The 57,671-nt window shown below is 45.1% G+C and carries 38 protein-coding genes and 2 pseudogenes; 17 read left to right on the plus strand and 23 right to left on the minus strand.

The window, feature by feature from the left end:
* From QUA25_RS02210 to QUA25_RS02230, 5 genes and pseudogenes are all read left to right on the plus strand, one after another.
* Nucleotides 1-4,039 (plus strand): calcium-binding protein (locus tag QUA25_RS02210; RefSeq protein ID WP_333035220.1); only part of this gene is annotated, 4,039 nt, incomplete at its 5' end.
* Between the two features lie 199 nt (nt 4,040-4,238).
* The gene (locus tag QUA25_RS02215) at nt 4,239-4,367 is read left to right on the plus strand and encodes a hypothetical protein (protein WP_333035221.1); all 129 of its coding nucleotides are present in this window, start codon (nt 4,239-4,241) and stop codon (nt 4,365-4,367) included.
* Complete coding sequence (locus QUA25_RS02220) at nt 4,364-5,725, plus strand: cytochrome 450 (protein WP_333035222.1); 1,362 nt, start codon at nt 4,364-4,366, stop codon at nt 5,723-5,725. The genes QUA25_RS02215 and QUA25_RS02220 overlap by 4 nt, the downstream gene beginning before the upstream one ends.
* Nucleotides 5,726-5,987: 262 nt before the next feature.
* Nucleotides 5,988-6,533: a hypothetical protein gene (locus QUA25_RS02225; RefSeq protein ID WP_333035223.1), complete on the plus strand. Its 546-nt coding sequence runs from the start codon at nt 5,988-5,990 to the stop codon at nt 6,531-6,533.
* A 345-nt stretch (nt 6,534-6,878) separates the two neighbouring features.
* Nucleotides 6,879-8,078, plus strand: a pseudogene (locus QUA25_RS02230) (ISAs1 family transposase).
* Between the two features lie 614 nt (nt 8,079-8,692).
* On the opposite strand, the gene QUA25_RS02235 reads toward QUA25_RS02230, so the two are convergent.
* Both QUA25_RS02235 and QUA25_RS02240 read right to left on the minus strand, forming a co-directional pair.
* Nucleotides 8,693-14,251, minus strand: a complete 5,559-nt coding sequence (locus tag QUA25_RS02235) for an SdrD B-like domain-containing protein (RefSeq protein WP_333035225.1) — start codon at nt 14,249-14,251, stop codon at nt 8,693-8,695.
* 352 nt (nt 14,252-14,603) lie between these two features.
* Nucleotides 14,604-14,747: a hypothetical protein gene (locus QUA25_RS02240; RefSeq protein ID WP_333035226.1), complete on the minus strand. Its 144-nt coding sequence runs from the start codon at nt 14,745-14,747 to the stop codon at nt 14,604-14,606.
* 38 nt (nt 14,748-14,785) lie between these two features.
* Here QUA25_RS02240 and mtnA point away from each other — a divergent pair, with 38 nt between their 5' ends.
* Genes mtnA through QUA25_RS02255 form a run of 3 tightly spaced genes read left to right on the plus strand, consistent with a single transcriptional unit; the run spans nt 14,786 to nt 17,231 of the window.
* Nucleotides 14,786-15,847, plus strand: a complete 1,062-nt coding sequence (gene mtnA, locus QUA25_RS02245; protein WP_333035227.1) for an S-methyl-5-thioribose-1-phosphate isomerase — start codon at nt 14,786-14,788, stop codon at nt 15,845-15,847.
* Nucleotides 15,848-15,851: 4 nt separating this feature from the next.
* On the plus strand, nt 15,852-16,370 hold the full coding sequence (locus QUA25_RS02250; RefSeq protein WP_333035229.1) for a type IV pilin-like G/H family protein: 519 nt from the start codon (nt 15,852-15,854) through the stop codon (nt 16,368-16,370).
* Nucleotides 16,371-16,373: 3 nt separating this feature from the next.
* Nucleotides 16,374-17,231: a rhodanese-like domain-containing protein gene (locus QUA25_RS02255; protein ID WP_333035230.1), complete on the plus strand. Its 858-nt coding sequence runs from the start codon at nt 16,374-16,376 to the stop codon at nt 17,229-17,231.
* 118 nt (nt 17,232-17,349) lie between these two features.
* On the opposite strand, the gene QUA25_RS02260 is transcribed toward QUA25_RS02255, so the two are convergent.
* The gene (locus QUA25_RS02260; protein ID WP_015174783.1) at nt 17,350-17,697 is read right to left on the minus strand and encodes a hypothetical protein; all 348 of its coding nucleotides are present in this window, start codon (nt 17,695-17,697) and stop codon (nt 17,350-17,352) included.
* Nucleotides 17,698-17,938: 241 nt separating this feature from the next.
* On the opposite strand from QUA25_RS02260, the gene QUA25_RS02265 reads away from it, so the two are divergent.
* A complete protein-coding gene (locus QUA25_RS02265; RefSeq protein ID WP_333035481.1) occupies nt 17,939-18,898 on the plus strand; it encodes a cation diffusion facilitator family transporter in 960 nt (319 codons plus the stop codon).
* 115 nt (nt 18,899-19,013) lie between these two features.
* On the opposite strand, the gene QUA25_RS02270 is transcribed toward QUA25_RS02265, so the two are convergent.
* Both QUA25_RS02270 and QUA25_RS02275 read right to left on the minus strand, forming a co-directional pair.
* A complete protein-coding gene (locus tag QUA25_RS02270; protein ID WP_333035232.1) occupies nt 19,014-19,211 on the minus strand; it encodes a hypothetical protein in 198 nt (65 codons plus the stop codon).
* A 218-nt stretch (nt 19,212-19,429) separates the two neighbouring features.
* Entirely contained in the window at nt 19,430-23,071 is a 3,642-nt protein-coding gene (locus tag QUA25_RS02275) for an NACHT C-terminal alpha/beta 1 domain-containing protein (protein ID WP_333035234.1), read from the minus strand.
* Nucleotides 23,072-23,241: 170 nt separating this feature from the next.
* Here QUA25_RS02275 and QUA25_RS02280 point away from each other — a divergent pair, with 170 nt between their 5' ends.
* From QUA25_RS02280 to QUA25_RS02290, 3 genes are all read left to right on the plus strand, one after another.
* Nucleotides 23,242-23,802, plus strand: coding sequence for a DUF2726 domain-containing protein (locus QUA25_RS02280; protein ID WP_333035235.1), 561 nt, complete (start codon nt 23,242-23,244; stop codon nt 23,800-23,802).
* 536 nt (nt 23,803-24,338) lie between these two features.
* Nucleotides 24,339-25,802 (plus strand): ABC transporter substrate-binding protein/permease, encoded by a 1,464-nt coding sequence (locus QUA25_RS02285; RefSeq protein ID WP_333035236.1) that lies wholly within the window; start codon nt 24,339-24,341, stop codon nt 25,800-25,802.
* Nucleotides 25,768-26,517: an amino acid ABC transporter ATP-binding protein gene (locus QUA25_RS02290; RefSeq protein WP_333035238.1), complete on the plus strand. Its 750-nt coding sequence runs from the start codon at nt 25,768-25,770 to the stop codon at nt 26,515-26,517. The genes QUA25_RS02285 and QUA25_RS02290 overlap by 35 nt, the downstream gene beginning before the upstream one ends.
* Nucleotides 26,518-26,676: 159 nt before the next feature.
* On the opposite strand, the gene QUA25_RS02295 is transcribed toward QUA25_RS02290, so the two are convergent.
* The 3 genes from QUA25_RS02295 to QUA25_RS02305 all read right to left on the minus strand — a co-directional run bounded on the left by QUA25_RS02295 (nt 26,677) and on the right by QUA25_RS02305 (nt 29,444).
* The gene (locus QUA25_RS02295) at nt 26,677-27,402 is read right to left on the minus strand and encodes a hypothetical protein (protein ID WP_333035240.1); all 726 of its coding nucleotides are present in this window, start codon (nt 27,400-27,402) and stop codon (nt 26,677-26,679) included.
* A gap of 18 nt (nt 27,403-27,420) precedes the next feature.
* Nucleotides 27,421-28,728 (minus strand): glutathionylspermidine synthase family protein, encoded by a 1,308-nt coding sequence (locus QUA25_RS02300; RefSeq protein WP_333035242.1) that lies wholly within the window; start codon nt 28,726-28,728, stop codon nt 27,421-27,423.
* Nucleotides 28,729-28,790: 62 nt separating this feature from the next.
* Nucleotides 28,791-29,444 carry a DUF1190 domain-containing protein gene (locus QUA25_RS02305; protein WP_333035243.1) on the minus strand — a complete coding sequence of 218 codons (654 nt, stop codon included), beginning with the start codon at nt 29,442-29,444 and terminating at the stop codon, nt 28,791-28,793.
* A 136-nt stretch (nt 29,445-29,580) separates the two neighbouring features.
* On the opposite strand from QUA25_RS02305, the gene QUA25_RS02310 reads away from it, so the two are divergent.
* Nucleotides 29,581-30,405 (plus strand): ATP-binding cassette domain-containing protein, encoded by an 825-nt coding sequence (locus QUA25_RS02310; RefSeq protein WP_333035246.1) that lies wholly within the window; start codon nt 29,581-29,583, stop codon nt 30,403-30,405.
* A 134-nt stretch (nt 30,406-30,539) separates the two neighbouring features.
* Here the strand turns inward: QUA25_RS02310 and QUA25_RS02315 are convergent, their stop codons facing one another.
* Nucleotides 30,540-35,309, minus strand: a complete 4,770-nt coding sequence (locus QUA25_RS02315) for a DUF4347 domain-containing protein (protein ID WP_333035248.1) — start codon at nt 35,307-35,309, stop codon at nt 30,540-30,542.
* 332 nt (nt 35,310-35,641) lie between these two features.
* A complete protein-coding gene (locus QUA25_RS02320) occupies nt 35,642-36,691 on the minus strand; it encodes a UPF0104 family protein (RefSeq protein WP_333035250.1) in 1,050 nt (349 codons plus the stop codon).
* 254 nt (nt 36,692-36,945) lie between these two features.
* Here QUA25_RS02320 and QUA25_RS02325 point away from each other — a divergent pair, with 254 nt between their 5' ends.
* Nucleotides 36,946-38,991 (plus strand): S8 family serine peptidase, encoded by a 2,046-nt coding sequence (locus QUA25_RS02325; protein ID WP_333035251.1) that lies wholly within the window; start codon nt 36,946-36,948, stop codon nt 38,989-38,991.
* 139 nt (nt 38,992-39,130) lie between these two features.
* Here QUA25_RS02325 and QUA25_RS02330 read toward each other — a convergent pair whose 3' ends face one another.
* From QUA25_RS02330 to QUA25_RS02370, 9 genes and pseudogenes are all read right to left on the minus strand, one after another.
* Nucleotides 39,131-39,610: a hypothetical protein gene (locus QUA25_RS02330; protein ID WP_333035252.1), complete on the minus strand. Its 480-nt coding sequence runs from the start codon at nt 39,608-39,610 to the stop codon at nt 39,131-39,133.
* 177 nt (nt 39,611-39,787) lie between these two features.
* On the minus strand, nt 39,788-41,458 hold the full coding sequence (locus QUA25_RS02335; RefSeq protein ID WP_333035253.1) for a glycosyltransferase family 39 protein: 1,671 nt from the start codon (nt 41,456-41,458) through the stop codon (nt 39,788-39,790).
* A gap of 36 nt (nt 41,459-41,494) precedes the next feature.
* A complete protein-coding gene (locus tag QUA25_RS02340) occupies nt 41,495-43,111 on the minus strand; it encodes a glycosyltransferase family 39 protein (RefSeq protein ID WP_333035254.1) in 1,617 nt (538 codons plus the stop codon).
* Nucleotides 43,112-43,231: 120 nt separating this feature from the next.
* Nucleotides 43,232-46,207: an L-glutamate gamma-semialdehyde dehydrogenase gene (gene pruA / locus QUA25_RS02345; protein WP_333035255.1), complete on the minus strand. Its 2,976-nt coding sequence runs from the start codon at nt 46,205-46,207 to the stop codon at nt 43,232-43,234.
* 84 nt (nt 46,208-46,291) lie between these two features.
* A complete protein-coding gene (locus tag QUA25_RS02350; protein ID WP_333035256.1) occupies nt 46,292-47,221 on the minus strand; it encodes a hypothetical protein in 930 nt (309 codons plus the stop codon).
* A gap of 190 nt (nt 47,222-47,411) precedes the next feature.
* Nucleotides 47,412-50,120 carry a protein-arginine deiminase family protein gene (locus tag QUA25_RS02355; RefSeq protein WP_333035257.1) on the minus strand — a complete coding sequence of 903 codons (2,709 nt, stop codon included), beginning with the start codon at nt 50,118-50,120 and terminating at the stop codon, nt 47,412-47,414.
* A 101-nt stretch (nt 50,121-50,221) separates the two neighbouring features.
* A complete protein-coding gene (locus tag QUA25_RS02360) occupies nt 50,222-50,563 on the minus strand; it encodes a DUF5615 family PIN-like protein (RefSeq protein WP_333035258.1) in 342 nt (113 codons plus the stop codon).
* A gap of 3 nt (nt 50,564-50,566) precedes the next feature.
* Entirely contained in the window at nt 50,567-50,914 is a 348-nt protein-coding gene (locus QUA25_RS02365) for a DUF433 domain-containing protein (protein ID WP_333035259.1), read from the minus strand.
* A gap of 56 nt (nt 50,915-50,970) precedes the next feature.
* Nucleotides 50,971-51,300, minus strand: a pseudogene (locus tag QUA25_RS02370) (DUF433 domain-containing protein).
* A gap of 578 nt (nt 51,301-51,878) precedes the next feature.
* On the opposite strand from QUA25_RS02370, the gene QUA25_RS02375 reads away from it, so the two are divergent.
* A complete protein-coding gene (locus QUA25_RS02375) occupies nt 51,879-52,193 on the plus strand; it encodes a hypothetical protein (protein ID WP_333035261.1) in 315 nt (104 codons plus the stop codon).
* A gap of 20 nt (nt 52,194-52,213) precedes the next feature.
* Here the strand turns inward: QUA25_RS02375 and QUA25_RS02380 are convergent, their stop codons facing one another.
* Nucleotides 52,214-52,909, minus strand: a complete 696-nt coding sequence (locus QUA25_RS02380) for a hypothetical protein (protein ID WP_333035264.1) — start codon at nt 52,907-52,909, stop codon at nt 52,214-52,216.
* Nucleotides 52,910-53,170: 261 nt separating this feature from the next.
* Between QUA25_RS02380 and QUA25_RS02385 the strand changes: the two genes are divergently transcribed.
* A complete protein-coding gene (locus QUA25_RS02385) occupies nt 53,171-53,368 on the plus strand; it encodes a type II toxin-antitoxin system HicB family antitoxin (RefSeq protein ID WP_333035267.1) in 198 nt (65 codons plus the stop codon).
* 153 nt (nt 53,369-53,521) lie between these two features.
* On the opposite strand, the gene QUA25_RS02390 is transcribed toward QUA25_RS02385, so the two are convergent.
* From QUA25_RS02390 to QUA25_RS02400, 3 genes are all read right to left on the minus strand, one after another.
* The gene (locus QUA25_RS02390) at nt 53,522-54,931 is read right to left on the minus strand and encodes an NAD(P)(+) transhydrogenase (Re/Si-specific) subunit beta (RefSeq protein WP_333035268.1); all 1,410 of its coding nucleotides are present in this window, start codon (nt 54,929-54,931) and stop codon (nt 53,522-53,524) included.
* Nucleotides 54,928-55,221: an NAD(P) transhydrogenase subunit alpha gene (locus tag QUA25_RS02395; RefSeq protein ID WP_006633295.1), complete on the minus strand. Its 294-nt coding sequence runs from the start codon at nt 55,219-55,221 to the stop codon at nt 54,928-54,930. Before QUA25_RS02395 ends, QUA25_RS02390 begins: the two co-directional genes overlap by 4 nt.
* Before the next feature lie 293 nt (nt 55,222-55,514).
* Nucleotides 55,515-56,663 carry a Re/Si-specific NAD(P)(+) transhydrogenase subunit alpha gene (locus QUA25_RS02400; RefSeq protein ID WP_333035269.1) on the minus strand — a complete coding sequence of 383 codons (1,149 nt, stop codon included), beginning with the start codon at nt 56,661-56,663 and terminating at the stop codon, nt 55,515-55,517.
* A 445-nt stretch (nt 56,664-57,108) separates the two neighbouring features.
* On the opposite strand from QUA25_RS02400, the gene QUA25_RS02405 reads away from it, so the two are divergent.
* Nucleotides 57,109-57,621, plus strand: a complete 513-nt coding sequence (locus QUA25_RS02405; protein WP_333035270.1) for a DUF2808 domain-containing protein — start codon at nt 57,109-57,111, stop codon at nt 57,619-57,621.
* The last annotated feature ends 50 nt before the right edge of the window (nt 57,622-57,671 follow it).

Consider the following 57,671-nt stretch of genomic DNA (forward strand, 5'->3'; position numbering starts at 1 on the left):
GTTACCGACACCAACTCCTGCGTTACCGACACCAACTCCTGCGTTACCGACACCAACTCCTGCGTTACCGACACCAACTCCTGCGTTACCGACACCAATTTCAACACTTGCAAACCCGACGCCGGCACCAAACGATCCGATTTGGTGCGGTTTAGAAACAGGATTAAATAAGCTTGACAGCATTGTCAACGACCAACTGCGGCAGACTAAATTACCAATATTAGGCAGACTCAGTGATGTTTCTCCAAATTTCATTGGCGATTTCAAGAACAGTTTAGTCAATGCTGTTAAAAATGCCAGCGATTTGAATCCGAGTCAATTGCAAGCGACTATTCAGAATGCGCTGGGGTCAAAATTTTCGGTTCAAGTCAGCGGTAATTCCAGCCCCGATGACAGCAACTTGCAGATTACTATTGGCAAAAAATACAAGCTAGATAGCGTAAAATTAGCTGACGATTTAGGATTGCCAGGTTTGGGCTTGAAAGTCGAACAACCGCCTAAAAAGATATTCGAGAGTGTGGGGAATTTCTCTCCAGCAGCGCTGCAAAATATTCAGTTAGCCAATTCTGACTCAAATAGCAATTCTGAGTTGCAACTTTCAGGCAAAAGCATCAATAAATTAGAACTGTTAAACTCAGATCAAAATTCATTCAAGACTGCTACCAGTCTCTTGCCTCAATCCCAGGTCGCTATCCCCGCAAATTTCACGCAGTTCCTAGATCCTAATTTATTAATTGAAGCGCCTCTAATCGACTATGAATTGTCTCTAGGTATCGGCGTAAATAAGGATTTTGGCTGCTACATAGATACCGATCGCACTAAAGTAAAAGCCGACCTTGATTTCGAGCTTACTGACAAATTCAAAGCAAAAGCAGACCTGGGTTTGCTAGAAGCTGAATTGCAAGACGATAAGTACCAAAACCCTACAGAAGTAAACGGCAACTTTGAAGTTAAACTCAAAGACTTAGATAACCTCGGCGGTGCTGACGACGGCAACCGTTTAACCCTGTCCGAGTTAAATGGCAGCTATCAGTTCAAAGATTTATTTCAGTCTAGCCTAACTGCTAATGCCAATCTCGGACTGCAAGCAAAAACTAGCATTAATGGCGATGCAGCAATTCCCTCCTATAAATTTGATTTGGCAGTAAAGTGGCCGAAAATCAACTATCAAAATGGTGAATTAAAAACTCCCTTCAATATTCTCACGTCTGAATTGGTGCCAAATACGCCTGGCTTTAATAATTTTAATCCAGCCAACATAACAGGAATATCTCTATCATTCGATCCCTCAAACTTAGCAGACAATCCTTTTGCCGGACTTCCTAAACCCACAGTAGATTTTAACAATATCAAACTCGATGCAGGAACATTTGTCAGTAACTTTGCCAAACCAGTTCTCGGTAAAGTAGCTGATATAATCGAACCCTTCAGACCCGTGATTGACTTCTTAAATACAGACACAAAATTACTGTCTAAATTGGACATAGCAGAGCCGTTTGACAAGAATAGAGATGGTAAAGTTACGGTACTGGAATTAGCATCTACATTGTCTGGAGGTTCGCTAGTTACTGGCTTTTTGGATGCCGTTGTTGAAATTGACAGTGTTTCTCAGTGGGCAAGAAACATATCCAACACTCCCGGAAATTTGGCGATCAATAGGGGTTCATACCGTTTGGGGAATATTGATGTTTCCAAGTCCAATGCTAGCATGAAAAATGCCACTTATTTCTTAACAAATTTAAGTTACGGAAATGACCAGCAGCTTAATCCCATAGCCAGCAATCCCCGGGGAGATTTTGTCAATGCTTTCCCAAAAATTAAAGGTTTAGAAGCACCAATTTTAACAGACCAAAATACGGCAATTAATCTGTTGCTAGGTAAAGATATTCCCCTCTTGACCTATGATATGCCACCCCTGAACTTTAACTTTGACATTAGTAAAACATTTCCAATTGTTTGGCCAATTAGCGGTTTAATACAAGGGAACTTAAATGGTTCTGCCGATCTAGCTTTCGGCTACGATACTTACGGTCTTAAAGAATGGAAGAAAGACAAATTTTCTGATAATTCTGCTATCAAAGTTTTGGATGGGTTTTACGTGAGCGATCGGGCTAATCCTGACGGTACTGGCGAAGATGTTGACGAACTGAAACTCAATGCTAGTATTAAAGCAGGTCTGGGAGTAAATGCAGTAGTTGTCAGCCTTTATGGAACGGCTGGAATACAAGGAAATATCGGCATTGACTTAGTAGATATTGGAGAAAATAACGGCACAAGCGACGGTAAAATCCGAGGTTCTGAAATTGCTTCTCGCATGAGCAAACCCGGGGACTTGTTTAATATATCCGGTCAAATTAATGCTTTTTTAGGGCTAGAGGTTAAGTCTGTTTTTGGAGACTGGCAAAGAAATTTTGCTACATTTCAGTTAGCTAAGTTTGGTGTAGAGCCTAGTGCGGAAAAAGTTGGGACTGTTACTAACAGTTACCTCACAGGTGCAAAAGTCTTCTTTGATGCAAATTTTAACGGCATCCAAGATGAACAGGAACCGTTTACAATTAATAACGTCGATGGTAGCTTTAATTTAGATATCTCTCTCCCAAAATTTGACAAAAATAACAGCGGCGAACTCGAACCAGATGAAGGCAGAATTGTCGTTGTAGAGGGCCTCAATACCGCTACTTATTTGCCACAGCAAACGCAGCTAACAGCGACACCTGATGGTACTGTTGTGACGCCTTTGACTACTCTGATGGAGAAGATGGTTGCACAAGGTATCAATCCTAATGAAGCAGAGACTAAAGTTAAGGCAGCATTTGGAGTACCGTCAACAATTGATTTGACTAGCTACGATCCGCTACAGGCAATTACTCAAAACGATCCGAACGGTTTGGCGGTTTATGCAGCGCACATTCAGGTACAAAACGTTGTTGTTCAGACGACAATTTTAATTAGCGGGATTTCGGCTAACTCTAAAACCGATATTGCCGATCGCATTATTTCCACTATTGCCAATCAAATTCAATCCGGGGCTGTCGATTTAACCAATCCCGCACAGTTACAAACCATCGTTCAGTCTGCTGCAACTCAACTGCAGGCACAAAAAGCGTCCGATCTTGCACCGGAAGTTGCTAAAATTATTGCAGAGGGGAATCAGCGGGTACGGGCGATCGCCTCTAGCAACCTCCCGCTTTCAGATGCAGCAACTAAAATTGCTAAAGTTCAACAGGTAGAACAAGGAGAAGTAGCCAAAGATTTACAGCAAGTCGCAGCCGGAAATAAGACAATTCAGGAGGCGATCGCAGAAAATACAGGCACATCCTTAGACGCACAAATTCAATCGGCAAGCGTCAATAACCCGACAATTCGCAAGAGTATAAACAGTGACTTCACTGCTGCTGAACCTTTCCCAGACAGCGGCATAGAATTAGTCAACAATTCCCCCAATCAAAAAATAGGTACTGATGGCGACGATACTTTAGGCGGCGACAGCAGCGATGACGTTTTAAGTGGCAAAAAGGGAAATGATTTGATATTTGGTTTTAACGGCAATGACTGGATTAATGCCAATCAAGGCAATGACTTAATCAATGGCGGTTTTGACGACGATACCCTTTACGGCGGCAAGGGAATTGATACCATTACAGGTAGCGATGGTGGCGATATTATCTTTGGCAACCGAGGCGACGATGTGCTAGAGGGTAGCACTGGCAATGATACTTTGCGCGGAGGCAAGGGAAATGATACTATTATTGGGGGTGACGGCGACGACTTCCTATTCGGTGAAGATGGAGATGACACTTTGATCGGAGGGAATGGCAACGATCGCTTCTTGCTCTCTAGCAATTCGGGTATCGATATTATCTTGGATTTTGAAGACGGAAAAGATTTGCTTTCTCTAGGCAACAATCTTACTTTCTCCCAACTGTCACTTACTCAAGAAAACAGTGCAACTTTCATCCGTTTGTCAGCAACCGGAGAAATTTTAGCCGCTCTGAATGGGGTGTCGTCCAGTCTAATTAATGTCGCCGATTTTGGCTAAATTTAATAGCAAGTAGTCGCACATAACTACGGTTTATGTGCGACTCTCAGAGATTGGGGCTAATACTTTAGATGCAGAAAGTAGATCTACTTACCAGCAATGGTTAAAAATTCCCTCAATCTCCGGGACAAGGCTAGACTTGGCCGCAGACATATTCAGTAAAACTATATCTATATTGCCACTGCGTTTACAAATAAAGATGGCTATAGTTATACTTACTGATTTTGCCAATGAAGCGGGACTCAATACCCGCTCAATTGCCGCTCAATACCCTCTTTCTGCTAAATGCGAAGCGCGTTATGGCGAAGAATTCTCGGAGGAATTATGATGAACCTAAATTTAGATACTATTTTCTCATCCCTGATGAACCCTGCCCTGAACGAGTTTCAGGTTTGGGCTTTGCAAAACCCGGAAGAAAGTCTCAGCAAAACGATGTTACCCCCGATCGCCCTGATTGAGGGTTTGGTTGCCAACGAACCCACATATTTGCCACTAAAACGGCTGGCTTTCGGAGCCAACTTTTGCTGCGCGGGGCAAGTCGTGATGGGAGAGTTTGACACCCTAGAAAAAGCACTCACATCGCCCCAGGCGCGCGGATGGCGGCTTGGTACTTCTGTACTCGATCCCGATCGCGCGCCCAACCAAGATGTCGGCGGCAGAAACCTTTTCCTGCTGTCTTTGTCCGATCGCGCCACTGATGATAGCAGCAACCACGCAGCATTCCGAAGCTGTATGCAGAAGTATCTCTTCAACAGTACGACAACGGATCGCCAGGGGGACGAAATCAGCAGGCGGTTGCTCGATCGGCTAGCCGCCGATTATGCCCAAATGCCACACGGTGCGGGGGGAGCGTTTTTTACCGATGTCAAGCGGGGTTGGATGGGATTTTTAGTCCGATACCTGCACTACGTCATCTTTGGGATTAATCCAGATGATTTAGAGTCGATCGAACTTCTCACCGAATTGCATTACACTCGCCAAAGCCCGCTGCACTACTTCGCCGTCATCGGCAACCTGCTGCAAAGCCTGAACCTCTTTGGACACGGGGATTTGTCAACTCTAATCGAGCGTGCAGCGACTATCTATGAGAATTCCCCAGCTTTAGCCGACTTCGAGGAGAGCTCGGAAAACAACGGCATGACTAAGCGGGAATTGGCAAAGCTGATGACATCAATTATGGGCATAGCGGGACTGCAAGGCCCCCTGCACCTAGGCTACACGGCAATGGGATACCGCCCTCTCCCCGCCTATAAAGGACAGCAGACGGCCGAAATTAACCCGACTGATTTTTGGGATCAGCTCGATTTGGACGATCGCCAGTCGATCAAGCTGTTCCTCCTGGAATGCGCCCGCCTCTGGGCCCCCGTCAGCGCCACGCACCGAGTCGCCACAGAGCCTTTCACCGCAACGGTAGCGGGCAAAGAGCGCACCTTCCCCGCAGGAACCAAGGTACTGATACCGCTCAGCCTGGGGCTGCTAGACGGGAGTTTCTGGGGTTCTACGGTATACGAATTCAACCCTAAGCGGGAGAATCTGTGCCCTTTTCATATGGGATTTCATTCTGTGGGCGATCGGAGTGCTGGACGGATTTGCCCCGGTAAAGACATCGCACTCAAGATGCTGGTGGATGTCGTGAGTACGGTAGGCAAAGTGCGACGAGCTTCTGAGCCTAATTTGCGGCGGTAATTAATCCAAAAGCTCGCATCAGATAGCGGTTGAAACTGAGATATTGCACCATTCTCGCTTAACAGGCCCGACGGCCCACCCCACAAGACATCAAGTTTATTGTGGGGTGTCACGCCCGCCCTTGAAAAACTTATTGGCTAGGATGCAAGATGTGAGTTGAAACCGCACGCCACACAAACTATTGAGCGATCGATCAACTAAGAAATCAAGGGGGTATCTAATAGGAAACCAAAACACAACTATTTTGAGGGTAAATAATACCATGTTAATCGAAGAAAAGCAACTAAAAGACATCGCGAATTGGATGAAAGTAGAACATCCAGCCGAGTTACCCGAAGTCCTGCAAGGTATCTTTTTTATGGACGGGAATGTTTTACCAGACGATTGTCTGACGATGTACAGTTCAGACTGGAATGCTGCCGAACGGACGTTATTGCTGCGCGTTTTTGACCCTGTTATCTGGACATTTCATTCATCAATGGCAGGACGGATGTTAATTTATTTAGTTAAATTTTCTCGCTTCAGCTACTTGTTCCGATTCTCGGATGCAACTTTGCAGCACGGGCACATTACGCCCATAGTGTTTGGATTCTCTGTACCGCAGTGGCTTGTAGATTTTTTGATTGATCGAGATCCGAATACTCCGAATGGAGATATCTGGTATCGCAGAAACTCATTTTTCGGCAGAATTCCTGACAACGGATATACACTCCGCAGGATTGTAGACAAAGATGGCAACTACACATCAGCTTTTGCAGATATGCTGTCTAAAGTTGAGAGTGATTGTTTAATCATTGCCAAAGACTGAAAATATTTAGGAAAACTACAAAACCCGCTTAATTAGGCGGGTTTTGTCGATCGAAGTGGGGGGATTTGAACCGACGACCTATACGATGCCAAGTTTGATGTAATATCGTTTCCGATTGTATCGGAATCATAAAATCGAGTCAACAGTTAACACTCAACCATTCAGTTTTTCGACCCCGATTCATATCAACTGCGGTAGCATGGGAATTAATATTACCCACAGGTTGGACACGGCGCCGTGCAACCGGAAACCAGGGTAAACGCATCTTAACTTTAACCCAAAATATGCTACAGTTAAATACGACTAAATTTTAATGTAGTTTGTTGTAGTTTATTGGTGCTATCAATGGCAAGAGGTTTTAGTAAAGCTGTAAATTCCCAACAAAAACAAACAGATTCATTACATTCAATGAATATTTTGAATACCAGTTTTTTAGAACATTTTGCCAATTTGAAAGACCCCAGAATAGAAAGAAGTAAAGAACATTTGCTCAAAGATATTATTGCGATTGCGATTCTAGGTATCATCAGCGGTGCCGACGGATGGGTGGCAATAGAAGCTTATGGTAACGCCAAATATGAATGGTTAAAAAGCTTTCTAGAATTACCGAATGGCATACCATCTCATGACACATTTAGTCGGGTATTTGCCCGAATTGAACCACAACAGTTTCAATAATGTTTTTTGACTTGGGTAAATTCGATAGTCAAGGAATTAAAACTAGAAGTGATTGCCATTGATGGCAAAACAATGAAACAATCTTATGACCGAAATGACCAGCAAAAAGCCCTACATATAGTTACTGCCTGGTCTTCATCTCATCAATTGGTTTTAGGACAAAAAAAAGTTGATAAAAAATCTAATGAGCGCACAGCCATTCCAGCATTAATAGAAATGTTAGAAATTGCCGGAAGCGTAATAACCATAGATGCTATGGGCTGTCAAAAAGACCTAACATCTTTGATTGTTAAGAAAAAAGGAGATTATGTTTTAGCTTTAAAAGGTAATCAAAAACTCCTCTACCAAGCTGTAAAAGAGTGGTTTGAATTAGCTCAAGAAGAAGATTTTTTAGGTAGAGAGTATAGCTATTATGAACAAGTAGAAGCTGGACATCATCGAGTGGAAAAAAGACAAGTCTGGACTGTGGATATATCCGAGTTACCACCTCTGCACAATTAAAAATTATGGACGGGATTAAAAACAGTTGTCATGATAGTTAGTGAACGACGGCTGTGGAATAAAACCACGACTGAAGCTCGTTTCTACTTGAGCAGTTTAAGCAGTAATGCTGAAAAAATTGCTGGGGCGATCCGCAGTCATTGGGGCATTGAAAATAGCTTACATTGGACACTTGATGTTACATTGTGTGAAGATGAAAGCCGGATTCGGAAACAGAACTCTCCCGAAAATTTTGCACTTCTACGTCGATTAGCAATAAATTTATTGAAACAAGAGAAAACGTCTAAAGAAAGTCTAAAAATGAAACGGTACCGAGCGGCAATGGACAATAATTATTTAGTTCAAATTTTAAACTCTGCCAGTTAATGCTCGAAATCTAAGACCTATCTAAGAAGGAAAATTATCCGGCTTTAAGAAGTTGAGAAATTCTTAAGGTTCTGATTTAATCTGCTCAAATCGGGTTAAAATAAAGAATTTTAGGAAGGTTTTTTTAGTGATTGAGTCATGCACAAATCCAGGGTTTTGTCAAATTAATTTAGATGCGTTTACCCTGAACCGGAAACGATATTACTTGTGGTTTATCAGAGTTTATTTGCCATGATTATACCCCTCTTCTGTCACTCTGGGAAAATAAAAATAAGAGCAAAATTTTTAACTGTAGATATAGCGAGCATTTGAGCGTTTATTTTCTAACAGAATGGCTGAAATCAAGATTTTTGGTAAAAGTCTTATGCTATAAGCCTTCCAGATTATTTCTTGCCGAAAGTGACAGAAGAAGGATACAGCGTATTCCAGGTTTATAAAGTAGTAGGGACAAGGCAATGCCTTGTCCCTACGGAGATTCACCGATCAGGAGTGTACTTCACAAACAACGTGGAATTTGCAGTAAGATGTTTGGTTTCACCCTTTTTTTATTTGCCAACAGTCTCTTAATCCATCGTCCCTACAATATTCTCACCTAATTAATTAGCTAGATCGCACTAGAGGAGAGCAAAATCTGTGGCAGTAATCACGCTTGCAGGCACATTGCGGAGAGTTGCCAAAAGTTGACCGGAACCCGTAACTCGGATGAGAGTTGAACTATTCTCAGCAACAATGCTCAGTTGGGAGAAATCCAGACCACCAATTAAGCCGATCGAATCGATACCGTATTGAAAGTCTAAAATAGTCTCGCTGCCGAGGTCCATACCCAACATAAATCGATCGTTCCCGGTGCCTCCAATTAGAGTATCATTCCCTTGATCTCCAAACAAGAAGTCGTCCCCAGCACTGCCAAGCAAACTGTCCTCATCCTTACCGCCGTAAAGAGTATCGTTCCCGACCTCCCCATTGACAGTATCCTGACCTTCATTGCCAAACAGCAAATCGTTGCCCAAACCGCCGCATATTTGGTCTTTTCCGCCAGTAGAACCAATAGGAAGAGGGCTACCAATATCCCCGTACACTGTATCTTCCCCCTCGCCGCCACAGATAGTATCACTGCCTTCATCGCCAAACAGCAGGTTGCTGCCCAATTCGCCCAGAACAACGTCATCGCCCTTGCCGGCACGTACTGTATCATTACCATCACCACCTGCGATCGTATCTTGATTTTTCTCCCCGCTGAGGAAGTCATCGCCCGCCAAACCGAACACCAAATCGTTGCCAGTCAAATCAGGGTCGAAGGGGTTAATAGTTCCCCCGTAGATAATATCGTTACCCTGGTCGCCAATTAAAGTATCGCTCTCCTGGTCGCCGAAAATAATATCGTCATCTTTGCCGCCGTAAACAACATCCTCGTTCTTGCCCGCAAAGATTAAATCCTCTCCAGCAACTCCATTGAGGTAATCATTACCCTCATTGCCAAACACCAAGTCCGTGTCTATATCGGGGCCAACCGGGAAAGCACTGTTAAGTCCCCCGTAAACATTATCATTGCCTCGCAACCCGGCCAACAAATCATCGCCGTCAAAACCATTTATTTCGTCACCGTTATTAGTGGCGAGAATAGTGTCGTTGCCGTTAGTACCGTTGCGGGTATTAGTGGCAGAATTTGGACCGCGAATACTGCTAATGCTTGGTAAAACAATTTGTTCACAAATGCAGTCAGCATCTTGTCCTTCTTGCGGTGGTAGTGGTGTTGGTGTTGGTGTTGGTGTTGGTGTTGGTGGGACTGGGGCGAAGGAATTGCCAAAGTTAATATTGCTAACATTAGTGCCGCTGACAGCAATAATATCAGCAGGATTGGCAGTAGTTGGCGTCCAACCAGGTTGATTTACTTCCCGAACTCGATAAGTCCCCGGCCCTAAATTAGCGAAACTATAGCCTCCTAAACTATCAGTTGAAGTATTAACTTCTCCAGTATCTAAAGAGTCATTGCTGTTAACGTCAAGGAAGATTTGCCAGTTCGGCAAGAGCGGCTCTTGAGCATCCAAAACCCCATTGTTATTGAGGTCATTAAACTTGCTGCCGGAGATACTAATATTTTGGAAATTGCCAAAATTAACGTTCGATTGACTTGCGCCACTACCCAGATTAACTGCAGCCGGATTAGCAGTAGTTTGCGTCCAACCAGTCTGCTGGACTTCCCGCACATTGTAGGTGCCGGGATTGAGGTTGTTGAAGCTGTAATTACCAGAATTGTCAGTGGTAACAATAGTTTCGCCCGAATCTAAAGAGTTGTTCCCGTTAGCATCGAGGAAAATTTGCCATCCCGAAAGACCAGTTTCCTCCGCATCCTGAGTACCGTTGCCGTTGCGGTCGTTGAATTTAAGACCGCTGATGCTGCTTTGTTGGACGGGAGTCGGAGGCAGAGGCGGAGTCGGAGTCGGAGTCGGCGTTGGTGTTGGCGGGACTTGTTGGTTGCCGAAATTGGCAGTGGAAGTTTGACCTGGATCTAAGGGAACGGTTCGGGGGTTAGGGGTGGTTGGTGTAAAACCTGTCGGCACCACTTCCCCGACGTTGTAAGTGCCTGTTTGCAGGTTGGGGAAGCTGTAGCTGCCATCGGTACCGGTAGTAACTTGGGTTTCTCCGGTGTCTGAAGTGCCGTTGTTGTTAGTGTCAAGGAAAATCGTGACGCCAGGGATGCCAATTTCTCCGGTATCTTGAGTGCCGTTACCGTTGGTGTCGTTAAATTTAAGGCCAGTTATGGTGCCCGTCTGGAGGCTATTGCCGAAATTAACTGTAGCAGGAGTCGTTTCACCTGCTGCCAGCGTGACTGAAACCGGATTGGGAGTAGTTGGCTGGCTGAATGACGGTACAACTTCCCGAACGTTGTAAGTGCCGGAGGGCAAGTTGGGGAAAGTGAAGCCGCCGTTAGCATCGGTAGTGACCGAAGTTTCTGTGGCATCGAGAATGCCGTCACCGTTGGTGTCGAGGAAAACAGTGACTCCGGCAACACCAAGTTCTCCGGCTGCTTGAGTGCCGTTGCCGTCAATATCGTTAAATTTGATACCAGTAATGCTGCCGAGTACAGCGGGTGTCGATCGATTGCCGAAATTCACCGTAGCAGGAGTAGTTTGGCCTGCTGCCAGCGTCACTGAAACCGGATTGGGAGTAGTTGGCTGGCTGTTGGCGGGTACAACTTCCCGAACGTTGTAAGTGCCTGCGGGCAAGTTGGGGAAATTGAAGCCGCCGTTAGCATCGGTAGTTCCGGAAGTTTCGTCGGCACCGAGGATGCCGTCACCGTTGGTGTCGAGGAAAACTGTAACTCCGGGAACGCCAAGTTCGCCGGCAGCTTGAGTGCCGTTGCCGTCAATGTCGTTAAATTTGATGCCGGCGATGGTACTCAGCGGTACTGGTATTGCTTGGTTGCCAAAATTAACTGTAGCAGGAGTAGTTTGACCTGCTGCCAGCGTCACTGCAACCGGATTGGGAGTAGTTGGTTGGCTTCCAGCCGGTACAACCTCCCGCACGCTGTAAGTGCCAGCAGGCAAGTTCGGGAAAGTGAAACTGCCGTCAGCCCCGGTAGTTGCGGAAGTTTCGCCGACACTGAGAATGCCGTCACCGTTGGTGTCGAGGAAAACTGTAACTCCGGGAACGCCAAGTTCGCCGGCAGCTTGAGTGCCGTTGCCGTCAATGTCGTTAAATTTGATGCCGGTGATCGTACTCAGCGGTACGACAACGGGAACAGGCTGTGCGGAAAATTCCGAAGTGTTGCCGGCGGCGTCGGTTGCTGTCGCGGTGATTAATTGGCCTGCGGTGACTGCTGCTGGGAAAGTTTGATTGAAAGCAGCGTTGCCTGCAGCGTCAGTAGTTACCGGGATAGAAGCAATTAAGGTTTGACCTTGGGTTCCCGGGGGATTGTTGGCAAAAAATTGCAGGGTGAAATTGGCACTGGGAATGCTGTTGTAAGTTCCCGCGACGGTGACGCTGCCAGCGCTGGCGGTAGCGGTGGTGAGTACCGGGGTGTTTTGGAGGTTGTTTGCACCGATGTCGGCGTCGCCTGCATCGTTGGCGGTGATGCCGTTGTTGCCGAGGTCGATGCCTAAGCCAAGGTTGGCGAAGATCGAGTTGTTTTGGATGCGGTTGCCGATACCGGACTCAACACCTACGCCGATATTGCCATTGTTGGCGATGATATTTCCTTCACCTGCTGCTGTACCGCCGATCGCATTATTACTTGCGGCAGCGGTAATCTGTACTCCGATCGAGCTATTGCCTAAGGGGCTAGTACCGTTGGCTGCAACGCCGATGAAATTGCCGCGCAAAGTGTTGCCTGTTGCAGAGGCCCCTGTAATCTGCACGCCTAAACCTGCGCTGGGACTGCTGTTGCCGGAAATGATATTGCCAGCGCCTGCGACACTACCGCCGATCGTATTGCTAGGTGCATTGTCTACAACTACACCAATAGTGTTTGGCAAGGCAGCAGTGCCCGCGGCGTTGGTACCGATGTAGTTGCCGAGTACAGAGTTGAGAGTGGCACTGGCGTTGAGAATTTGGACGCCGAAACCGTCATTGCCGGAAATGATGTTGCGATCGCCTGCAGCAGTGCCGCCGATCGTGTTGCTGGCAGCATCCTGTATGAGCACGCCAGTCAAGGTGTTGCCCAAGTCTGCGGTGCCGTTGACATCCGTGCCGATGAAGTTCCCCACGACTCTGTTGCCTGTGGCAGCGTTGCTGGTAGCAGGGGCGTTTTGAATCACTACACCGAAAGCATTATTGCCGGAAATGATGTTGCGCGCACCAGCAGTATTTCCGCCGATCGTGTTGTTGGAGGCATTCTGTACCATCACGCCAAAACCGACGTTGCCCAAGTCTGCGGTACCGTTGATGTCGGTGCCGATGAAGTTGCCCAGCACAGTGTTGCCTGTGGCTGTCGCCGCATCGATAAATACGCCAGCGCTGCCATTGCCAGAAATCAAGTTGCGATCGGCTGCGTTAGTCCCGCCAATCGTGTTGTTGGGCGCACCTTGAACCTGTATGCCAGTGCCGCCGTTTGCCAATGCACCAGTACCTGCGGGGTTCGTACCTATGTAGTTGCCTCGGACGATGTTATTTGCTGCACCGGTATTGTTGAGCCATACGCCGAAAAGACTGTTGCCAGAAATGATGTTGCGATCGGCTGGTGTACTTCCGCCGATCGTGTTGCCTGGTGCATTGTCAACCACCACGCCACTGACGTTGGGCAAGGCAGCAGTCCCTGCTGGATTGGTGCCGATGTAGTTGCCCCGCACTAAATTTCCCGTCGAAGTGTTGCCTGCGATGAAGATCCCGGAGTTGGTGAAGCGATTGATCGCTAGTCCTTGGACAGTGCTGTTGCTACCAATGATTAGTATGCCGTTGATTCCAGGCCCGGCACTGGCTCCACTTAGCTCAATTAGCAAGTTCCCCGAAGCCGCCCCTGGTTGACTGAAACCGTCGATAGTTACAGCCGTAGTGATGGGTGGCAAGGAACTCAGGGGCGCGATCGTCTGAACGCCTGCTGCGGGAATGGCAAAGTTAATATTGTGCGGCGGTGCGGCAGTGGCATTAGCTTGAGTAATTGCATCTCGCAGCGAACCAGGCCCAGAGTCACCGGTATTAGTAACAGTAAACGTTGCCAAGGTATGCGCGTAACTTGCCATTACCTCCGGCTCGATCGCCAATCCTGTTTTAATCGCTCCCGTAGCGTATTCAAGTATCCAGTTTCCGCCTTTTTGGGCACTGCCCGTAATATCTGAAGAAGCAGCAATATTAGCTTTTGTTAACTTGCTCAGCTTTTGTACAAAAGCCTCTCCTTTTTCACCTGCTGCTACGTTACATCCGTATAGCAGAATTTCAAATCGATTTTTAATTGAGTTGACAGATGACGAAAACCACTGTTTCAAACTGTCGCGATATGTTTCTAAATTGTCGGAATTCAGGCTAGTTTGCCCTAGCTGCAAACTTCCCGATTCCCCGTGAGAAATAATGTGAACGCTTTCTATACCTTTGCGACTCTGCAATGCTTCGGCAATTTGTTCGATCCCCTCCCGCGTGCGATCGACTAAAATTACCTCTGTACCCGCTTTAACACCGACCGCCAGACTTTGCCAATCTTCAACTGCGGAATCTACGAAGACTATTTGTATGTTTTTCATAATTACTGTTCCCCCATGCACCTAAGTAGGTTTTCACAATGTTGTTTCCGTGCGATGATAGTCGCTACTTCAATCCACCACAAATACGGCTAGCACAAAACTCGCCTTCAACTTAGTAAAAGAGTTGTACAGACAAAGCTTTACAATTATCTATTTTTGTGATTCTTGTAAATCTGTTGGAGCTGGAAAGTTACTCGATCGCACTTTTTCATTATCAACTTAAAAAAACCAGACAGCAGGTACAGCTAGCTTGTTCCCGATTACGGAAATTTTTCAAAAAACGTAAGTATCATTTACACAACTTAATGTACGGTTTTTTACTAAGTACACTTTTGTGAAAAAGAATCCAACTCTACGCAAATTCCAAAGCCAGAGAGTGGTAGGTATCCAGCCATTCTTCAATCTCCAATCTCCAGTCTCGAAGCTCAAACCGCAGGGCTGGGATTTTGGCAAATTCAGCGTGTCCCTCATAACATAGAGGAATAGTCGCCTTCATGGCATCATAGAAACTTGTCCCTCACATCATTGAAATCGATGACCCCTCAAAACTCCCCCGTTTCCCCCGTCACCTGGATGGAAGACCGAGTTCTGCTAATTGACCAAAACCGACTCCCGAAAGAATACGGTGTAGTCGAAATTAGCCGTTGCGAAGATATGGCTGAGGCGATTAAAACTATGATAGTCCGAGGTGCTCCGGCGATCGGGGTAGCAGCAGCTTACGGGATGTATTTGGGGGCGCGAGAAATCGAAACGGGCGATCGTACCGAGTTTTTTACTAAATTAGAACAAGTTGGTGAGTTATTGCGATCGACTCGTCCCACCGCAGTTAATTTGTTTTGGGCAATATCGCGAATGCTCAAAACAGCCGAGAAAACTAGCGGTTCTGTCGAACAAGTGCAAAAAACTTTGTTAGAAATGGCTAAAACCATTCAAGCAGAAGACTTGCAAACTTGTAAAGATATCGGCGACAAAGGTTTAGAAGTTCTGCCAGCTACACCCGAAAAATTGAACTTACTAACTCACTGCAATGCCGGTGCATTAGCAACTGCAGGCTACGGTACTGCTTTAGGTGTATTTCGTTCTGCTTGGCGAGAAGGAAGACTCGGAAGAGTTTTTGCAGACGAAACTCGGCCCCGTCTCCAAGGTGCAAAACTAACCACTTGGGAATGCGTGCAAGAAGGAATTCCCGTAACATTAATAGCCGACAATATGGCCGCTCACTGCATGAAACTCGGCATGATTCACGCAGTAGTTGTCGGTGCAGACAGAATCGCTGCTAACGGCGACGCCGCCAATAAAATTGGCACTTACAGTTTAGCAATTGTTGCCAAAGCTCACAACGTCCCGTTTTTTGTCGCCGCTCCTCTGTCAACAATTGATTTTGAACTTTCCGACGGCAGCCAAATTCCCATTGAAGAACGCGATCCAGTTGAAATGTATCAAGTTGGAACTACGCGAATTTGTCCTGTGGGAGTAGAATTTTACAATCCCGCTTTTGACGTAACTCCGGCGGAATTAATATCGGGAATAATCACAGAACACGGCACGGTTGCTCCTGGGGCGTTGAAACAGTTTCAGGCAAAACAATTAGTTTAATTATATGTTTATCAACTGCTCATTCCACATGGCTTATGTGAAATTAAGCAGGATTTATAGCAGCAACTGGCAGATTAAAGTTGCGATCGCAGCTCTAACTCTGCCAGTTGTTTTCAGTCCTGTCTCGGAAGCTCAAGTGTCACAAACGCTTAAAGCTAAGGAATCACAAGCGAAAAAATTTGTGGGTTCGATGAATAAAGCTCAGCAAGTTTACTATGCTGAAAAAGCAGGTTTTACAAGTTCTGTTTCCAATCTATTGGTTTATATGGGTCTCCAAATTAAACCTGCCGCAGCCAATTACAGCTACTCGATCGCCATGGTGAAAAAAGGTGCTGTATTTAACTACGGAGTATCGAAGCAAGCTAATCTCAAAAGTTTTGTGGGGGGAGTCTTTTTGGTGGGAAACAAGACTCAAACAATCTTGTGTCTAAATGTTGCTCCTGGCAAGACTAAACCAGCTCCTCCAACTAATACCAAAGGGATTTTAGCCTGCGGTGCTAATACAGCCAAAGTTACTCAATAAATTATGTCTAATTTACTGGGTAATCTAGCAAATAACTGGATAGTAAATGCAGATTTAGCTAAGCAATTGCTGGAACAAGAAGCTACTTTACTAGATGCCCGCGCACCTATTTTAAAGTGGTTTTGCCGTTTCTCACCAGCTATTCCCGTAACTTGGCAGGAATTTTCCCGTTCCGACTTTCCCCACAAGGGAAAAATTATCGAAAATAACACAATTTTAACTCAAAAACTGCAAGCAATTGGTATTTGTCAAGACAAACCTGTGATAGTGGTTGCCGATTCTGTGAAAGGGTGGGGCGAAGACGGGCGAATTGTTTGGATGTTGCGGACTTTGGGACACGAAAAAGCCGTTTTTGTCGATGGAGGATATCGGGCTTTAATCAAAGCTGGAATTAATCCAGTAAAAGCTGCAAACAATCCACCGCAAACAGGAGATTTTTTAATATCTCGCCGCTCGAATTGGGAAATTCAGCGGGATGAGTTGAAAGCTATTTTAGGCAATGATAATTTAGTAGTTATTGATGCCAGAGAACTGCGAGAATATGCAGATAAAACGCCTTACGGAGAAAAGCGGGGCGGCCACATTCCCGGTGCGGTTCACCTCTATTACAAACAGTTAATGGACAAACAGGGACAACTGCTGAGTCGTGGAGAAATTGTCGCTATTTTGCAGCAGAAAGGAGTTTGGCAGTCAACTCAGATTGTGAGTTATTGTAGTGGGGGAATTCGTTCTGCATGGTTGACTTGCGTCTTGACAAATGTGGGATTTTGTGCTAAGAATTATGCAGGTTCAATGTGGGAATGGTCGGCGTCGCCTGCTGATAGTTATCCTCTTTCAATAAGCCTTTCAGGGGCGGGCTAGAAGCCCACCCCACAAGAAAATTTAATGTTTGTGGAACAGGCCCGAAAGCCTGTTAAGCGAGAATGGTATCTGAACTCAGATTCAACCTATTAACTACAAACGATCGAGGTTGAGATTATCAACCGACTTGTTCGATATACTGAGCGAGATCGTCGCGCAGGCGGCTGAGTTCGGCTTCGGTGGTGACGCGCACGCGATCGTCCCTAACCGTAATCAGCACTTTCGCAGCAAAAGGAGTTGGCCAGATATTCGGGTTGCAGAAAACTTCCAAAAATACATCTCCTGCATACCGATATTCCATCGGTTTTTGGGGAGAAGCTTTAGCGCCAGCGGTTTTGGCTGCTACAGCTTTCAAGCTTTCCATCAAAGCTGCAATTTCGCTTTGCAAATCCCGCGCGGCTTGCGGGGAAAAGCTAAAGGAGACAGAACCTTCGACTAAATTCAGTGTCAGCGGAGAAAGAGACATGGGCAATGAAATTTAACATACGATTGTTAATGATAAAAAATATAGTAACCCAAAAGAAGTACATTCCAGCTCAATTGGACTGCGAAACTGGTATTAATTAAAAATTGTCTCAAGAAGCTCGGCTAAATTAATGAATATAAATCTAGTCGCAAGCTAGATTCGGCAATAGTTTTAACCTTTTCTGACTTGATAAGCTTTAAACTAGAAACCAGAAAACTTGACGGCAGATAGAGGAGAGTTTATGGTGGCCGATAACCGTTCCGAAGTCCGCAAGGTTTTAATAATTACTTTATTGCTAAATTTGCTGGTGATGGCAATTAAAGCAGCCGTGGGATGGGTGACTGGTTCCCTCAGTTTGCTGGCAGATGCTTTGCACAGCGTCACGGACAGCGCTAATAATATTTTAGGATTGGTAACAAATCATTATGCCAATCCGCAGCCCGATCGCGATCATCCCTACGGACACCAAAAATTTGATGCTCTCGGAGCTCTGGGAATTGCTGCTTTTCTGGGAATTGCCTGTTTTGAAATTGTCAGCGGTGCTGTCGAAAGGCTGATTAACGGGGGTAAAGTTGTCAAAATATCCCCAAATGAACTGTGGATTTTGCTGATTGTACTGGGGATTAATATTTTTGTCACTTTTTACGAGCGCAGAGTTGGCCAACGTCTCGGTAGCGCGATTTTAGTGGCTGATGCTCAGCACACGATGAGCGATGTTTGGGTGACAATTATGGTGATCGGCGGGTTGATTGGTGTTTGGCAAGGGCAGGTTTGGAATATACCTCAACTGCAATTCCTGGATGTGTTTTTGTCTTTTCCTGTGGCTGTTTTGGTATTTAGCAGCGGTTGGAAGGTTTTAAGGGAAAATCTGCCTTGGTTGGTGGATGAAATGGCGATCGCACCGGAAGTTATTCACGCGATCGCAATGGATGTACCGGGGGTTGTTAACTGTCACTCGATCGCCTCCCGTGGCGTTGTAGGGCGTCAAGTATTTATTGATATGCACATGATTGTGGATGCTGTCGATGTAGAAACAGCTCACCGGATTACAGAAGAAGTAGAAGCCCGTTTGGAAGAACGTTTCAGCCCTGTACGCATCTTAATTCACGTTGAGCCACCAGCTTACAAGTCAGACCACATTAGCTACGATTCTGAAGAAAAGGAAGAAGGAAAGAGGAAGCCGGAAGGAGGAAAAATGTAGGCTGTATCCCCAGCAAACAGCAGCTTGAGGGATGAAGGAGGAAGGCGATTTTTGCGATCGCAATTCCTCTAATTTTTTAAATGCTATCAAGGGAATTAATGCGATCGCACTTAATTTAGTTGCAGTTTTCCACAGGAAAAGGGGGGTTTTCCACAGAAATCAGCAAGTTTTCCACAATAGATCGATCGGCTGTCGTCGATTTCTGTCTTTCTATTTGTATAAATTCCAAGTATTTTGAATTTCTGTAGCCATTTCCCCCCGCAAATGCCAAGGTAGCAAAATCTCCACTTTTGAACCGAGAGCTCGCAGCCATCTCAAGGGGTAGTGCGGATGGAATTTTTACTTTATTTTATCTGGTGCTAGCCTATCTACTCTCGATCGTAGCGGAAATTCTCCTACTCTGTTTTAGCCGACGATTCTCTTAATTCAGAGAAAGATGAAGAAATGTTTCGATCGAGTTGGATTTGGGGGTGTGAGTGCGATCGCGCCTGAGTTGGTGAAAACGCGATCGCCTTCTGCCCAAATCAAAATTCAAGCCTCCAAAATCGATCGATTCAGCCATTTCAAAACTGCATCGATGAGATTCGGATGGTTAGGAGAAATGCGTTTTACATTGTCGCATGGTCGATCGGTGATGATTGCGATCGTGCCTCCAAAAGCACTCAGTGCAGTTAGAAAAGGTTCGCTGAATTCGCGATCGATTTTAGAGTTGTAGAACACCAAAGCAACTCGTTTTTCTAGGTTTCTTAAATTCAGTCGCCAATAGGCTTTGAGCAGTGGCATAGTTGTGGGTGTTCCTTCTTGTCGTTGTGGACAACCTTGCTCTACCATTTGGATATAGATATCAGTGGCAGGATTATCTAGAGGATTAAATTCGCGACCATCAATACAAATCAGTTGTACTGCTTGATCGAGTTCTTCATTATGGGAAACCGCAGACTGAAGGACTGAAAATTGCTCAACGTTGTTGAGGAGTTGAGGAGGAGTAGAAGAGTTAGCAATAGAGATGTTTTCAGATCCCTCTAAGTCAGTACAGGATGGTTGAACACAACAAGCGTCATAAAATTCCGTATAACTCAAGTGATTAGCACAATGCCACAGCAGTGAATAAGCAATTATATATAAATTACAATCCGACATAGCAACTGCATCTTCTACATAATCCTTTAGACCAAAAACTAGCCTTTGCAGTTGTGCTTTGTGAGTAATTTGTTCTAATCCGGCGGCAAGAGACCATTGAATTTGACTATCTTTTAAATTGACGATTAAATTTACTAACTTTTCAATAATCGATTGTTTTGATAATGCTTCAATTTTAATCAAAAATTCAATACAAATAAGGCGCAATATATTATCTTTATTTGTTTGGATAATTTCAATTATTTTATCGATCAGTTCAAAATTATTTTGTTGAATTTTTGCCATCGCAATTTCTTCGCAATTAAATAATTTCCCGGTAAACTTATTTTGCATCAAATTTGTAAGGTTTAATTTTTCTGGAGCGCTAATTATTGAGACAAATTCAATATATTCTTTTTCTATGAAATAATTATTTATATTTTCTGTATCGTTACTTGTAGTTGACTTTAACTCTTCGTTTGTATGATATTCTTCTACTTGATTAGCAATTAATTGGGATAATTTATTAATACATTCTACAATAAAGCCTTGGTTTTCCAAATAGTCAAATAAAGATTTAATTAATGAATACATAATTACTGGTTCCTGTGAGTTATCTAACACGTCGATGATTGCTATGTTTACTTTTGAAATATCAATATCAAGTCTCTTGACTACACTAATAGCAGGAATAATATTTATGTAATTGTCTGGATTTTGACTTATGAAATCAATCAAAGCATCCAATACTTCGTGATTGTTGACTAAAGCGTTATGATTTAGGCTGAGTTTGTCTAAATGTGAAATAGCTTGCGCTTGAATCGTAAGATTTTGACTATTTAAAAATGATATTAACTTACCAATAACCACTTTGTCCAAAATCTGAGAATCCATTAAAACATTAATAATTAAAACATTTTGTAATTCGTATTGTTCATCTTCTCTCAATAAAGCATTAACTAAAAAATCACCGGCAATTTGCTTGAAATTATCATTTTTTAAAGCTATTTTTGCTACTTCTATGGCACGTCCCTCATTATCATCTTTTAATAATTTAGGGATTAATACTTTTAAGAATTCATGATCCGGGTTGATTTTAAATAAAACTTCCAAAAGGCTAGATAGTTCGTAAATTTCTAAATCCGTATTATTATTGATGACTTCACTTATAATATCACAGGCTTCTTTGGGAGCGTAATATTTTAACGATTCTATGATGAATTCCTCATAACCCGGAAACAGTAATTTGTATACTGTTGTTTGTGTATTCTCATCCAAGCAAACGCAATACACCCATCCAGCAATAAATTCTATTTCGCCAGATTGACACCAGTAAACTATATTTAATGGTAGCAGCTTAAGCCTATACATATTTTTCCATTTATCTTCTTTAAAATTGGTTATTGTGTCGCTCAATTCTTTCTTTATGAGTGCTGAGTTTTGGGAGCTTTCTAACCATAATATAGCTACTTCTAGCCATTGATTTTCAAAGATTCGATAGCGCTCCATGAAAAATTGATAATTATCAATTACTAAAGATAAAGATGCAAAATATTCCTGGAATGTGGGATGAAAGAAGGCGTAAACAGGATCATCTGTTGCAGCTTCTATATCTACCAAATTCAGCCAACCGAGATCCCAGGCTAATTTAAAAAGCCTATCGCCCATTTCTTGCTGAATTAAACTCAGCGGCAAGCGAAATCGAGTATCGCTATCTAATCCTGCTATAGACAAACGACCGAGGGCTTGATGTAATTCTTCTTGCAAACCTGGTTGAGTCGCCCAATCAATAACCGTTTGGGATGGTTTCCACTCATAGAAATAGCGGACAAAGTGTTGGTATAATTCTGCTTTTGTTTCTGGTAATTCGGCTTGCTTATTGTTGCTGGATATTTGACACAGTAGAGATAAGCGAAGCGGATTTTTTACGAGTTGGCGGATGCGTTCTTTTTGCGGTTCTTGCAGCTTTTTCTGTAACTCCTGTCCCCGTTGAATATTTTTTGCTTCAGCAAACCACTGCTGAATAAAATCATCTACTTGCTCTTGTTTAAACTCCTGAGTTTTGTAAGTATCAAAACCTGTGAGGAGATTGTTGAGACGGGCATCCCAAACATTGGTTCGACAGGTCAAAACAACCCGCACATTACCCAACCAATCAGTAAGCTGGTTTCGGATTTCCTCTAGGGACAAACAACTGTTCGCCCCTACAGCCATTTCATCGACACCATCGAGTAATAGCCACACTCCACCTTGACGCAACCGTTTCTGTAGAGATGTTTTGTGAGACTTCTCTACATCAATATCAGGATAAACCAGAGCCATAGCTTCCGGCAACCATTCCTGAAGGATATAGTCTTTCAGTGTCTTTCCTTGCAAGCTTGCCAGCGCAATGCAAATCGGCAAATCTCGATCATTCTCCTGAATGTGAGTGGCGATTTTATCTAACAGCGTTGTCTTTCCTGCTCCTGGTTCGCCCACAATAGCAATATGCTGATTTTTTCCAGTAGGGTTTTGTCCAATAACGCCAGTCATGAATTCATCATGCTCGTAAATTCGGGTAACAACTTCCGGTTCTAATTGATGTAACAGTTCCATAGGCACATTGCCACTGCGACGCTGCTGCTGTTTCCGTTCGATTAAACCTAGCGGTACAAAAACATTGATTTCAAATCCCTGTTCAGTTGCCTTACGCCTAATTCGCTGTTCTTTTTGCTGCCGATCTAGCATGACTAAGCAGACTTCCCGCCAATCAATATTAGTTACGTCTATAGGTGTTTGTTTTTGTTTAGAACCTCTAGACTTGGGAAGCCAATCTTCAATAAACTCACTGGGTTGTAGTTCTAGAATCGCAGCAATTTTTTCTATGGCATCTCTTTGTACCTTGTAGTCCCAGTGCGGATTAAACAGCCTTCTAACCTGATCGTCACCATTGAGTCCTGCTGCTTGTGCAAGCGAGTCATGGGTATAACCCTTTTCCAGTCTCCTGGCTTCTAAAATTGCTAACCCTTCTCTATTGGGGAGAAAACCTCTTCTTCTCTTGCTAGTTGCTGTCATTGGCTGCTGAAAGTTGTTGTGCTAGTCATCTTCTTTACTTTAGCAAACTGGACGGATTATTGGAGAGTGCAGATAAGTGCAGTTAAGAATCTTGCTAACTGCACTTACTGTCTCTGGACTATACAACTTTATCTCGATAACCTCAAAGTATCGAGTTCAACTTTATATCCATGACTTGCACTTACAACTATTCAGACGAGTTCGACTTCAACAGCGATGATGATTCGCTGCAAATCTTTCCCCAATTCCAAAGCGGAGAAATCATCAACGAGTTAGAAACGATCGCTATCGATATTCTAGAGATGATTTTAGGCGATCGCTTCCGTTACTGTCCCCAAGTTCCCCTAGAAATCATCTGTTCCCGTCCAGAAACTTTCACCCGTCTTCCCATTGAACTTTGGAAATTTTGGGTGAGTTCCAGAGTCGATATCGCCTTGATGGAACGCGGTTATTGTGCTAGTCGCAAAGCCACACTGGTGATAGAATGTCAATCTCATTGGCACGATCGCCCAGAGGTGCAGGTGCGCGATCGCAAAAAAGCCCGACTCCTTGCATCTGTTGGCGTTCCCTTAGTATACCTGCGACAAATCGATCGCGATCGACGCTTCTATCGTTTCTACACTCCCAATGGACAAAAAGAAGTCTTCTACAACTCAATTACCCAACAAGGACGGACAGAACTGGAAGCCTTTTTGCAACACTATTCAACACAGTTGACAGTTGACAGTTGACTCTTAGACTATAATTTTTCTGTGTAAGTCCTGTAATTAACACAGGACTTACATACGGCATCTATCCAAATCGAAAATCAATAATTGACAATGGTATTACTCCCACTCGATCGTACCCGGCGGCCTAGAAGTAATATCGCATTTTTTGCTCTGATCTACTGAATACTTTGTACCACATATAGATGGAATATGCTGGATGATTAGAAATACCGATCGCCACTAGGACAACGGTACAACATGGGTGGGAATTTAGCAAACAAGCTTTACTTTCTAAAATGTTTAAAAATGTGTCTTACAGACGTTTTTTAAATATAAGTTAGTGGCACATTTATCTATTTTTAGCCCTGAACGCATTAATACCTTTATAACCTGGTTTTTTACTATTATTAAAGGCTAATTACGCAGTTTGTTTGTCCATCAAACCCGGTTTATGGAAACCCGTGCGTCCAAGAGTATATCTTCCTTTACAAAGGTGACTTGATTCCGATTTGTGGTATATTTTCTGGGCGAGGGGATGTTTTAGGACAATGTTCGATATGAAACGTTTAAAATTAAAATCAATGCTGGTGGCGGCGATCGCGATCGCCCTTTGTTTAATTGCGATCGCCAGCTACGCCCAAGCCAACAAGACTTTAACACTGGCGACTTCCCCAGACTACCCGCCCTATGAATTTAAAGATACGGCTGTTAGCGGCAACGAAATCATCGGTTTTGACATCGACATTGCCAAATATATTACTAAAAAATTGGGCTACGAGCTGAAAGTAATTGGCATGGATTTTAACGGCTTAATTCCCGCTTTGCAGGCGGGAAGAGCCGATTTTGTGATGGCTGGAATGACTCCCACAGCAGAAAGGAAAAAAAATGTTGCTTTTTCTGACCTTTACTACGAAGCTCAAAATACAATTGTCGCCAATAAAGGCAGCAATTTGACCAAAGCTGAAGATTTAGCCGGGAAAAAAGTAGGCGTTCAACTCGGAAGCATTCAGCAGGAAGCTGTGAAAAAAATGCCCGGTGTGCAACTGGCTGCTCTCAATAGGATTCCTGACATCATTCAAGAAATTAAATCGAACCGCATCGCCGCAGGAGTGATCGAGGATACTGTCGCTACGGGTTATGCAGCAGCGAACCCGGACTTGGAATTTAACACAATCCCGAATACTGAAGAAAGCGGTTCGGCGATCGCCTTTCCGAAAGGTTCGAGATTAGTTCCAGAATTCAACCGAGTCCTCCAGCAAATGAAAGCCAGCGGTCAAATTAAGGAACTAGCTACTAAATGGTTTTCTCGACCAATTCCGCAAGAACCTGCTCAAGCAAATCAGCCTCCGGTAGCGCCCAAGTTCGGGTTAGATTTTGGCAAAATCGTGCCGAGTTTGCCTTATATTTTGTCCGGGATTGGGGTAACGCTAACTTTTACCTTGCTGTCGGCATTTCTCGGATTTATCTGGGGAATTGTGCTGTCTCTGTTTAAGATTTCTAGCATTAAACCGCTGGCTTGGTTCGGTACTGCTTATACTTCTATTTTTAGAGGAACGCCGCTAATTTTGCAGTTGACTTTAGTTTATTTTGCAACGCCGCAGCTTACGGGCTATAATATATCGGCGCTGCAAGCTGGCGTCATTACTTTTTTCCTGAATTCTGGGGCTTATATTTCCGAAACAATCCGCGCGGGAATTCAAGCCGTAGATAAAGGTCAAAAAGAAGCCGCAGAATCCCTTGGCGTTCCCTACAAACTGATGATGGGCGATATTATCTTGCCGCAAGCGTTGAAAAACATCTTGCCTGCATTGGTGAATGAAAGTATTGCTTTGCTGAAGGATTCAGCTTTAGTTTCAGTAATTGGCGTAGAAGACTTGCTGCGCCGCGCTACAATTGTGGGAGCAGAAAATTATATTTACTTTGAACCTTTGATATTTGTCGGTGCAATTTATTATTTGATGGTGCTTAGTTTAACTTGGGGGGCCAATGTACTCGAACGCAGACTCCAAAGTAGCAGTTAAGGTCGATCGCCTGTATAAATCTTTTGGCAATCTGAAGGTTTTACGCGAGATAACTACTGAGATTCACAAAGGAGAAGTGATTGCCATTATCGGCCCTTCGGGGTGCGGCAAGTCTACTTTTTTGCGGTGTTTGAATTTACTGGAAATTCCGACTTCGGGACACATATACATTGACGGGGTGGATATTACTTTGCCGAAGGCAGATATTATGAAAATCCGCCAGAAAGTGGGGATGGTTTTTCAGCATTTCCACTTGTTCCCGCACATGACTGTGCTGCAAAATGTGATCTATGCGCCTGTAAAGGTGAAGCAAATTGCTAAGGAGGAGGCGCGTCTGAAGGGGTTAGAATTGCTGGAAAAAGTGGGTTTGTCAGATAAGGCTGAGGTTTATCCTTCTAAGCTTTCGGGGGGACAAAAACAGCGGGTGGCGATCGCCCGCTGTTTGGCTATGGAACCGGATATTTTGTTGATGGACGAACCGACTTCTGCACTCGATCCAGAAATGGTTAAAGAAGTGTTAGATGTGATGAAAGCTTTGACGAAAACGGGAATTACAATGGCAATTGTAACTCACGAAATGGGTTTTGCGCGGGAAGTCGCCCACCGGATTTTGTTTCTCGATGGCGGAAAGGTGGCGGAAGATGTGCCGCCGCAGGAGTTTTTTAGCAACCCGAAGTGCGATCGCGCCAAGCAATTTCTGGAAAAAATGCTTTAATTCATATAAGGATTAGAGTTTTTAACCGCAGAGGACACAGAGGACACAGAGAGAGTTAGAGGAGAAAGAGAAAGTTGCGGTAGGGTGCGTCAGTTTGAGATGCTCGATCGCCACGGAAAGTATAATAATGTTGATTCGAGGATTAACGTGGTAATTCTGTTAGAAAAAAGAGAGAATTCTTTGAATCACCTGGGTATTAAAATTTTTAGGGAAGCGGTGTCTTTCCTGAGCGTGATCGAGAAAGAAAGTCTTGGGATAATAAGCAAGACCGGCTTCCATCTCGCTAATCTTTTCTAATAAGGGTTCGATCAGATCGATTTTGTCGGGATGGCGATGTTGGATGAGAGTCGCAGCATTCCTAAAATGCCGCCCCTCATCCTGCGTCACCAAATGTCCTACGCGAGCAAAGCCGTTCCCGTAGTGTTGGTAGAATTCCTTAATATCCCGGTGATAAGACCACACGGAACCCATTTCGTCAAACATTAAACCAACTAGAATGGTGAATTCGTTCTCAATCAAAAACGCGATCGGTTCGAGTTCATGCACCCGACTCTGGTTTTTTTGGTCGATCGCCTCTGGGGACAAACCTGATACCATGTGATAGACCTTACGTAGAGCAACGTAGTGCCGCAATTCGTCTTGCAGCCAAAGTTCGATCGCACTCATGAATTCTAACGAGAACTCCGAACTGCGAGATACCAGATGCTCGTAGAGTGGCTGACTGTCTCCCTCAGAAAACACATCTCGGCTGAGGAGATCCATAAATCCAGCCTGAATTGTAGGCGCGACTTCGGGAATTTTCAACTCATCGGCAATAAATTCATCTACACTCCACTCACTGCTAAGAATTGGAATCCCCCGGACATCATGAGTTTGTAATTTCATAGTTTTTATGATTAGAATTTAAGTATTCACCAGACGATCGCTCACGATATGCGGAACAATTAAGCAATGTCGTCCGGTGATCGGATTGGTATCTCCGCGCAATACGATGCCGGATGGAGTATCGCCGACAATCCAGGAACCTACGACGAAGTGGTAGCCAAAATATTCGGGCAAGGGTTGATAGGACTGAATAATGAATCCTTCGCGATCGTAGCCCATCGCCTCGCGGATATGAACGGCTCCGGCAACAAAATCGCCTGTTTCAATAGAAACCCCAACACCTTCTAGACCGACGAGGGGCTTTTTGACGTGCATTTGGGTCAGCAATGCTGTGGATTCGATCGAGATAGTATCTGTGAAGAAAGTGGGTAGCAAGAATTGAGCGTACACTGGGTGGTTGCCAAATAATTCCCACATCCACACCATCGCTCCTTTATTGCTTAAAATCTGTTTCCACAGCGGTTCAATAATTTTCACGTCCCCTGCTATCAGGCGCGATGCTAGGGCTTCATCTGCGTTAAAGGATTGGCTGGCGAGTTGCAAATCCAGCCAATCGACGATTTTCCACAGCCGCAAAATCCGATTATTGAATTGATCGACAAAAAATCCTTCTTCATCCACGCCCAGATGGTTACGCAATCCTACAAGTTGGGTGAAGAAGCGATCGTTTCCCAATTCTTGATTAATAATTTCGACCAGTTGTCCTGCCATCTCGGTATCTTCTGACAGATGCTCGTCAATTAACAAGCTCAGACCGAACTGCTTTAAATCATAATGACGACTTAGAGTGCGGAATCGACCCGCAACTTCATCCCAAAAGTTGTTGAACTGATCGGCATCGTTGGGAAGCGATCGCAAATCTCGGCTTGTTTTTTTCATGTCATCTAACCACAGCCATTGATAGACTGTTTCTGCACCCAAGAGAGGAGTTTCGCCGTTGATTTCTAGAAGGCTAATTTTTCCATCTTCAGTGACGGCAAGATCGAAACGGGTATAAAGAGACATATCTTCTGCTTCGTCAACCCGATCCCACGAAACCTGAATTGCTTCCCAGAAAGCAGGGGGAATAGCGAGTTTTTTCATCCGATTTTCTAGGCCATCAGCGGTAAAAAACCAGTCCAAAAACTCCCGGCACATATCCCAAAGAGCCTCAGTAGCATCCCAGATCCTCGCCTCTTCCTGGCGGGAAAACATCACCCCAAAGGGACGGTCTAAGGCTTCTGCCCAGTAGCGTTGGTTGATGTCTGCAAGAGGCTGACATTGGTAGGCGTTCTCTAATACGTGCTGCTGCCAGTTGCGCCGTCGCTGAAACAAAAAGGGATACATGGATGAAGCACCTTGTTAGTGACACTGGAGAATATGGAAAAATAGAGAAAAATCGGTCTTGGTTACTTTCCTCCGCTTCCCAAAGGAGCCGTGGAACGGACTGCGCTACCAAACCTCCCTCGTCCTTTGATGGTTCCCTGAGCTGCGTGGCCTGCGGGGCGATTTGGGGTGTCGCCACTGGAGGAAAAGTAGGGAGAATCTAGCGGTATGCCCTGTAGGGGACGAGTAATCTGGGTTCTATCTGGAGTTACAATTCCGATGTTGGAGCGGTAAACGGGTTGCACTGGATAAACCGTGTAGGAGCCGCCGTTGACGCCGTTAACCACTGTTGGAGGGGCATCATCATCGACATCATCGGTGAAATAGAAGCCGCCGAACTCTGGTCGCCATCCGGGGGTAGCAACGCTGGAATTCGATACCTGCGAGCAAATGCTTGCTGTGTCTTCTTGGCATTCTGGCTGCGTGCGATACACGGGCGTAATGCGTTCGTATTCCTGCATTGCGTACCGGAACTGGGCCTGACACTGCTCTTTGGTGAACCCGTTGCTTTGGTTCATCGCATCTACAATACATTGCTGTTCGGATTCGTAGTAGCGTACTTCGTTGCGTTCGTGCAACATGGTATAAGCAAGATAGCCTAATCCACCGATCGCCAGTACACCTGATGTAATTAAAAGGTAACGAATTGTTGTCGTTCGATTGTTGTTATGAGTCATGGCTAACCAGAGGTTAGAGTCATTATTTCAAAGAACCTGTAATGTGATGAATTTGCTGCCAATGAGATGATTGGATTTACACGGTACGCCACAGTTCAAGTAATTTACCTAAGTCTGTGAGTTGGAACTCAGGACTTTGATTATAGCTTTTACTACATGGCCCGATTCAGGGATTCCTCGATCGCAGCAAATTATCTTCCTCAAATATTTGATTTCAAATTCGCCTTTTTGGACTGCGCTGATTTCGCTGCCGATCAAGCTTTGCCAAAGCAGCACCCGAAACATCCGCCAGAATACTAATTATCCGATACAAAGCCACCGCACTCAAAATTATACCCGTAGAAAAGCGATCGGACAACAGGGCGATCGCCGTTGCTTCAAATACTCCCATTCCCCCGGTGCTCCCGGTACGACTAAACCGACAACAGGTGGATCTTACTTTGCCGAAGACAGATATTATGAAAATCCGCCAGAAAGTGGGGATGGTTTTTCAGCATTTCCACTTCCGCACATGACTGTGCTGCAAAATGTGATGTCTGCGCCTGTAAAAGTGAAGCAGGTTAAATCGCATGAGGCGCGTCTGAAGGGGTTAGAATTGCTGGAAAAAGTGGGTTTGTCAGATAAGACCCAGGTTTATCCTTCTAAGCTTTCGGGGGGACAAAAACAGCGGGTGGCGCTCGCCCGCTGTTTGGCTATGGAACCGGATATTTTGTTGATGGATGAACCGACTTCTGCACTCGATCCAGAAATGGTTAAAGAAGTTTTAGATGTGATGAAAGCTGTGACGAAAATCGGAATTACAATGGAAATTGTAACTCACGAAATGGGTTTTGCGCGGGAAGTCGCCCACCGGATATTGTTTCTGGATGGCGGAGAGGTGGCGGAAGATGTGCCGCCGCAGGAGTTTTTTAGCAACCCGAAGTGCGATCGGGCCAAGCAATTTATGGAAAAAATGCTTTAACAAGTTTGTAGTGAGAACGTCAGTCCTTCTCAAAGTTTAATCAGGAAGAATAAAGTCGTCACTACGAACTAATTTTTTGGTGCGATTTCGATGGCGAAACCCGCTGACAGAGAGTCAGATAAGAAATAAAATGTTTAAATGAAAGTGAAATTTGCTACATTAATAGTGCCTGCAGAAACACTATTTAAAACCGCTAGAGTTTCCCCAGTCGGCACAAATTGAATCACTGTTGCACCGTTATTTTCAGTAATAGTTAATAGCTCGAATGTCAAGCCATTAGCTAGCATCAGCAAATCTTTTCCAGCTTCAAAATCGGCAATAATATCGATACCAGAGTTGGCAGATAGTAAAAAGTGATCGCTCCCAGCACCTCCAATTAAACAATCATCCCCCAAACCGCCAATCAGAGTATCATTACCTTGGCCACCAATCAAAGTATCATTTCCCTCGCACCCATCTAGCAAATCATTGCCAGCACCTCCAGTCAGACAATCATTGCCAGCACCTCCGCAGAGGGTATCATCACCCAAATTGCCGTAGAGAGAATCCTCGCCTTCGCTGCCGAAGATTATATCATTTCCTCTGCCTCCAAATGCGAGATCGCTGCCTTTGCCACCGTCGATAAAATCAGCACCTTCACCGCCAAAAATTAAGTCGTCGTCTTCTTTACCATTTATTGAATCATTTCCGCGATTTCCGAAGATGATATCTTCGCCTTCACCGCCAACAATGATGTCATTGCCCTTGCCACCAAAAAGGATATCATCTCCCTGGTTGCCGTCAATAAAATCATTGCCTCGGTTGCCATAAAGGAGGTCGTTTCCTTCACCGCCGTAGAGGTTATCATCGCCTAAATCCGCATCAAAAATATTCGGATTTGAACTGCCGTAAAAAGCATCATTTTCCGGTGTGCCAAACCCAATTTTACCGCTACCATTGCCGTTGATAATGTTGTCAGCTTGGTTTGGGCGATCGACTTTTGGATACTCAATAGTATTGCAAATGCAGTCAGTATCACTTCCTGGTGTAACAACGGGTAATGATGGTGTTGGAGTCGAAGTCGGAGTTGGCGTCGGAGTTTCCGCAGGCGTCGGAGTTGGAGTCGGAGTCGGAGTCGGAGTCGGAGTTTCCGCAGGCGTTGGTGTTGGAGTTGGCGTTGGAGTTTCCGCAGGCGTCGGAGTTGGCGCAGGCGTCGGAGTTTCCGCAGGAGTCGGCGTCGGAGTCGGAGTCGGAGTTGGCGTTGGTGGAGTCGGCGTCGGAGTTTCCGCAGGAGTCGGAGTTGGCGTCGGAGTTTCCGATGGTGTCGGCGTCGGAGTTGGTGGAGTTGGCGTCGCAGTTTCCGCAGGAGTTGGCGTTGGCGTTGGTGGAGTCGGCGTCGGAGTTTCCGCAGGAGTTGGCGTTGGTGGAGTCGGCGTCGGAGTTTCCGCAGGCGTCGGAGTTGGCGTTGGTGGAGTCGGCGTCGGAGTTTCCGCAGGCGTCGGCGTCGGCGTTGGTGGAGTTGGCGTCGGAGTTTCCGCAGGCGTCGGCGTCGGAGTCGGCGTCGGTGGAGTTGGCGTCGGAGTTTCCGATGGTGTCGGCGTCGGAGTTGGTGGAGTTGGCGTCGGAGTTTCCGCAGGAGTCGGCGTCGGTGTCGGCGTCGGTGTCGGCGTCGGAGTTGGTGGAGTCGGCGTCGGAGTTTCCGCAGGAGTCGGAGTTGGCGTCGGTGTCGGAGTTTCCGCAGGCGTCGGAGTTGGTGTCGGTGTTGGTGTCGGAATCGGCGTTGGTGGAGTTGGCGTCGGAGTTTCCGCAGGTGTTGGAGTCGGAGTTGGCGTCGGTGGAGTTGGTGTCGGAGGTAGTGGGTTGACGGTAATATCCACACGATCGACATCTGTTTGAGCACCGCCTAATTCTGCTGATGCGCGATCGTTTGTCGTCAAAGTCAGCGTATCGGTGCCACTAAAATTCGGATTCGGCGTATAAGTTAAACCATCTAAAGCAGCATTAATATCAGCCTGTTTTCCCGTATAAATCAGGATATTGCTGCCATTCCCCGTTCCCGTAACTCCCGTCAGCGACTTGAGTGTAAGAGTCCCGCTGGTAACGCTGAGATTAACTTCCACCGACTCGCTATCTGAATCGGATACAGAGATACTATTGCCGTTGCTAGCAGAGAAGATGCGAGGAGTATTTTGAGTCGTCGTTTCTTTGCCGATATCAGTCGCAATATTGACACTCCAACTGGCAATATTTCCTGGAGTAGTAGCATTGGAAACTTTAGAACTATATTGGTTGGCATCAACTGCATACAATTTCCAAGTGCCGTTGGGGTTAGTTTTGTTAAAAACAGAAAGAGCCGAACCGTAAGGTCCTTCTGGTGCCCCTGTAGGTGTCGGCGTACCGCTGGTATACGAAAAGGAATAAACATCAATAAAATTGTTCGATGAATAGTTTGTAGGTTTGTAAGTTCCTGAAGCGATCGTCGTTGGTACTGGGGAACTAGAAAGAGTGGACAAAAAAGAGGCTGCATTATCATCCAACTTCAGCGTGACGCTGTTAAGTGGTGCAGATGAAACGTAAGACATTAACACCACATTTTGTCCCTCTGGACCAACTAGCAAGAGGTTGAGGTTCTGCGGTTCACCGGCGACAGTGACACCAGAGCCATCAAAAGTTTGAACATTGTTGAGAGCGATCGTAACGCTGTCTACTTTTCCTGTTACACCTGAAACGTCTATAGCAGACGGATAGGGTGTCGCTAAAACGTTAAATCCACCTTGTCCACCTTGTCCGCTGTTGATGGTAATTTTATTCGGGTTAGTTGTAGTGGTGGTGGTTCTTCCCGGTATTGAATTAATAGGAGATTGATTGCGACGGGAAAATTCCGAGGTATCGCCTGTAGTTTTATTAGTAGCAGTAGCAGCGAGAACCGGTTTCCCTGCTACTGGAGTGTAGGGGAAGTTGATATTAGCATTGCCAGCGCTATCTGTAGTAACGTCTTGGAAGCCAAGGAAAGTTTGACCTTGACCTGCACCTGCTGGGTCATAACTGCTATTAGCAAAGAATTCGACGCGGAAGTTGGCGTTAGGAGTGCTGTTGAGAATGCCACTAACTGTATTGCCACTAACTGAGGTAAGGAGAGGGTAGTTTTGCAGATTGTTGCTACCTGTATCAGCGTCACCTAAATCATTAGGAGTGACACCATTATTACCGATTAAGTCAATTCCTAATCGTTTGTTATTAAATATGCTATTACCTTGTATGGTGTTACTGCCTAGAGTTCTATTAATCTCAATACCGCTGCCATTATTGTTAGCAATGATATTACCTTCTCCAGGTGCAGTGCCGCCGATAGTATTAATAGTATTATTCGAGTTTTCGCGTAAGATAAAAATGCCATCACCCTTGTTACCTAAAGCTATTGTCCCCGTGGCATCAGTCCCGATGTAATTGCCAGTAATTTTGGTATTTGTTGCTGCTGGATTCACAACAAATATGCCTGTAGCGCCAAATATGCCTGTAGCGCCGTTGCCAGAGATGACGTTGCGGGAGATAATATTACCTGTTATGGGGATGACATTAGGAGGATTGTTTTGAGTGTAACTTTCGATTCTGATCCCAGCGACAGTGTTGCCTACAGCAGTCGTACCGCTAATATCAGTACCAATGTAGTTATCTTGGATGGTATTGTTATTAGTTGTCACCCGAATGCCGTGACCTATCAAATCTTCTCCGCCCTTTCCAAATCCGTTAATAACCAATCCTTGAATGGTACTTCCACTGGAATTTTCTGCGCCACCATAAAGGCTTTTGCCTAACTCTAAACCAGTGAGAAACTTAGAGTTGCCCCCAGATGACGAGCCTGGTTGTTTTACTAAACTGCCATTGAGTTCTATAATTGGTTTACCAGCATATCCAGGTTGAGATTTGCCATCGATAATAACTGGGCTGGTGATGACAGGTAAGGCTTGATTAAGGGTAATGGTATAAGGGCCCGTGCCGGGAATGTTAAACTCAATTGTGTCTAATCCGGGATTGGAATTGGCTTTGTCGATCGCATCTCGCAGAGACTCTGTACCGCTATCGAAAGTATTTTTAACGGTATAGGTATTCAAAACAGACGCATAGTTTTGCATCGCCTTTGACTCGAAAGCTAGGGGCGATTTGATGTTGCCAATTTGTGTTTCGAGTTCCCAATTGCCTCCTAATTTTGCACTCCCGGTGAGATGCTTGGATGCGGCGATATTTGCACCAGTGAGGGATGCAATGCGGTGGAGGAAGTGCTCACCATCTACGGCTTGTTCATCAAGTCCGCTGGAGGTTTCAATTCTCGTTTCACCCAAGTATTCTAAGGCTGGTTCGCCCTCGATTCCGCCGTTCGTTTCAACCCCCGTCTCATAGCAAACGTCCTCTTTAGAGGACTGTTTAATGAAATTGTTTTCAGTCCGTTTCAACCGACTTTCGCTTTGAGACAGGGAATTTATTCCCTGGCGGACTTTCTGACAAGCGCGGGATGCTACTGCTACATTGCAGCCGTAAATCAGGATGTCTGCATCAATTGTTAAAGCGCGTCGCCATTGCTGCCATTGCTGGCTATAATCTTCTAGGTTATCAACAGACAGTCTGGTTTTACCGAGTTGCAAGCTTCCGGGTTCGCCGTGGGAAACTAGATGAATGCTGTCAATATTGGTGCGATTCGCTAACACTTCGCTAATTTGTTCGACTCCATCTCTGTGGGAGTCGATAATTATTGCTTCAACTCCCGATTTCACTCCACCTAGAAGTGTTTGATAGTCTGCTACTGCCGCATCGATAAATACTATTGTACTGGGGTTCTTCGGCCGATCGCTCTTTTCCCCAAAACTCCCTTTGCCCGCGTTCATTTCATTCGGAAGTTTGCTCGCACCTGCTGATAAAACTGGCATCATGGCTGTGTACCCTATATCCTAAAGTTAACAATTTTTCATAAATCCAGGACTACCAAACCGGAACTCAAAAACAACGTTTCTTTGACGGTACCAATACCTAAAATTGTAATTTTTATGAGAGCAACTCGGTTTGCTTGCCAGTCTTAAATTTATTGATTCAAACTATATTGTTTGTGGCTTTGTTCTTGATGAACTTAAACAGATTCTTTGAAAAAATTCTGTCTAAGCTCAACTATACCAGCATACGTACGTAAGCAAAAAATCTTAATAAAAATACATATTTTGGACTATGCTAATCGCGGCAACTCCGCTGGCAGTATACATTTTCCCAGTCACTTACTGCGCCGATCGCGCTGGCGATCGAGCTTTGCCAAAACAGCACCCGAAACATCGGCCAGAATGCTAATTATCCGATACAAAGCCACGGCACTCAAAATTATACCCGTAGAAAAGCGATCGGACAGCAGGGCGATCGCCGTTGCTTCAAATACTCCCATTCCCCCCGGTGCACCCGGTACGACTAAACCGACAACAAAGGCAAAACAAAAAGCACCGAACAAGTTGGGAATATTGCTAAAGTTCACCGGAGTTAAAGCCGTTACAGTTAGCAAAAAACCGCAGCCCCGCAATCCGATAAAACACATTTGTCCGATTAACGGCACTAAAGGATAGCGTTTAATTGGCAAATTAATTTGGCGGCGGGACTTGACACCCAATGTTTTTTTAGTTAGATTGGAGGTAGACTCTGTAGGAAAATTTAGTTGAGCCTCCGCCGCCTCCTCAGCCTTTGAAATTTCTCCATTGTTCTTGGATAACTTCAACCGCTCTACAAAGAGAACGATCGGATTTAAAATGCGGGGATGAATCGCCGTTAAAATAGCAGCCCAACCGAGAATCCGCACAAACCAATTGATTTTATCAAAACAAATCAACCCAATCAAAACGCCCGCAGAAGCCATCAGCAGCGGTTCCAGCAACACGCTGAGAGTAGCAGCTTTGGGGAAAATCCCTGCCTTTTTTGCGTCCAATATTCGACCCCAAAAATGCCAAATATTCCCCGGCAAATACTTGGCAATATTAGTTTTGAGAAAAACTTGAATCGCCCAGGAGGCAGTTACAGGTTGGCGGAATTCTCGCAAAATCAACATCCACACCCAACCGACAAAAATTAGAGATAATAAAGTGACGCCGAGGGCGATCGCCAGCAACGGAAAACTTTCGGCTCGAATTTGGATATTCGCGATTTCTCGCCAGTGAGTTAAAAAAGCTTTGGCAATAAATAAAAACGTCCCGCCCAAAATCAAATAGCGCAAATAAGGCTTTAAATGCGACTTCGCGAGCTTCAAAAAATTCTGAATTCGATGCAAGTGTGGTTTTCCCATTTTCCGATCCCGATTTTGAATTTGGGATTAAGTTATACTGTTTGAGATTTTATATTTTAGAGGGGGTAAGGCGGAATTGTGGTTGATTTACACGGCATGATATGGCGGAATAAATCTGTTTAACCTAACCTATGCAGACCTCTACAGACTGTGCCTAATGCCCGCCTTACAGACTATTTAGGGGGTTTTTAACCACAAACTTAAATTTAAAATCTAAAATTTAGATCGATATACCTCGCTAGGAGTACATTTCTATGCCCGGCCCGAGCCCTGACGGTCTTTCCTATCTTTTAGATGATAGCCCCAATAGTTTCGCCTTGACTCCGGGCTTTTTGACTCCTTATCCTAACGGATTTTTTGCCCTTAGCGGCAACGATTTTATTATCGGTTCGTCGGATGCCGATCGCATCAGCGGCGATAATGGTAACGATCGCATTCTCGGCGGCAGCAATTCCGATACCCTGTTCGGGGGTGCAGACAACGATGTGCTTAACGGCGGTGTCAGCAGCGACATCTTGTTTGGCGATGCCGGCAGCGATACCTTGCAGGGAGGTAAGGGAGATGACGCCCTCAACGGTGACTTTGGCAGCGACGTTTTAGTGGGCGATGGCGGCAAAGATATGCTGACAGGGGGTTTGAGTCCAGATACCTTTGTCCTCCGCAGCGACTCTGCAGTCACCGATCCGGCTGCTGCCGACGTTATTACTGACTTTAACAGTTTTGTGGATTCGATCGGCCTGACTGACAACCTTACCGAAGCTGACTTGATTCTCGAAGAAATATCGATCGCGCCCGGTATTTCCAATACATTAATTAAAATTCGCCAATCCAATGCTATTTTAGGCTTGGTAGCCAACGCATCTCCACAAGACCTCGCCGATACATTCATCTCTGCAACTACAGTATTGGGCAACCAACTGGATCAAGCTCGCGATTTAGGCATTTTGGGTGGCACTCAAACGATCGCAGACTCGCTTAGCAACGCCCGGCCAGACGGCCTTTACCGCTTTACTTTGCCTGCCACTAGCGACTTTAAATTAACTGTCAGCGGTTTGACGGCGGATGTTGACGTGGCATTAATTAAAGATCTTAACGGCGACAATTCTATTGACTTCACCGATATTATTGCTTCTTCTCAACAACCGGATTTATCGCCGGAGTTGATCGACATCAACGGTTTAGCCGCAGGAACTTACTTTCTCCGAGTTTATCAATACCAAGGCAGTACAAATTTCTCCCTCAATCTGTCTGCAACCCCGGCAACTGTTTTTACTAACAATGCGAGCAACTTGCAGGGTTTTGACTCTCGTTTTGGGTTCGGTTTGGTGAATGCAGCGGCGGCAGTTGCTAAAGCTCGAGGTACTGCACCTTTTCCTGACGTTCCCGACTTGGGCGGCGACGAGTGGGGCAGAGATTTAATTAAAGCTCCAGAGGTTTGGGCCCAGGGATTGACTGGAGACGGAATTGTGGTGGCAGTTATCGACAGCGGAGTTGACTACAATCACCCGGATTTGACGGGGAATATTTGGAGTAATGCGGGGGAAACGGGTGTTGATGCGATCGGTCGCAATAAAGCTAGCAACGGGGCTGATGATGACAACAATGGCTTTGTTGACGATTTCCGGGGATGGGATTTTGTCAACAACGATAATGACCCGATGGATGATAACAATCACGGCACTCATATATCGGGTTTAGTTGCTGCGAAAAAAGATGGGGTTGGGATTACTGGAACGGCTCCGACTGCGAAGATTATGCCTGTGAAAATACTTGATGGGGCAGGGGTAGGTAAAATTCGAGATGAAATTAATGCGATTAATTATGCGGTGGCAAATGGAGCAAAGATAATAAATGTGAGTTTGGGCGGCCTACAGTTGAATGCTCAAGAATTGGATGCGATTCGAGCGGCTGAAGCTCAAGGCGCGATCGTGATTTCGGCGGCGGGAAATGATGCTCGCCCACAAGTAGATTATCCGGCTCGGTTTGCCAATGAGGTAGGGATTGCTGTCGGTGGTGTTACCCGAAATGGCTTGTTTGGGAATTATTCTAACCGGGCAGGTGCGGAGACAATTAATTATTTTGTTGCTCCGGGCGGCGACGGTGGCACGACGGATTCTGGTGACGTTTATTCAACTGTGCCGCTTTCTCAACCGGGGATTCCCTATCGATATTTTGCGGGTACTTCAATGGGAGTGCCACAAGTATCCGGGGTGATAGCTTTGATGTTGCAAGCTAATCCGAGTCTGACTCCTGCTGATATTAAGAGGATTCTTGCGGAAACTGCGAATCGATCGGTTTGAATTTGATGCAAGTGCGATCGATCTACAATCCTCAATCTTCTACCAATTATTAAAAGCAAACCGTGAGGACACCGCAATGCCGTGTCCTACTCCCCGCGCCGGACACGCAATGTCGTGTCCCTACTTTTCATAATTGGTATTAAAAATTGGCGGCGTAAGTTAAGTCAAATTGGCGGCACAGGGTGATGCAGCAGTAGCTAGGTCGATCGAATACTAACTCGTAATTCATCTGCCCATCTATTTTGGTGATCGGCTGCTTTAAAGGGATGCCCTGAATATCGTATTGGCGGCGTTCTAAGGCACTCCAGTCGATAATTTTGAAGTCGATTTGGTTCTGCAACTCAGTTGCGATCAGATATAGGTGCATCTTGTCTTCAACTTTCCCAGTCAGGGGAACTTTTATTAACACTGACTGGGTGACGAGGGGTTTTTGGTCGTTGGGATGCTTCTGGGTGTGGCAGCTTTTGAGTTCTATATCGTAAGGTTCTACCTTGAATTTCTCTCCACTTGCGATCGCAGATGAGTGCAAATCTTTCAGGCACTTTTCTAGGTGAGGAATCAGCCCTAAGTCTGGATCGCACAGCAGTTTACGAATGTTGGAGGTTTCAGTGACTGTCATTTGAGATTTTTGATGTTATTTTTTTATTGTTAACTTTTAGCTTACCACGAAAAGCAAACCTATCGAACTATACTTGCGACATACTTCCAAAAATGGCGTTTATGGTCAGTATGTCGCAGTGAATAAGACATTTATTTTTTGGCAGCCCACCCGTGTTTTTTGCCTTAATGTTTGAGATTATTTCTTGGTAATTTTCCACAGACTAAGCTCAACATTAGCGTCAGCCCGCTCTATTTGATAGTTTTGTTGCTGAATTGCCGATCGCAAAGTAGGGGACGGTCTGTATAAAAACAACTCACTGAAACCGCCGGGAATTTGCGGGGGTTGGGGTTTTTTCTTTGCCAATTCTCGATTTTTGTAGCAAGAAGTGTAACAGCGAGGTTCTATTAGCAGTTGGACTTTGGGTTGCAGGTGATAACTTAAAGGCATGATGTATGCAATGTTGGTATCGCTGATTATCAGGGGATTGCTGGTAGAATTGACAGTCGTGGCTACTTCCAAGGCACGCAACCAACCGCTACCTTTATTCCACCAAATATCTGCTTGAGAACTAACTCCACCGGATACAATACCTGCGAAAAAAACTCCAACTATAACTATTTTCCAGAGTTTTTGCTGTTTGAAGTTCTCCAAATTGTTACTAATTTTCGCAGACAGCAGGTAAGCCACTGCTAGCTGAATTCCCACATAACAAGGAACTAAATATCGCGGATTTGCTGAGCGCCTTCCACCCTTGATTAGATCAGGTACTACTAAAAACAAAGCAGTTGTTGCAATTAATAACAATACAATCAACCACACTCGCTTTGGTGTTTGTCGGCATAGATAATAAAGGGCATAGCTGACTAAAGCTAGAACCATGATTCCAACTGGAATTACCAAGGCTAGTTGTGTAGCGTTGGCAGTTCCATCAATGCCAATATCAAAAAATGCTATGGTGATGGAACCAACCCACCTGCTGACTAATCTTAAGAAATTTGTTTGTTCTGCCCATACAGTTGTGCTTCTAACTTGATTGAAGTTTTCTACAGTATTTACGAGGGAAGGCATGAAGCAGATCAAAGCGATTAAAGCTGCTACATAATAGGAAATGAATGTTTTCACATCGCGCCAGTTGGCAATAACTGCGACGTAGATTGCGTGGGCGGCAGCGACGCAGACAAATAACAAGTGGGTGTACAATCCCAGTGTTGCTGTGCCTGCATAAAGCGCCCAGGAAAGAACGAGGGCGACAGCATTTTGAGTTTCGTCAGAGCGCATTGCTCGCAGCAAGGCCGCACTAGATAAAATAGTAGTTAATGTCCACAAACTGTACTGTCTTGCTTCTTGGGCAAATAGGATGTGGTAGGGAGAAATGGCGAAAATTGCGATCGCCATCCACGCTACGGCTGAAGATTCAAATAACTCCCAAGCCAGCCAATAAATTGCGGGAAATACTAGCAGGCTAATCACGGCGGCCAAACTTCTCATTACGGCAACGGAACTGCCGAACCATTGCGCCCAATATCGCGCTAGTACATAATACAGAGGCGGGTGTTGGGGGTCTTCTGTTACTAAAGAATTCAGGGTATCCCTTAAAGTTTTTTCGGAATTTATCTGCTGATATTTTTGTAAATCTGCAGGCGAGGTTATTTTCTGGTAGGAAATTTGTTTGATTATTTCGGCTTCAGTGTAGCCAGAAACTCTCAAAGAAGTATATGTTTCGTCGATCCAGTAAAATTTGCGATCGAGATTGGCGAAGCGAAATAAAATACCTATGACTAATACGGCGATAATAAAAAATCGCAGCCACTTGTCAAGTGAAGGGTTATGAGAATTTAGTCGATCGCAATTTTTCGGAAATTCCATTTTAAACAAGCTCACCTGCTTTTGCTATATAAAACATCATTTGTTGACTATTTTGCCTAGGATAATTTCGTCATTTTCCGCATAGATTGTTTGTATTTTATATTGATTACTTTTGGCAATTTTTGTCTTTAATTCGCGAGAAATACTGTACAAAAAAATCTCGTTAAAATTCTCCGGGATTTCAACATTATTTTTAGGTGGCATTAGTAATAATTTAGCTTTGGGATCGAGTTGGTGACTCATACCGAGTAAATTGCCGATATCCCATACAATATACTCTGAAAAGTCTGTTATGATTAATGGCTTAGAAGCTGAGTTGACTGTACGGGCGATCGAAACGTTAAGAAGAGAGCCAGATTTATTCCACCAATTATCTGCTGACACATAGAGGCAGCAAGACGCAATTCCCATTGAGAGCAGAACAACGAGAGCTAATCTCCACAGCTTTTGTAATTGAGCTGTAACTTGAACTTGAGTAAAAAAATAAGCCACAGATATCTGGATTCCTAAATAACAGGGAATCATGTAACGAGTGTTGACAGATCGAATCCCTCCCCTAATTAAGTCCGCTGGTAATAAAAATCCTACTATCACGAACGTTAATGTCACAACAAACAACCAAACTCGCATTTTCGTTTTACATACAAGTAAATAAAAAGAATACCCTACCATTATTAAAATCATTAAAATAACTGGCAGAGTAGATATCAAATATGGTCGTGACAAATTCCAGTAAAATCCCACATCAAAAAATTGATTGGTAATGTTCAATACCCAACTTTTTATCAATTCTGAAATAGGTCTTCTCAGAGACAGCCAGGATGTTTTATCAGTGGCATTGCCCGAGTTTTTTATAAAAGCTATAATCCAAGGAGACAGAGCAATCAATCCTGTTATTGATGCTAGCAAATAGCCAATTACCGTCTTGTTAAACCGGAATTTTTCGATAACTAATACATAGATTCCATGTCCTATTGCAACTATTCCAAATAAGAGGTGAGAATAAAATCCAACTACTAATGTTACACCATAAATTGCCCAACTACTGTTAGTTTTTAGGCGCATTGCTCGTAGCAAGACCGCGCTTGACATTAAAATTAACATGACAAACAAACTGTAAGGTCGAGCTTCCTGAGCATAAACTACCTGAAAAGGCGATACAGCTATTATGGCAACTGCTAACCAAGCTGTCACCGATGACTCAAATAATTCTAAGCATAGCCAATACATACAAGGTAATGCCAGCACGCTAAAAACCGCCGACAAACTTCTAGTTACTGCGATTGAATCTCCAAACAGTTGCACCCAGAATCTCACTGCGACAAAGTACAGGGGAGTAAGTTGAGACTCTTCTAATGCCAATCCTTTTACGGTGTCAAAAACGCTTTTCTCTGTATTTATTCGCTGGTACTTTTGTAGAGTTTTTATTTCCTTGATTTTACCGTCACCAAACTCTTGAATAAATTCAGATTCTGTATAACCCGAAATCCGCAGTGAAGTGTAACCTTCGTCTAGCCAGTAAACTTTTTTTTCGAGATTGGCGAAACGAAAAAATATACCCAGGACTAATATAACTATCATTAAAACTCTCATCCACTTGCCAAGTGAAGGATGGTGATAATTTAGCCTAGCACCATTTTTTGTATATTCCATTTTAAATAAATTCAATTATAACAACAGAATAGCCCAGCCCCGACTTCTTTGAACCAAGATAGCATATACCCGACTTCTTTAAGAAGTCGGGTATCAAATCTTAATCAAACGAATTTAAGATTAATCATCTACTCCTTCAATCGGCGCAAAACCTTGCCTCTGAATATTTTCGGTTATGGTGCGGGGTTCGAGGAATTGCAGCAAATAATCCGGGCCACCCGCTTTAGAACCAACCCCCGAAAGTTTGAATCCTCCGAAAGGTTGCCGCGATACCACAGCGCCGGTAATTCCGCGATTGATGTACAGGTTTCCAACTTCAAAATCCGATGCTGCTCGATCGATATGCGAAGGCGTGCGAGAATACAATCCGCCGGTTAAAGCAAAATTTGTACCGTTAGCAATCGCAATCGCTTCGCTGAAATTCTTTGCCCGCATCACCGACAAAACTGGGCCGAAAATTTCTTCTTGGGCGATAGTTGCTGTCGGGGATACTTCCGTAACAATGACTGGGCCAACAAAATAACCGGTTTCCGGTGCCGGCATTTCTAAAGCTATTTTAGCTTCGGCGCGACCTTTTTCGATGTATTCGCGGATGCGCGACTGGGCATTTGCATCGATCACAGGGCCCACTTGAGTGCCGGGATTTTCTGCAGGGCCGACATTGAGCGATCGCGTCGCTTCTACCAATCTTGCCACAAAATTATCGTACACTGATTCGACCACAATTACTCGCGAACAAGCGGAACATTTTTGGCCGCTGTAGCCAAATGCCGAATAAACTACGCCTGCAACTGCTTGGTCTAAATCCGCACTTTCATCGACAATAATTGCATTCTTGCCGCCCATTTCCGCAATTACTCGTTTCAGGTGTTTTTGTCCCGGCTGTAAAATCGCAGCATCGGCATAAATCTGACAGCCCACTTCCTGAGAACCGGTGAAAGTAATCATGTGAACGTCGGGATGTTTCACCATGTAAGCGCCGACGGTTGAACCTTTGCAAGGCACGTATTGAAATACGCCTTTGGGAATGCCAGCTTCTAGCAAAATTTCTGTGATTTTTGCTGCAATTACTGATGAAACTTCCGCAGGTTTGAGCAAAGTACAATTACCTGCCACCAGGGAGGCAACTGTCATGCCAACGGGAATTGCGAGAGGGAAATTCCAAGGCGAAATGATTAAAGAAATGCCGCGCGGCTGATAGGTGTAGCGGTTAGTTTCTCCGGGAATGTCGTAATTTTTCCCTTGTTCTAACCGTTCCATTTCGTCTGCGTAGTAGCGGCAAAAATCTATAGCTTCGGAAACTTCGGCATCGCATTCTCTGACGGGTTTGCCGACTTCAAACACCATCCAAGCTGACAGTTCGTGCCGCCGCTGTTCCATCAACTCAGCGGCTTTGCGGAGGACGCCGGCGCGCTGGCGAACGGGGGTTTTCCGCCAACTGGTGGAGGCTGCTTTTGCTGCTTCCAGGGCTTGTTTGGCCTGTTCTTCGGAAAGCAATCCGATTTTGCCAACTACTTCTGTGGGATTGGAAGGGTTGAGAGAGTTAACTGTTGCTTCAGTATTTTGGTACTCGCCATTAATTAGCGGTAAATAGGTTTTACCTAAGTTAGCCCGCACTGATTTGATGGCTGTTTCTGCTTGTTGCCGCAATTTGGTATTGGCGTAGTCGGTATCGGCAACGTTGGGAAATACTTTGCTGTAAACTAGCTGGTCATTTCCGTTAGCAACGGGCGCGGCTAACAATTGTTCGATCGGCATTTCTTCGGAACTTTGCCGGATGAAAGAACTGTTGGCGGTATTTTCCAGCAAACGGCGGATCAAATAAGCCATTCCCGGCAGCAAATCACCGTAGGGGCAGTAGACTCGAACGCGATAACCCCGATCGACCAAAAGCTTAGCCAATTTGTCGCCCATGCCGTACAGCACTTGCATTTCAAAGCGGCGGCGCGGTATATTGAGAGTTTCGGCAATGGCGATCGCCCTCGCTTGCGATCGCACATTATGACTGCCAATAGCTGCATACAAATATTCGTGATTTTCTAGCAGCAACTGCGTCATCTGCTCGAAATTTGCATCTGTAGTAACTTTGTCATTGTAGACCGGCTGCGGCCAATCTTTCTGCATCGCTTTGATAGTTTCCTGATCCCAGTAAGCGCCTTTTACCAGCCGCACTGTTACCGGATTTCCGCGTTTTTTTGCCCAGGAAATCAGGTTTCGCAAATCTTGGGCACTGTCGCGCAAATATGCTTGCAATGTAATTCCAATATCCGTGCGACTGCGAAACTCTTCCTCTAACAATAAGTCTTTGAGAATTGTCAGAGTTAAACTTTTGTAAGCATACTGTTCCATGTCAAAATGAACAGCCGCTCCCAACTCCTTCGCGCGGCGCAGTAACAGGCGAATTCTCTCGCTTACTTTCTCCTCGCTACCTTTAGCATCCAACGGGTCAAACTGAGAATAAAAAGCCGTTAACTTTACGGATACTTGCACTCGTGGCAGAGTTTCGCCGTCAGCTTTGTCAATTGCATCTACTTGCGGCCAATTCTTCGCTGCATTCGCGAGTTCCTCCATCAATTCCAAATAGCGGTTAAGATAAATTTGCGCCTCAGCTTCAGTGATAACAGCTTCCCCCAAAAGGTCAACTGTAAAACCCATTTTATCTTTGCGAAGTCGCTCTAAGGTTTTAATTACCTGCTTGATATTTTCCCCAGAAATATACTTGTGCGCCAAAGTTTCCACAGCAGGCGCAACCGTCGTCGCCGCCAATTGACCCGGAACCGAATCAGGGGTAGCAAAGTTGAGCAATTTTTTCAATGCTTCGGGCAATTCTACCTCTTGGGCGGTCAGGTATTCTTGCAAGTGGCGGGCAATTTCCGGCCTGCTGCGGAGGGCCGGCAAACAGTCAATAAATCGAAACAACTGCACCCGCAGTCCGGGGCTAGCCATCGCCCAATCCATGAGTTTGTCGTCCCAGCGCATTTGGTCTTGCAGTTGACCGAAAAAAGAGCGCTTTTTCTCTTGAGTTGCCCGCAATATTTCTTTGGCAATTTCTTGAGTTTTTTCTTCGTAGATGTTTTCAGATACTTGTGCGATCATTGGTAATAAGTAATTTGTAATTTGTAATTAGCTACAGGGGGACTTTATGTATTTTGTAAATACCCCCTGATACAATTATAGTTGCTATTTGACTTCAATTTTAACTTGGTAGTTTGCTTGGCGATCGCCTGAAATTTCAATAGTATAATCGCCGCTACTGGCTAGTTGACCTTGCCACTGACCTGTGCTATCAGCAGTACCTAAATTTTCACCGTTAGGAGCAATAATTGCGGCGCTAACTTGACCTTCTTGAACATTTATTGTCATGCTTTGGCCGCTATTGCACTCCAGTAAGTAGCGCCTGGATATGTTGGCTCGCAAACTATTGCTCAGAGTAGTTCCCGTAGCACCGGCTTGAAAGTAAACTCGCTCGGTTACAGGGGTTTCAACCGCAGGGGGAGTTGGAGTTGGAGTTGGAGAAGGCAACGGCGACGCCGAGGGTGACGGCGAAGCAAGTTGGGGAACGCCAGACACAGAGGGTATTTGAGTGGGACGGGGCGACGGATAGATTGTGGCGGGCAGTCGAGTTCCAGGTGCTGGGGGAAGTCCGGGCCGGCGGCTGGCGGGCGCTGTTGCGACAGGCGGAGGGCTTTCGGGGAGGGGTACGTCAGCGGGTAGTTTGATTTGCAGGTTCGCTCTTTCCTGATACATTCTCCACGCTATCAAACTGCCGAGACTAAGGACGGAACCGACTAACATTCCGCTGAGAAAAACTGCTAAAATTTGCCAGGATCGAGCTGGTTTTGGTTCGGGGTTGGCAGTAGGAATTGTTGGAGGCGGATAACTTGCAAGTTGAGTTGTTGCCGGCGCGCTATCGGTGGCAATTGGAATTGTTTCGGCCTCGTCGATTGGCGCTGAAATATCTTTGGGCGCAACAATTTCTGCGGGAGTTTCTAGGGGTGCGGAAGTTGAATCGCCACTGGCAATTTCACTGCGATCGAACTCATCACTGGCAGTGGAAATTGTTTCCGGTTGCTGAGTCAAAATTTGTTTTTTTTCCTGTTCGTCGCTCATGGGGCTAAATTTATTTTACAAAGACCGCTTTTAGACATTTTACGTTACTGGTGCGATCGCCTGCACTGAACAACTACGGCAATGCTCTTGACAAATTGCCGTCCGTGTCTATCGAGAAATCTATCTGCTGGGGCGATCGCAATTTACCAATTTTCTGTAAATATTGAGTACAAATTGCGATCGCAAATTACTACTGGGCTCCAGTATTAGGCAAAGACTGCCAAAAAGGCCGGTCTTCTGGCTTCCTCACAGTATTCGTCGCCGACTGCACGTTTCCTTTCAATCCTTGATAATACCTGTCATCCAGAAAACTAACGCTGACGCCAGCAGGAAGCAGCAGTTGCCGCAATCTTTCCTGAGTGTAATCTACACCCTCAATTATTGGCCCGCGCGGATTTGAAACTAACAATTTGCCGTTAACTGGCACCGAATTGACCATATTAGGCCACCAAGCATAACCGCTGTAGCCAAACATCACCGGAACTTGAATAATTTGGTCGTCTCGGAGTAAAAATTCTCTTTTCAACTTCTCTATAATCGGATTCAGTTTCTGATTTTGCAAATAGAGATTGTGTTGAATTAAAGCACGGTTTTGCAAGGCGGCGCTGACAGTTGTTTGAGTGCTCAAACCACGATTAATCGTCACATCCCCGTAACCTCTTCCCTCCAATTCTTCCAACAGCTTAACTCCGGCTTCGGGACTGGCGATCGCCATTACATATTGTCCGGGAGTTTGAGTGGGAATAAAATTGATAATTTCATCGACTTGGCGAGTCAAAAGCCAAGAAGTATCAATATCCACTGGCGGCCCTTGAATTCTCTGAGCTTGAATAAAATCAAGTACCTCTGGATTAAAACTAGCATTTCCCGAATTCCCGTAATAAACTCGACCCATTGGGTGTCCGGGAATCGGCGGTGTCACCTGCAAATTGCCGTATCCGTCAGACCACTGACTTACAGGGTCTAGAGAACGAGGATTGCCAATTTTAAATACTTTCAAATCCCGGTCTTGAGTTGATTTAACAGGCGGGTTTTTCTCTGGTTCGGTATTGCTTTTTAGGGCTACATTAAACAGGCGTAGATCCGATTTTTCTGGCAATTGAACGTAGCCGTTTTTCTGGGTATCTTGCATCCAAGTGCGATCGCCCTGGAGAATTTTTACTTTAGCGCCCGTGGGTTCTACTGCTTGTTTTAGTTGCGAGATAAATTCGCTGTTTACCGCGCCTCTGTCGCTGACCTGAACTTCGGTTACTGGTGCTGTATTGGGCGCTATCATCCAAGGACTAACGCCCATTTGGATTGTGGTGGAGGCAATTTCTTGACCGTTATTTTGGGCAGTTGCTTTGAGATTTACAGTGCCGTTCCAATTGCGATCTGCAAATTGTTTGGCTTCGACACCTAAAACAATATTCGTGCTGAAAACTAGAGGTTTAGCACCGGATATATCTACAGGTTGCCAGCCGTCGCCCGTCTTCTGAAAAACGCTGATGTGAGGGCTAGCAATGCTGTCAGCAGTGATAAATAACTGAGAGGTTTTGAAGTTTTCCGACAGTGTTAAGTTAACTTGAGAAAGCATTGCTGCACGGCGGGGAGCGCTAACTTTGGTTTGTTTCCAAGTCGGTATCTTGCCGCGATCGTTATTGCGATCGTTAAATAAAATGAGCGCGCCCTTGGACAAAGACCATTGTTCTTTTCCGGCTTCGTCCTGCTCGTTAATTTGGCCATCTCTGTTGGTATCTCCCGCAAAGAAAAAGTTCGGCGGTGACGCAGCCGGCGTAACTGGGGCGGGAGTTGGCGTTGCAGTTGATTCAGGAGTTGGTTGAGAAGTTGCTTGCTGATTTCTCTCTAACTCTTGTCTTTCAAGTTCTTGTCTGGCTAATTCTTGTCTGGCTAACTCTTGCCTTTCAAGTTCTTGTCTGGCTAACTCTTGCCTTTCAAGTTCTTGCCTTTCAAGTTCTTGTCGGGCTAACTCTTGCTTTTCAAGTTCTTGTCTTTCCAGTTCTTTTCTGGCTGCTTCTTGCCTTTCAAGTTCTTTACGGGCTAATTCTTGCTTTTCAAACTCTTGCCTTTCAAGTTCTTTACGGGCTAATTCTTGCTTTTCAAACTCTTGCCTTTCAAGTTCTTTACGGGCTAATTCTTGCCTTTCAAGTTCTTTACGGGCTAATTCTTGCCTTTGGAATTCTTGCCTTTCTAGTTCTTTTCTAGCCCGGTCTTTTTTCTCTTGCTCTTTTCTCTCTATTTCTCGACGAGCAAATTCTTTTTTCTCTTGCTCTTTGCGGGCTCGCTCTCTTATCTCTTCTTCCTCGGCTCTAACTTTCTCAACAGAACGTGCAACTTGCATTTCATAGGTAGCGACACTGAGGTTTCCTTGGTATTCGATGGTTTTGTCGATCGCCCCATCGGCCAAAAAAGAATCGTGAGGAATGAGTCGCAGCGTATTGATAGCCAACTGCCACAGCCGCTGGGACTCTTCCCAAGTAGCAGAAGAAGGATTAGAAGTGCGTCCAATTAAGACTGCTTGGGCGGCTAATTTAGCAGCATCGTCCCAATTATATTTGGCTCTTTCTTCAATTTGAATCTGACTTTGAACGTTTTTGAGTTGCTGCGTCAGAGTTTGAGATTGCTGACGGTGGATTGCTGATTTCCAAAGTTCAGCAGGAAACGGGGCGCTGTCGGGAGTTTTGGCAAGGTTATCTAATTGTACTTTCAGCCGATCGCGCAATTTGTAGAGTTCGGGGAGGGATTGCGGAGTTTCGCCGTCTGGCTGTCGCGCAGAGAGTGCGAGTTGGTAGTTTAGGGAAGGTTGAGCCACTGTTGTGGGGACTGCAACCCAAATAATACCGATGACGACACCGAAACCATTGACGATCGCGATCGCAATATATCGAACCCAGCGCATATAGTTTATCCTCAGACACGCCAATAATTTTACCTAATATTGGGAGCAATGGGGGATTTAATTATAAGGTTGTTGGGTCGGGAAGGGCGATCGGCTTTTTTTCATGTCGAAGGACGATTAACTCGAATCAATTTACCGTTCAAAGTATCGATCGCAGAAATAGCCTCATTAATTCGCGTCGCCAGCCTTTCAAAATTTGGGTCTTCCGTGCAAACAACAATACCACTATGGTCAGAGTTTTGAATGTGTAATCGCATGAAATGACGGCGATTTCGCGTTAAAACTGTTCGGGAATTGCTCGCAGCAAAAGCTAACACATCTTCGTCTGAAATTTGAAGATTTGCATTCCCTGCTTCCCTTGCTGTTAATACATCGTGACCCAAAGCCCGCAGTAATTCTACCACTGCTAGCGGGAAGTTTTCATCTGTGTAACAACGTGCCAACTTTTAATAAACCTCGCTTTCTTCCATAACTTCATCGTTTTCTCTAATTGCCTGTTCAATTTCCTCTGGGTAAGCATCAGCATAAGCCCACGCATTTACCAAGTCAGCGGCGGTTAGATCGGGAAATGATTCTAGGATAATACCATCGGAAGCACCTAAACGTCGATCGCACACCAGTGACCAAACTGGTATGCGAGTATTGCCGATACAAGCATCGCCTCCGCACACACCAGGAGTTTTTTTAATGCCTAGAGAACCGTTGGTTAAAGTTTGAGTTAGGATGCTGATTAGTTTAGCTTTATCAACCGCATTTAAGGTTAAAACTTGAGTTTCTAATTCTTGTATAGTCATAAGTGTGATCGATCGGATTTGATATTAGTTAGATTATAGCAAAATTCCGCCATGTTTTAGGCTTCCTCATTTCTCGCGATCGCTGCTTCAATTTCCTCTGGGTGTGCCTCAGCATAAGCCCAAGCATTTGCCAAATCTGCTGCACTCAAATGAGGAAAATCTTGCAAAATTCGCACATCTGTTGCACCCAGATGGCGATAATTTACTAACGACCAAATAGGTATGCTAGTTTTGGCGATTCTAGCATCGCCACCGCACACGCCCTGAGTTATTTTCTATTCCTTGCCAAGTATTGCTTAAACTTTGAGCTAATAGCTGTATTGCCTGATTTTTTTTTCACTAGGAGTTAAAGCAAGTAGTTTTTTTTCTAATTCTTTGAGTGTCATTGTTTGATATCTAATTAAGATGGAATAACATCCAGGTTAGAGTACACCCCAGTGCCCTGTCCCTACAAACAATTCGGGTAGGGATACGGCAGTGCCGTATCCTGACAAATATCTGCAATTAACCAACAGAATTTGAATGCAATCTATCAGCTAGATTATAGCGCTTGAATCAGCGCGATCGCCCGTTTTGTTACCATATCTCGGCAATACTGATTCCTTACCCGTAGCTGCGACTTGAAAAAAATGGTACGATCGTATTAATGTGCGATCGAGAAAATCATACACCGCTATTGTAGAAATTATTCGCAGGAATTACGCACTCAGACCAAAGAAACCGCGTTTTTTAGATAATCGGTCGCTGTGTACGAAGTATTTCGCAAAAAACCCGGTTTCTGACCGCGCACTCAGACCAAAGAAACCGGGTTTTTCAGGGAATTTGTGGCTGTATACGAAGTATTTTCGCAAAAAACCCGGTTTCTGCCTTCCCACGAGTCAGTCTTATATTCATTTAGTCGCTTTCTCCATAAATGGAAGTAAAAATCGTGAAATCGCCCTGTTATTTCCTAATTTTTATCCTTATGGGATTATCCTTAACAAGCTGCGAACAGGCGAAGTCATTTCAAAAAATAGATCGAAAATTTAAAAATAGTAATGCGATTGAACAACACAATTTTAACTTGCAAGAGGGCGATCGAACGGTCGAGCGAACTAACAACATCCAAGCAAGTCCGAAGAGTGGGAAGTTCGCTCCAACTACCAACTCACCGGAAGAAAGTGCGATCGTGTTAGGAATCTTCGGGTTTTGTTTAATGTGTTATTTATTAGTTTGGAAGTTTCGCGGGAGGGAAGAAGCTAACAAGATGCTGAGAAGAATCAGAAGAAGAGTGAAGTGAGGATAGATACTTGCTAAACCTCATTTTTTCTTAGTGCGGTTGCGTTTTCTCGATTCAGCCGCCGTATTTTTTGCTTTTTTTTGTTTTTCTTTACTTGCTTTAGATCCATTGACAGCACTACCACTTATCGGGTTGCTGGAAAATCCCGATGTATCGGAGTTTTTAGCTGCAATTATAGGAGCAATGCTAGCATTATATATCTCCTGAAATTGTGTTAGACCTTCCCCCGTACTCATATCAAACCCTGCTTGATGACCGAGCGTTACAAAGGATTTGGCAAATCCAAATTTAGAGGAATCTTCCATAATCTCCTTAAATTCCGGCTCGATATCCCGCAGGTATTTGATAATTGAAGTGGCATTTCGCAGTTTAAATTCTCGCTTCAAAAATTGCCAGAACGCCAATAATTCCGGGATAGCATTTTCACCTTCTTCCGGCGAAAGCAAACTCACTTTCCTGGGAAACAACTCTTCGACTACAGTTGCCACATCTTCCACTTTCATGCGAGGCAGCGTAAAACCTTCATAGCCGAAACCGTAATAAATGAACTGCGAGATCCAAAATCCAACGTCTGGATAAGTTTTACAGTATTCTTCTCCTTCGGGAGAATTGACAAATAGCTCGATTAGCGTTTCCTGATAATCTTCCAGGAGTGGTTCTGCTTCGTCATAATCTAGGTCATTTAGTTGGCGGATATTAAAAGGTTGATCTGACATAGTTGAAAATTTTTTAATTTAATTGACGTTAGCTCTAAGGTTAGTACAATTTTTGCAGTTATATTAATTCTTTAGGATTTCCTTATATTTAAAAAATCTCCGATCGCAGGTATATTTGACTAGCACCGATCGCCCGTGACTATTTAAACCAAGCTAGCATTGTATAGGGCGATCGCCCGTCTCCACCGAACAGCAAAAGATATGATATAATCTCAAGTAAAACTATAATTGTTTGAGCTTGGCAGTCCGCCACTTCAAATTATGAAGTCAACACAACAGTTTACAGCAATTATGGAACGAGAAGGCGACGGATATATATCCCTTTGCCCAGAACTTGATATTGCCAGCCAAGGTGACAATATAGAAGCAGCGCGACGTAATCTGATCGAGGCGCTGGAACTATTTTTTGAGACAGCAGATCCTTCTGAAGTAAAGAATCGGTTGATAGTGGGCGATTGAAATCGCGACTATACAAACGAAGTCAGCCTCCGCCGACTGAAGAATATTAATATCAAAACTAAATCCAAACAAAAACCCGGTTTCTTCGAGAAACCGGGTTTAATCATCTGCGTTAATCCGCGTTAATCCGCCTTAATCTGCGGTTGCAAAATCCTACAACTGCTTCACCTCAGAAACCAACTTCGCAACCACATCCTTAGCGCTACCAAACAACATCATCGTCTTATCCTTGTAGAACAACTCATTGTCTACACCAGAAAAACCAGCACTCATCCCGCGCTTAATCACGATCGTATGCTTAGCCTTATCAACCTCCAAAATCGGCATCCCATAAATCGGGCTCGCCGTATCGTGACGCGCCGCCGGATTCACCACATCATTAGCCCCGATTACCAACGCCACATCCGTCTCGTCAAACTGCGGATTGATATCGTCCATATCGTACAACTGCGGATAAGGCACGTTTGCTTCCGCCAACAGCACATTCATGTGCCCCGGCATCCGCCCCGCCACCGGGTGAATCGCGTATTTCACGTCAACACCCATTTTTTCCAAACCGTCGGCCAACTCGCGCACGGCGTGCTGTGCTTGCGCTACAGCCATTCCGTAACCCGGAATAATCACAACCGATCGCGCATAACCCAACATCATCGCACTTTCTTCGAGATTGATGCTGCGAACAGTTTTGTCAGTAGCACCAGCAGCCCCAGCAGCACCCGCAGCACTTCCGCCACCGCTACCAAAGGCGCTAAACAGCACACTACCTAACGATCGATTCATCGCCTTGCACATGATTTGCGTCAAAATAATCCCCGACGCGCCCACCAATGCACCAGCGATAATCAGCATATTGTTCATCAAAATGAACCCAGCCACACTTGCCGCAATCCCCGAATAAGAGTTAAGCAGCGACACCACCACGGGCATATCGCCACCGCCAATCGGGAGCACAAACATGATTCCCAGAATATTGGAAATCGCCACCAAAGCCAGGAATACCGGCACATTCTCCGGGTTAAACAGCATATAACCGCTGCCGGCTAAAAGTGCGATCGCCAGCATGGCATTAAACGGCTGTTGCAGCGGAAACGTCATCGGCGCACCCGGTAGCAATTCTTGCAGCTTCGCAAATGCCACAAGGCTACCAGTGAAAGTAATCCCGCCAATCAACACGCCCAAAAGGATCGTGATTGTCGCGTCAGGCGTCGGCGATTCCGGGATGCTGAGATAGCGCCAGAATTCGCCCACAGCAACGAGTGCAGAAGCCGCGCCCCCGAAACCGTTAAGCAAACCCACCATCTGCGGCATATCCGTCATCGCCACGGTATTCGCCATAATTGTTCCCAAAATGGAACCGACGATAATTCCGACAGCAATCAATTCGTAGCTGACTACTTGCTTTTCCAGCAACGTACCGACGATCGCAATTAACATCCCGATCGCAGCTAACACATTCCCTTGACGCGCGGTTGCGGGCGATCCCAACTGTTTCAAACCGATAATAAACAAAGATGCGGCAACTAAATAACCTAGTTGAATGCCACTGGGCAGAAAATCGCTCACGCTTTAACCTCTTTTTTCTTGAACATTTGCAGCATTCGATCGGTTACTAAGAAACCGCCGACAACGTTAATTGTGGCCAGGGCGATCGCGATCGTCCCCAAAATCGAAGTAACAGTCACATTGCCTTGGCCTGAAATCAGAATTGCACCTAAAACCGCAATTCCTGAAATTGCATTCGATCCCGACATCAAAGGTGTGTGCAGCGTCGGTGGGACTTTATTAATTACTTCAAATCCCACAAACGACGCTAGAGTAAACACCACTAAACCTGCAATCAATCCTTCTGCCATAACACTTGGTAATTGGTAATTGGTAATTGGTGTGAAATTAACGCTAAAGTCCTTTATCTCTCTCGTTTGTTGCCGAGTCTCGATCCCCCTAAATCCCCCTTAAGAAGGGGGACTTTGAATACTTCTTGTTCCCCCCTCTTCTTAAGGGGGCTAGGGGGGATCTGGCCCTAGTCACCAAACAAAAAAAGCCTTTTCTGGAGATATTTAACCAGTTTTTCAGTCCTCTTAAGAGGACTTAAGCTTTGAGGCAGGGGTTTCAACCCTTGCCGGACTTTGCCTCATAACGACAGAATCTAACTGACGGCTGAAGCCTGAGCTGCCAAAGCATCGCGAACTCGCTGGTTGCTAATTTCACCGTCGCGGGCGACGCAAGCACCAGCAATGATATCGTCTTCAAAATTCAAATTGAGTTCCTTATCTTTCACCATCAACTGAAGTAAAGAGGAGATATTCTTCGAGTAAGTTTCGCTAGCGTGGACAGGCATTGAGGAGGGGACATTAATCGGGCCGATGACATTAACGCCGTTCCATTCAACATCTTTCCCCGCTTCAGAACATTCGCAATTGCCGCCTTGTTCCGCCGCGAGGTCAACAATTACCGATCCGGGCTTCATTTGAGAAACCATTTCTCTAGTAACTAAAATAGGTGCTTTTCTGCCGGGAACTTGAGCGGTTGTAATCACTGCATCGGAAGCGCTGACGTGTTGGGTGAGCACTTGGCGGGTGTATTCTTTGGCGGCTTCTGATAATTCTTTAGCGTAACCTCCGGCGGCGACGGTTTCTTCCTTGAGTTCGACATCAAGGAATTTAGCGCCCAAACTTTGCACTTGTTCTTTTGTTTCTGGGCGGATGTCGAAAGCTTCGACTACCGCACCCAAACGGCGCGCCGTGGCGATCGCCTGCAAGCCAGCAACGCCCACACCCATTACCAATACTTTCGCGGGGCGAATCGTACCCGCCGCCGTTGTCAGCATCGGAAAATACTTTGGCAAAGCTGCGGCTGCGATCAGTACCGCTTTGTAACCGGCGACGTTACCCTGAGATGACAGTGCATCCATGCTTTGAGCGCGGCTGGTGCGCGGGATCATTTCCATGCTGAATGCCGTTACTTTGCGATCGGCTAAACGCTGCACTAAAGCTGGATCTCCCAGAGGATTCAAAAATCCGATGAAAACGCCTCCTTCCCGGAGTTGATGAACTTCTGATTCTTGCAAGGCCCCGATTTTCACGACGACATCGGCTTCGCCCCACAGCCTAGCAGTATCGGCGACAACCTGAGCTCCCGCTTCTTCGTAAGCAATATCCGAGAAAAAGGATTGTGCGCCGGCACCGGCCTCAACCCAAACTTCGACGCCCTGTTTGACTAATCGGGCTACAGCGTCGGGTACTAAAGCCACCCGGCGTTCCCCTGCTGCTATTTCTTTTGCGATCGCTAATTTCATGAACTCTCCTTATTTAAGCCTTCCTAGGACGGTTGAAACCGCGCCTACACACACAAAACCTGCCTCCGCAGGTTTCTTGAAGTGCGATTTTTAATCGCCCGATGCCTTGCTTTACATTGAAACAGCCGTTGCCCTACACTTCTCTCGTTGATACTAAAGCCGATCGCCCAAATTCGACCCGTATCTTTAACTTATCTTATACATTCAAATTCGCTAAACTGTTAAGTTTGCCACCGATTATGATATAATTTTATGTCGCCTAATTCTGTAGTTTGAATGTCTGTTATCAGTATTACGCAAAAATTACGCAAAAAAAAGTGACCTCAGCCGCCGGTCGCTCGCCCTCATCAAATTGCTGAGACATTCGATATTATTGTAGGCACGATCGCAAATTTCGGGCGAGCAATATTTAAGGTTCACCAAAAGTTTAATTAGAGGAGTTGTTATGCGACGATTATTTTCAGCACTAGCGGTTACAGGTTGCTTGGTGGCTGGATTACCCGCCATCAGTTTAGCCCAGTCCATGCCAGGATTCACGATTTTCGGCGGCCCCGAGCGCGCCAACCAATTAAGCTATCGCTTGGATTACGGTACAGCCGGGATGAGTGGCGATAGATATCGGCTGCGAATTCCTTCCAAAAAAGTAAGTTTGGCGATCGCCCAACTGAACATATCCTATCCAGACTACTACAAAGGCGAATTTGACCAAAAAGACATTAAAGTGCGCGTCAAAGACAAAACAATAGAATTGCAAGAAGTAATCTGGGACAAAGAAAATCGATTCATAGAAATTTATCCCAAAGAACCAATTGCTGCCGGCAACAATGTTGAGGTTGTACTCTCCAACGTTAGAAACCCATCTCCCGGCGGAATGTACCATTTCAACGTCCGCATCCGCACCCCCGGCGACGTTCCCTTGCTGCGTTACCTCGGTACTTGGCTGTTGAGCATTAATTGAGGGAAGGATTCGGAGAAGGAATTTCTCGTTAGTCAAGCGATCGCGACAGA

It is taken from the genome of Microcoleus sp. Pol17C6 (genome assembly GCF_036701145.1).
Classification (GTDB): domain Bacteria; phylum Cyanobacteriota; class Cyanobacteriia; order Cyanobacteriales; family Microcoleaceae; genus Microcoleus.

Bases quoted from the DNA above. Each gene is read 5' to 3' on its own strand.
- QUA25_RS02220 (WP_333035222.1), top strand. From the start codon at position 4,364: ATGATGAACCTAAATTTAGATACTATTTTCTCATCCCTGATGAACCCT.
- QUA25_RS02325 (WP_333035251.1), top strand. From the start codon at position 36,946: ATGCCCGGCCCGAGCCCTGACGGTCTTTCCTATCTTTTAGATGATAGC.
- mtnA (WP_333035227.1), top strand. From the start codon at position 14,786: ATGACCCCTCAAAACTCCCCCGTTTCCCCCGTCACCTGGATGGAAGAC.
- QUA25_RS02380 (WP_333035264.1), bottom strand. From the start codon at position 52,909: ATGTCAGATCAACCTTTTAATATCCGCCAACTAAATGACCTAGATTAT.
- QUA25_RS02300 (WP_333035242.1), bottom strand. From the start codon at position 28,728: ATGTATCCCTTTTTGTTTCAGCGACGGCGCAACTGGCAGCAGCACGTA.
- QUA25_RS02320 (WP_333035250.1), bottom strand. From the start codon at position 36,691: ATGGGAAAACCACACTTGCATCGAATTCAGAATTTTTTGAAGCTCGCG.
- QUA25_RS02240 (WP_333035226.1), bottom strand. From the start codon at position 14,747: ATGAAGGCGACTATTCCTCTATGTTATGAGGGACACGCTGAATTTGCC.
- QUA25_RS02405 (WP_333035270.1), top strand. From the start codon at position 57,109: ATGCGACGATTATTTTCAGCACTAGCGGTTACAGGTTGCTTGGTGGCT.
- QUA25_RS02375 (WP_333035261.1), top strand. From the start codon at position 51,879: ATGGGATTATCCTTAACAAGCTGCGAACAGGCGAAGTCATTTCAAAAA.
- QUA25_RS02400 (WP_333035269.1), bottom strand. From the start codon at position 56,663: ATGAAATTAGCGATCGCAAAAGAAATAGCAGCAGGGGAACGCCGGGTG.
- QUA25_RS02265 (WP_333035481.1), top strand. From the start codon at position 17,939: ATGGTGGCCGATAACCGTTCCGAAGTCCGCAAGGTTTTAATAATTACT.
- QUA25_RS02260 (WP_015174783.1), bottom strand. From the start codon at position 17,697: ATGTCTCTTTCTCCGCTGACACTGAATTTAGTCGAAGGTTCTGTCTCC.
- QUA25_RS02350 (WP_333035256.1), bottom strand. From the start codon at position 47,221: ATGAGCGACGAACAGGAAAAAAAACAAATTTTGACTCAGCAACCGGAA.
- QUA25_RS02305 (WP_333035243.1), bottom strand. From the start codon at position 29,444: ATGACTCATAACAACAATCGAACGACAACAATTCGTTACCTTTTAATT.
- QUA25_RS02365 (WP_333035259.1), bottom strand. From the start codon at position 50,914: ATGACTATACAAGAATTAGAAACTCAAGTTTTAACCTTAAATGCGGTT.
- QUA25_RS02395 (WP_006633295.1), bottom strand. From the start codon at position 55,221: ATGGCAGAAGGATTGATTGCAGGTTTAGTGGTGTTTACTCTAGCGTCG.
- QUA25_RS02255 (WP_333035230.1), top strand. From the start codon at position 16,374: ATGTCTAATTTACTGGGTAATCTAGCAAATAACTGGATAGTAAATGCA.
- pruA (WP_333035255.1), bottom strand. From the start codon at position 46,207: ATGATCGCACAAGTATCTGAAAACATCTACGAAGAAAAAACTCAAGAA.
- QUA25_RS02215 (WP_333035221.1), top strand. From the start codon at position 4,239: ATGGCTATAGTTATACTTACTGATTTTGCCAATGAAGCGGGACTCAAT.
- QUA25_RS02275 (WP_333035234.1), bottom strand. From the start codon at position 23,071: ATGACAGCAACTAGCAAGAGAAGAAGAGGTTTTCTCCCCAATAGAGAA.
- QUA25_RS02235 (WP_333035225.1), bottom strand. From the start codon at position 14,251: ATGAAAAACATACAAATAGTCTTCGTAGATTCCGCAGTTGAAGATTGG.
- QUA25_RS02290 (WP_333035238.1), top strand. From the start codon at position 25,768: ATGTACTCGAACGCAGACTCCAAAGTAGCAGTTAAGGTCGATCGCCTG.
- QUA25_RS02315 (WP_333035248.1), bottom strand. From the start codon at position 35,309: ATGATGCCAGTTTTATCAGCAGGTGCGAGCAAACTTCCGAATGAAATG.
- QUA25_RS02225 (WP_333035223.1), top strand. From the start codon at position 5,988: ATGTTAATCGAAGAAAAGCAACTAAAAGACATCGCGAATTGGATGAAA.
- QUA25_RS02355 (WP_333035257.1), bottom strand. From the start codon at position 50,120: ATGCGCTGGGTTCGATATATTGCGATCGCGATCGTCAATGGTTTCGGT.
- QUA25_RS02250 (WP_333035229.1), top strand. From the start codon at position 15,852: ATGTTTATCAACTGCTCATTCCACATGGCTTATGTGAAATTAAGCAGG.
- QUA25_RS02280 (WP_333035235.1), top strand. From the start codon at position 23,242: ATGACTTGCACTTACAACTATTCAGACGAGTTCGACTTCAACAGCGAT.
- QUA25_RS02330 (WP_333035252.1), bottom strand. From the start codon at position 39,610: ATGACAGTCACTGAAACCTCCAACATTCGTAAACTGCTGTGCGATCCA.
- QUA25_RS02285 (WP_333035236.1), top strand. From the start codon at position 24,339: ATGAAACGTTTAAAATTAAAATCAATGCTGGTGGCGGCGATCGCGATC.
- QUA25_RS02335 (WP_333035253.1), bottom strand. From the start codon at position 41,458: ATGGAATTTCCGAAAAATTGCGATCGACTAAATTCTCATAACCCTTCA.
- QUA25_RS02340 (WP_333035254.1), bottom strand. From the start codon at position 43,111: ATGGAATATACAAAAAATGGTGCTAGGCTAAATTATCACCATCCTTCA.
- QUA25_RS02295 (WP_333035240.1), bottom strand. From the start codon at position 27,402: ATGAAATTACAAACTCATGATGTCCGGGGGATTCCAATTCTTAGCAGT.
- QUA25_RS02270 (WP_333035232.1), bottom strand. From the start codon at position 19,211: ATGGCTGCGAGCTCTCGGTTCAAAAGTGGAGATTTTGCTACCTTGGCA.
- QUA25_RS02385 (WP_333035267.1), top strand. From the start codon at position 53,171: ATGAAGTCAACACAACAGTTTACAGCAATTATGGAACGAGAAGGCGAC.